Annotated in this window: 52 protein-coding genes and 1 riboswitch (2 of these 53 cut by a window edge); of the genes, 15 read left to right on the top strand and 37 right to left on the bottom strand. The window is 69.7% G+C overall.

Features of this window, described 5'->3' with window-relative positions; translation table 11 throughout:
- The 21 genes from JW364_RS03160 to JW364_RS03060 form a co-directional block, all read right to left on the bottom strand.
- Positions 1-576, bottom strand: partial view of a hypothetical protein gene (locus JW364_RS03160; RefSeq protein WP_205333010.1) — the 5' portion only. Its footprint begins 300 nt before the window's first position; only the first 576 of its 876 coding nucleotides appear in the window; the start codon lies at positions 574-576; the stop codon falls past the left edge of the window.
- A gap of 33 nt (positions 577-609) precedes the next feature.
- Complete coding sequence (locus JW364_RS03155) at positions 610-1425, bottom strand: DivIVA domain-containing protein (protein ID WP_065632305.1); 816 nt, start codon at positions 1423-1425, stop codon at positions 610-612.
- Positions 1426-1954: 529 nt separating this feature from the next.
- Positions 1955-2296, bottom strand: a complete 342-nt coding sequence (locus tag JW364_RS03150) for a YggT family protein (RefSeq protein WP_065632304.1) — start codon at positions 2294-2296, stop codon at positions 1955-1957.
- 56 nt (positions 2297-2352) lie between these two features.
- The gene (locus JW364_RS03145) at positions 2353-3069 is read right to left on the bottom strand and encodes a cell division protein SepF (protein WP_065632303.1); all 717 of its coding nucleotides are present in this window, start codon (positions 3067-3069) and stop codon (positions 2353-2355) included.
- A gap of 113 nt (positions 3070-3182) precedes the next feature.
- A complete protein-coding gene (locus tag JW364_RS03140) occupies positions 3183-3935 on the bottom strand; it encodes a YggS family pyridoxal phosphate-dependent enzyme (RefSeq protein ID WP_068970571.1) in 753 nt (250 codons plus the stop codon).
- A gap of 24 nt (positions 3936-3959) precedes the next feature.
- Positions 3960-4718, bottom strand: coding sequence for a peptidoglycan editing factor PgeF (gene pgeF, locus JW364_RS03135; RefSeq protein WP_068970570.1), 759 nt, complete (start codon positions 4716-4718; stop codon positions 3960-3962).
- An 8-nt stretch (positions 4719-4726) separates the two neighbouring features.
- Positions 4727-5893: a cell division protein FtsZ gene (gene ftsZ, locus JW364_RS03130; RefSeq protein ID WP_058251716.1), complete on the bottom strand. Its 1167-nt coding sequence runs from the start codon at positions 5891-5893 to the stop codon at positions 4727-4729.
- A gap of 326 nt (positions 5894-6219) precedes the next feature.
- Positions 6220-6921 (bottom strand): cell division protein FtsQ/DivIB, encoded by a 702-nt coding sequence (locus JW364_RS03125; RefSeq protein WP_065632300.1) that lies wholly within the window; start codon positions 6919-6921, stop codon positions 6220-6222.
- Positions 6918-8489, bottom strand: coding sequence for a UDP-N-acetylmuramate--L-alanine ligase (gene murC, locus JW364_RS03120; RefSeq protein WP_240198587.1), 1572 nt, complete (start codon positions 8487-8489; stop codon positions 6918-6920). The genes JW364_RS03125 and murC overlap by 4 nt, the downstream gene beginning before the upstream one ends.
- A 79-nt stretch (positions 8490-8568) precedes the next feature.
- Complete coding sequence (gene murG / locus JW364_RS03115) at positions 8569-9699, bottom strand: undecaprenyldiphospho-muramoylpentapeptide beta-N-acetylglucosaminyltransferase (RefSeq protein ID WP_068970586.1); 1131 nt, start codon at positions 9697-9699, stop codon at positions 8569-8571.
- 159 nt (positions 9700-9858) lie between these two features.
- Positions 9859-11799 carry a putative lipid II flippase FtsW gene (ftsW, locus tag JW364_RS03110; protein ID WP_205333011.1) on the bottom strand — a complete coding sequence of 647 codons (1941 nt, stop codon included), beginning with the start codon at positions 11797-11799 and terminating at the stop codon, positions 9859-9861.
- 5 nt (positions 11800-11804) lie between these two features.
- A complete protein-coding gene (gene murD / locus JW364_RS03105; protein WP_205333012.1) occupies positions 11805-13388 on the bottom strand; it encodes a UDP-N-acetylmuramoyl-L-alanine--D-glutamate ligase in 1584 nt (527 codons plus the stop codon).
- A complete protein-coding gene (gene mraY, locus JW364_RS03100; protein ID WP_058251712.1) occupies positions 13381-14478 on the bottom strand; it encodes a phospho-N-acetylmuramoyl-pentapeptide-transferase in 1098 nt (365 codons plus the stop codon). Before mraY ends, murD begins: the two co-directional genes overlap by 8 nt.
- 121 nt (positions 14479-14599) lie before the next feature.
- Positions 14600-15085 (bottom strand): UDP-N-acetylmuramoyl-tripeptide--D-alanyl-D-alanine ligase, encoded by a 486-nt coding sequence (locus JW364_RS03095; protein ID WP_065632296.1) that lies wholly within the window; start codon positions 15083-15085, stop codon positions 14600-14602.
- Complete coding sequence (locus tag JW364_RS03090) at positions 15082-16728, bottom strand: UDP-N-acetylmuramoyl-L-alanyl-D-glutamate--2,6-diaminopimelate ligase (protein WP_205333013.1); 1647 nt, start codon at positions 16726-16728, stop codon at positions 15082-15084. The genes JW364_RS03095 and JW364_RS03090 overlap by 4 nt, the downstream gene beginning before the upstream one ends.
- A gap of 276 nt (positions 16729-17004) precedes the next feature.
- Positions 17005-18930 (bottom strand): penicillin-binding protein 2, encoded by a 1926-nt coding sequence (locus JW364_RS03085; protein ID WP_068970563.1) that lies wholly within the window; start codon positions 18928-18930, stop codon positions 17005-17007.
- A 109-nt stretch (positions 18931-19039) separates the two neighbouring features.
- Positions 19040-19891 carry a hypothetical protein gene (locus JW364_RS03080; protein WP_068970562.1) on the bottom strand — a complete coding sequence of 284 codons (852 nt, stop codon included), beginning with the start codon at positions 19889-19891 and terminating at the stop codon, positions 19040-19042.
- A 2-nt stretch (positions 19892-19893) separates the two neighbouring features.
- Positions 19894-20880 carry a 16S rRNA (cytosine(1402)-N(4))-methyltransferase RsmH gene (gene rsmH, locus JW364_RS03075; RefSeq protein WP_068970561.1) on the bottom strand — a complete coding sequence of 329 codons (987 nt, stop codon included), beginning with the start codon at positions 20878-20880 and terminating at the stop codon, positions 19894-19896.
- Positions 20881-21153: 273 nt separating this feature from the next.
- On the bottom strand, positions 21154-21594 hold the full coding sequence (gene mraZ, locus JW364_RS03070; protein ID WP_058251706.1) for a division/cell wall cluster transcriptional repressor MraZ: 441 nt from the start codon (positions 21592-21594) through the stop codon (positions 21154-21156).
- Positions 21595-22114: 520 nt separating this feature from the next.
- Entirely contained in the window at positions 22115-22516 is a 402-nt protein-coding gene (locus tag JW364_RS03065; RefSeq protein WP_068970560.1) for a DUF3040 domain-containing protein, read from the bottom strand.
- 166 nt (positions 22517-22682) lie between these two features.
- Complete coding sequence (locus tag JW364_RS03060) at positions 22683-23156, bottom strand: SAV_6107 family HEPN domain-containing protein (protein WP_058251704.1); 474 nt, start codon at positions 23154-23156, stop codon at positions 22683-22685.
- Between the two features lie 365 nt (positions 23157-23521).
- On the opposite strand from JW364_RS03060, the gene JW364_RS03055 reads away from it, so the two are divergent.
- From JW364_RS03055 to JW364_RS03045, 3 genes are all read left to right on the top strand, one after another.
- A complete protein-coding gene (locus JW364_RS03055; protein ID WP_137808481.1) occupies positions 23522-24196 on the top strand; it encodes an N-acetyltransferase in 675 nt (224 codons plus the stop codon).
- Positions 24197-24198: 2 nt separating this feature from the next.
- Positions 24199-25818, top strand: coding sequence for an NAD(P)/FAD-dependent oxidoreductase (locus JW364_RS03050; RefSeq protein WP_205333014.1), 1620 nt, complete (start codon positions 24199-24201; stop codon positions 25816-25818).
- Positions 25819-25883: 65 nt separating this feature from the next.
- Complete coding sequence (locus tag JW364_RS03045) at positions 25884-26849, top strand: DUF3153 domain-containing protein (protein ID WP_065632288.1); 966 nt, start codon at positions 25884-25886, stop codon at positions 26847-26849.
- A gap of 51 nt (positions 26850-26900) precedes the next feature.
- Here JW364_RS03045 and JW364_RS03040 read toward each other — a convergent pair whose 3' ends face one another.
- Positions 26901-27878 carry a methylenetetrahydrofolate reductase gene (locus tag JW364_RS03040; RefSeq protein WP_065632287.1) on the bottom strand — a complete coding sequence of 326 codons (978 nt, stop codon included), beginning with the start codon at positions 27876-27878 and terminating at the stop codon, positions 26901-26903.
- Positions 27879-27889: 11 nt separating this feature from the next.
- On the opposite strand from JW364_RS03040, the gene JW364_RS03035 reads away from it, so the two are divergent.
- Both JW364_RS03035 and JW364_RS03030 read left to right on the top strand, forming a co-directional pair.
- Positions 27890-29107, top strand: coding sequence for a polyprenyl synthetase family protein (locus JW364_RS03035; RefSeq protein ID WP_068970559.1), 1218 nt, complete (start codon positions 27890-27892; stop codon positions 29105-29107).
- Complete coding sequence (locus JW364_RS03030) at positions 29104-30747, top strand: alpha-(1->6)-mannopyranosyltransferase A (RefSeq protein ID WP_068970558.1); 1644 nt, start codon at positions 29104-29106, stop codon at positions 30745-30747. The genes JW364_RS03035 and JW364_RS03030 overlap by 4 nt, the downstream gene beginning before the upstream one ends.
- Here JW364_RS03030 and JW364_RS03025 read toward each other — a convergent pair.
- Positions 30716-31081, bottom strand: a complete 366-nt coding sequence (locus JW364_RS03025; protein ID WP_058251861.1) for an Rv2175c family DNA-binding protein — start codon at positions 31079-31081, stop codon at positions 30716-30718. The two genes, JW364_RS03030 and JW364_RS03025, sit on opposite strands and share 32 nt — an antisense overlap.
- A 151-nt stretch (positions 31082-31232) precedes the next feature.
- On the opposite strand from JW364_RS03025, the gene JW364_RS03020 reads away from it, so the two are divergent.
- The gene (locus JW364_RS03020; protein WP_205333015.1) at positions 31233-32429 is read left to right on the top strand and encodes a protein kinase; all 1197 of its coding nucleotides are present in this window, start codon (positions 31233-31235) and stop codon (positions 32427-32429) included.
- 12 nt (positions 32430-32441) lie between these two features.
- On the opposite strand, the gene JW364_RS03015 is transcribed toward JW364_RS03020, so the two are convergent.
- Positions 32442-33833 carry a class II 3-deoxy-7-phosphoheptulonate synthase gene (locus JW364_RS03015; protein ID WP_068970557.1) on the bottom strand — a complete coding sequence of 464 codons (1392 nt, stop codon included), beginning with the start codon at positions 33831-33833 and terminating at the stop codon, positions 32442-32444.
- 43 nt (positions 33834-33876) lie between these two features.
- Positions 33877-34359, bottom strand: a complete 483-nt coding sequence (locus tag JW364_RS03010; protein ID WP_058251695.1) for a polyadenylate-specific 3'-exoribonuclease AS — start codon at positions 34357-34359, stop codon at positions 33877-33879.
- 103 nt (positions 34360-34462) lie between these two features.
- Here JW364_RS03010 and JW364_RS03005 point away from each other — a divergent pair, with 103 nt between their 5' ends.
- Complete coding sequence (locus JW364_RS03005; RefSeq protein WP_068970556.1) at positions 34463-36049, top strand: mannosyltransferase; 1587 nt, start codon at positions 34463-34465, stop codon at positions 36047-36049.
- A 326-nt stretch (positions 36050-36375) separates the two neighbouring features.
- On the opposite strand, the gene JW364_RS03000 is transcribed toward JW364_RS03005, so the two are convergent.
- The 6 genes from JW364_RS03000 to JW364_RS02975 all read right to left on the bottom strand — a co-directional run bounded on the left by JW364_RS03000 (position 36376) and on the right by JW364_RS02975 (position 41074).
- Positions 36376-37086: a 1-acyl-sn-glycerol-3-phosphate acyltransferase gene (locus tag JW364_RS03000; protein ID WP_068972097.1), complete on the bottom strand. Its 711-nt coding sequence runs from the start codon at positions 37084-37086 to the stop codon at positions 36376-36378.
- A 154-nt stretch (positions 37087-37240) separates the two neighbouring features.
- A complete protein-coding gene (locus JW364_RS02995; RefSeq protein WP_058253064.1) occupies positions 37241-38248 on the bottom strand; it encodes an ROK family protein in 1008 nt (335 codons plus the stop codon).
- Positions 38248-38754: a hypothetical protein gene (locus tag JW364_RS02990; protein WP_068972086.1), complete on the bottom strand. Its 507-nt coding sequence runs from the start codon at positions 38752-38754 to the stop codon at positions 38248-38250. Before JW364_RS02990 ends, JW364_RS02995 begins: the two co-directional genes overlap by 1 nt.
- A gap of 201 nt (positions 38755-38955) precedes the next feature.
- Entirely contained in the window at positions 38956-40185 is a 1230-nt protein-coding gene (locus JW364_RS02985) for an ArsA-related P-loop ATPase (RefSeq protein WP_068972098.1), read from the bottom strand.
- A 20-nt stretch (positions 40186-40205) separates the two neighbouring features.
- Positions 40206-40643 (bottom strand): SRPBCC family protein, encoded by a 438-nt coding sequence (locus JW364_RS02980; RefSeq protein WP_058253066.1) that lies wholly within the window; start codon positions 40641-40643, stop codon positions 40206-40208.
- On the bottom strand, positions 40643-41074 hold the full coding sequence (locus tag JW364_RS02975) for a hypothetical protein (protein WP_065630040.1): 432 nt from the start codon (positions 41072-41074) through the stop codon (positions 40643-40645). Before JW364_RS02975 ends, JW364_RS02980 begins: the two co-directional genes overlap by 1 nt.
- A gap of 108 nt (positions 41075-41182) precedes the next feature.
- On the opposite strand from JW364_RS02975, the gene JW364_RS02970 reads away from it, so the two are divergent.
- Positions 41183-42991: a long-chain fatty acid--CoA ligase gene (locus JW364_RS02970; RefSeq protein WP_065630041.1), complete on the top strand. Its 1809-nt coding sequence runs from the start codon at positions 41183-41185 to the stop codon at positions 42989-42991.
- A 25-nt stretch (positions 42992-43016) separates the two neighbouring features.
- Here the strand turns inward: JW364_RS02970 and JW364_RS02965 are convergent, their stop codons facing one another.
- From JW364_RS02965 to JW364_RS02950, 4 genes are all read right to left on the bottom strand, one after another.
- The gene (locus JW364_RS02965) at positions 43017-44141 is read right to left on the bottom strand and encodes a glycosyltransferase family 4 protein (RefSeq protein WP_065630042.1); all 1125 of its coding nucleotides are present in this window, start codon (positions 44139-44141) and stop codon (positions 43017-43019) included.
- Positions 44141-45538, bottom strand: a complete 1398-nt coding sequence (locus JW364_RS02960; RefSeq protein WP_205333016.1) for a hypothetical protein — start codon at positions 45536-45538, stop codon at positions 44141-44143. The genes JW364_RS02965 and JW364_RS02960 overlap by 1 nt, the downstream gene beginning before the upstream one ends.
- An 8-nt stretch (positions 45539-45546) precedes the next feature.
- Positions 45547-46584: an NlpC/P60 family protein gene (locus JW364_RS02955; RefSeq protein WP_058253141.1), complete on the bottom strand. Its 1038-nt coding sequence runs from the start codon at positions 46582-46584 to the stop codon at positions 45547-45549.
- A gap of 230 nt (positions 46585-46814) precedes the next feature.
- Positions 46815-47501 carry a C40 family peptidase gene (locus tag JW364_RS02950; protein WP_058253071.1) on the bottom strand — a complete coding sequence of 229 codons (687 nt, stop codon included), beginning with the start codon at positions 47499-47501 and terminating at the stop codon, positions 46815-46817.
- Positions 47502-47517: 16 nt separating this feature from the next.
- A riboswitch (cyclic di-AMP (ydaO/yuaA leader) is annotated at positions 47518-47749 on the bottom strand.
- 583 nt (positions 47750-48332) lie between these two features.
- On the opposite strand from JW364_RS02950, the gene JW364_RS02945 reads away from it, so the two are divergent.
- Both JW364_RS02945 and JW364_RS02940 read left to right on the top strand, forming a co-directional pair.
- A complete protein-coding gene (locus JW364_RS02945; RefSeq protein WP_240198555.1) occupies positions 48333-50165 on the top strand; it encodes a DEDD exonuclease domain-containing protein in 1833 nt (610 codons plus the stop codon).
- A gap of 26 nt (positions 50166-50191) precedes the next feature.
- Complete coding sequence (locus JW364_RS02940) at positions 50192-50470, top strand: Lrp/AsnC family transcriptional regulator (protein ID WP_058253073.1); 279 nt, start codon at positions 50192-50194, stop codon at positions 50468-50470.
- 46 nt (positions 50471-50516) lie between these two features.
- Here the strand turns inward: JW364_RS02940 and trpD are convergent, their stop codons facing one another.
- Positions 50517-51587 (bottom strand): anthranilate phosphoribosyltransferase, encoded by a 1071-nt coding sequence (trpD, locus tag JW364_RS02935; RefSeq protein WP_065630045.1) that lies wholly within the window; start codon positions 51585-51587, stop codon positions 50517-50519.
- 21 nt (positions 51588-51608) lie between these two features.
- Positions 51609-52094, bottom strand: coding sequence for a hypothetical protein (locus tag JW364_RS02930; protein WP_137808473.1), 486 nt, complete (start codon positions 52092-52094; stop codon positions 51609-51611).
- Between the two features lie 153 nt (positions 52095-52247).
- On the opposite strand from JW364_RS02930, the gene JW364_RS02925 reads away from it, so the two are divergent.
- The 5 genes from JW364_RS02925 to JW364_RS02905 form a co-directional block, all read left to right on the top strand.
- A complete protein-coding gene (locus tag JW364_RS02925; RefSeq protein WP_065630046.1) occupies positions 52248-52859 on the top strand; it encodes a heme-copper oxidase subunit III in 612 nt (203 codons plus the stop codon).
- A gap of 74 nt (positions 52860-52933) precedes the next feature.
- Complete coding sequence (locus JW364_RS02920; RefSeq protein ID WP_058253076.1) at positions 52934-53830, top strand: c-type cytochrome; 897 nt, start codon at positions 52934-52936, stop codon at positions 53828-53830.
- Positions 53827-54984 (top strand): ubiquinol-cytochrome c reductase iron-sulfur subunit, encoded by a 1158-nt coding sequence (locus tag JW364_RS02915; RefSeq protein ID WP_058253077.1) that lies wholly within the window; start codon positions 53827-53829, stop codon positions 54982-54984. The genes JW364_RS02920 and JW364_RS02915 overlap by 4 nt, the downstream gene beginning before the upstream one ends.
- Positions 54981-56603 (top strand): cytochrome bc complex cytochrome b subunit, encoded by a 1623-nt coding sequence (locus tag JW364_RS02910; protein ID WP_065630049.1) that lies wholly within the window; start codon positions 54981-54983, stop codon positions 56601-56603. Before JW364_RS02915 ends, JW364_RS02910 begins: the two co-directional genes overlap by 4 nt.
- Positions 56604-56812: 209 nt before the next feature.
- Positions 56813-57671 carry the 5' portion of a bifunctional phosphatase PAP2/diacylglycerol kinase family protein gene (locus JW364_RS02905; RefSeq protein WP_137808472.1) on the top strand. Its footprint extends 590 nt past the window's final position, so only the first 859 of its 1449 coding nucleotides appear in the window; its start codon is at positions 56813-56815; the stop codon falls past the right edge of the window.

Genomic DNA, 57671 nt, shown 5'->3' with positions numbered 1-57671 from the left:
ACTCTGCGGTCCCACGCCGGGCGGTCGGGAACCCGGCGGCGGACCGGGGCGACCACCGGCGACATCGACACCGGTGGGCGGGGCCCCGCGGGGCGGCCCGTCACCACTCGGACTGTCGCCGCCGACCGAACGCAGATAGTCCTCGAGGTTGCCCTCACGACGCTCGGGAGCAGGTCGATTCGGCGGGACCGAACCAGCGGGCGCGGCCATTCCGGGGTCGAAGGCCCCGGGCCGATAGCCGGCGGACTCGGAATCGCCGACACCGGGGGTGTCGGCGGCGGGGTACCGACGCGTCGGTGCATCGGCGCCGCGATCGCCGTCCGAGTCGTGCCCGGTGACAGCGTCGTCATCGGCGTCGTGCGACGGATCGGTGTCGCGACCGGCGCCCGGGACCATGTCTTCCAGTGACCGGGCCGCTTCGCCCTTGCGACCGGCGAACACGTCCGCCAGGAGGAAGCCGAGGCCAACCAGACAGACCACGATGCAGGCCACGGCCAGCCACACGGTCCCGGTGATGAGACCGAGGATGAGCAGCACGAACCCCAGGAGGGTCGCGGCCAGCGCCAAGGTCAGCACATCACCAGCCTAGTGCGCACCGATCCGCCCAGGTCAGCTGGGTGAGTAGCTGCTGAATCCACCGTTACCCGGATCGTTCGAGAACGACTGATCGGGTCGGCCGCCCTCGACAGGCGCCGCACTGCCACGCTGCTGGAGTTCCTCGAGCTGGGATTCGAGGTAGGTCTTCAGACGCGTACGGTACTCGCGCTCGAAGGTCTTGAGCTGCTCGATCCGGCCTTCCAGCACACCGCGCTGCTGGTTGATCGTGCCCATGATCTCGCTGTGCTTGCGCTCGGCGTCGCTCTGCAGGGCATCGGCACGTTCCTGTGCCTGCCGCAACTGCGCCTCCGATCGCGTCTGGGCGTCGGCGAGGATCGCCTCCGAGCGCTGCCGGGCATCGGCGAGCATGGCGTCGGACTTGGTCTGCGCCTCGGAGACCAGCGTGTCGGCGCGCGTCTGGGCGTCGGACAGCATCGCGTCGGCGTCGGCGCGTGCGCTGCCCGTGAGCCGGTCGGCGGTGTCCTGGGCGAGCGCGAGAACGCGTGCGGCACGCACGTTGGCGTCGTCGTTGGTCGCCTGCGGTGCCGGCGCCGGCGCCGGGGCGGGCGGCTCGGGTGCCGCGGCGGGCTTGGCGAACATCTGGGTCCGGTCGTCCGCCTGGGCGCCACCACCGGAACGGGCATCGGCGAGCTCGCTCTCGAGCTCCTCGACGCGCTGCTTGAGGTCGGTGTTCTCTTCGATCAGCCGTGCGAGTTCGGCTTCGACGAAGTCGAGGAACTGATCGACCTCGTCCTCGTTGTAACCGCGCTTACCGATGGGCGGTTTGCTGAACGCGACGTTGTGCACATCAGCTGGAGTCAGCCGCATGTCGGTTCCCCTCATGTCTGGTGGTGAACTTGTGTTCAGTTGGCGGGCCGTCCAACCCGGATCGCGCGACGGTGAGTCGTTCGACCAATACAGGTTGTCACTAACTATTCATACCAGTCAAAAATTGTAACTGGCGTCCAATCCTGTCACACGCGAACCGTTGGTCGCATCTCTGCGATGCGCTGTTGAAATGAAACAGTCATCCGAAGATGACTTATAACGGTAGACCATCTGCCTAACGCGGGGTACCCGCCGCCCGATCGGGTGCGCCCGCAGGGGACGGACCCTTCGTGACGCGCCCTCCGCAAGCTCCGGGCGCTCCTCAGGGAGCAGGGGGACGCGCCCGCAAGCTCCGGGCGCTCCTCAGGGAGCAGGGGGACGCGCCCGCAAGCTCCGGCCGCTCCTCAGGGAGCAGGGGGACGCGCCCGCAAGCTCCGGCCGCTCCTCAGGGAGCAGGGGGACGCGCCCGCAAATTCCCGGGGCTCCTCAGGGAGCAGGGGGACGCGCCCGCAAGCTCCGGGACCCGGCGTCAGGGGCGGACGAGGTGTCCGGCGATCGCGAGCGACTCGGCCAGGGCGTCGGCGCGTAGGCCGTTGACGATATTCATGCCGATGATCACGACGAGCATCACGATCATGAGCGACAGGTCGAGCCGGATGGGACCGAGTGGGATCGGGGGGAGAACGCGACGCAGCGCCTTGATCGGGGGGTCGGTCACGGTGAAGACCATCTCGATGACGACCACCGCGATCCCGGTGGGGCGCCACTCACGGGCGAAGGTGCGGACCAGTTCGACCACCAGCCGGCCCAGGAGGAGCAACCAGAAGATCAGCAGGATGTAGTACAAGACGCTCAACAAAATCGCAGCCACGCGTCAAGAGTGCCTGAACATCTCGGACGACGGCGAACCGAGGTACCCGACGCCGGTCAGGAGTGGTTGTAGAAGCCCGTCTCGGCGATCTTGCGGCGGTCTTCGGGCGACACGTCGACGTCGGCGGGCGACAGCAGGAACACCTTGGTGGCCACCTTGTCGAACGATCCGCGCAGCGCGAACGCAAGCCCCGCGGCGAAGTCGACGAGGCGCTTGGCGTCGTCGTTGCTCATGTCGACGAGGTCCATGATGACCGGGTTGCCGTCGCGGAAACGCTCCCCGATGGTACGGGCCTCGCTGTAGTCCGACGGGCGCAGCGTGGTGATCTTCTGCAGCGGGCTGTCGGCGAAGACGCGCTCGAGTTCGCGGGGGTCGGCACCCATCGACCGCGGCGCGGTGGCAGCGCGCAGGGCGGCGCTCGACGAACGCTGCAGCGGTTCGAGGCGGGCGGGCGCCCGCATCGGCCCCTCGCCCACCGCGCGACTGCCGGCGTAGGCGAACTCCGCCGCGTACTCCGGGGCCAGGTCGAAGCCGGCGTCGTAGTGGCGGTCGGACAGCTCGTCGCGGTACGCGATCTCGTCGCGGTAGCCGGCGTCCCGGAACGACGGCTCGTATCCGGGATCGTAGGAGGAGTCACCGTAGTAGTCGTCACGGTAGGCGCGCTCACGAGACCGCTCCCGCAGCGGCGGGGCCGACTCCTCGAGGTAGTCGTCCTCGTACTCGCTGGGCGGCACCATGCCGAAGTAAGCCTTGAACTTCTGCATCGTGGTCATTGACGGCCTCTCTGGTAGTGCGACGCCGGTTGCTGCCGTGCCGGATGGTGCATCTGTGGTCAGTGAGCTAACTGCGCTTCGTGTGTCACTTGGTTCTGGTGTTACCAATGTGATTACTGAGAGATTAGCGGCCGATCGCCCATGATCGCGGTTCCGACACGCACGCATGTCGAGCCCGCGGCGACCGCCTCCTCCATGTCCCCGGACATGCCCGCGGACAGTTCGGCGGCGGCGTCGAATCGCCCGCGGAACGCCTCGCGGATGCGTGCGGCCTCGGCCATCCAGTGCCCGGGTTCGCCAGCCAGCGGGGCGATCACCATGAGCCCGCGCAACCGCAGTGAATCTGCCTCGACGACCCGCTCGGCCAGAGCCGGGAGATCGTCTTCGACGACGCCGCCGCGCTGCGGATCGCCGTCGAGGCTGACCTGGAGCAGGATGCCGAGCGGATCGGCGCGCTCCCCCTCGTCGAGTGCTGCGACCGCGGCACGGTCCAGGGCGTCGACGACCTTCGGGCGGTCGACGGAGTGCACCGCGCGCGCCCACCGCGCCACCGACCGGGCCTTCTTGGACTGCACCGAACCGATCATGTCGAAGACAGGGACGTCACCGGACCCCGGGGACTCCCAGTCCCTGAGCACCTCCGCCACCTTCCGGCCGGCCTCGGGTTCGCGCGACTCGCCGAACGCGCGCTCCCCCAGCTGCAGCAGCCGACGGACGTCATCCGCGGGGAAGAACTTCGTGACCACGAGGAGCTGACAGGAGCCCGCCGGCCGATGGGCGGCCTCGACCGCGGCGTCGAGGCGCCGACGCACCGCCGCCAACCGTTTCCCCAGCTCGGCGGTGCGCGCATCAGATGACCCGGTCATGTCCCCATCCTTCTCGCCACCGGGTCACTCCCCGAGCGGGCGCCGCTCACCGGGTGCATCGTCGCCGTGTGCATCGCCATCGGGGTCCATCCAGATGACCGAGGCCAGGCGGCCCGTGGGTGCGCCCCGGCGATGGCTGAACAGGCTCGGGTCGGCGATGGTGTCCCGCGGGTCGACCGCGACTCCGGCGACGCCGGCCTCGAGCAACTGCCGCCGCAAGCCGGCACGCAGGTCGAGACCGGCCGTGCCCTTCTTGGTACGCACGGCGCTGCCCGGCAGATGCTTCTCTACGTCGGCCTGCATGTCGGCGGGCACCTCATAGTGGTCTCCGCTCGCGGCAGGACCGAGGAAGGCGCCGATGGACCCGATCCGGGCGCCGAGTTCGAACATTGCGCGCAGGGTGGCGGGCACGATGCCGATCCGGGCGCCGACGCGGCCCGCATGGACCCCCGCGATCACACCGGCGTCGTCGTCGCTGAGGAGTACCGGGACGCAGTCGGCGGACAGCACAGCGAGGGCGAGACCGGGCGTGGTCGTGACCAGCGCGTCGGTGGCGGGCACCGGCTCGGGAACCGGTCCGTCGACCACGGTGACGTTGCGACTGTGGATCTGTTCCATCCAGACCACCGACCCGGCCGCCACCCCGATCTGCTCGGCCAGCCGAATCCTGTTCGCCGCCACGGCTTCCGGATCGTCTCCGACGTGATCACCGAGATTGAACGAATCGTACGGTGACACCGAGACCCCGCCGGCACGGGTGGTGATGACACGACGCACCCGCATGCGCGGGCTCAGCGCTTCATGAACGACGGCACGTCGACATCGTCGTCGTCGAGCCGAACGGTGTTGCGGCGGGGCGGCTCCGGCTCCTGCTCGAACGGATCGCCCGCACCCTTCGGCATGTCCCCGAAGAGCGGATCGTTCTTCGGCGGCGACGCCACGGCGCCGGCCTGGCCCTGACCGACCGCGGAACGCCCCGCGGCGGCCGGGACGTCGGTCCGCTTCTTGGGTGAGCCACCGTCGAAGCCGGCGGCGATGACCGTGACCCGGACCTCGTCACCGAGGTTGTCGTCGATCACCGTGCCGAAGATGATGTTGGCGTCCTCGTGCGCGGCCTCCTGCACCTGGGTCGCGGCGTTGTGGATCTCGAACAGACCCAGGTCGCTGCCACCGGCGATCGAGATCAGCACACCGCGGGCGCCTTCCATCGAGGCCTCGAGCAGCGGCGAGTTGATCGCGGACTCGGCGGCCTTGCGCGCACGCTCCTCGCCGCGGGCCGAACCGATGCCCATCAGCGCGCTGCCGGCATCGCTCATGACGCCCTTGACGTCGGCGAAGTCGACGTTGATCAGGCCCGGCGTGGTGATGAGGTCGGTGATGCCCTGCACGCCGTTGAGGAGCACCTCGTCGGCACTGCGGAACGCGTCCATCAGGCTGACCTGCGCGTCGCCGAGCTGCAGTAGACGGTCGTTGGGGATCACGATCAGGGTGTCGCAGGACTCGCGCAGCGCGGTGATGCCCGCCTCGGCCTGTCCGCCGCGTCGCTTGCCCTCGAAGGCGAACGGCCGGGTGACCACGCCGACGGTGAGCGCGCCGAGCTTGCGCGCGATCGACGCGACCACGGGTGCACCACCCGTTCCGGTCCCGCCGCCCTCGCCCGCGGTCACGAAGACCATGTCGGCGCCCTTGAGCAGTTCCTCGATCTCGTCGCGCGCGTCCTCGGCGGCGCGGCGACCGACCTCGGGATCGGCACCGGCGCCGAGACCCCGTGTCGAGTCGCGCCCGACATCGAGCTTGACGTCGGCGTCGCTCATCAACAACGCCTGGGCGTCGGTGTTGATCGCGATGAACTCGACTCCCTTGAGTCCCTGTTCGATCATGCGGTTGACGGCATTCACGCCGCCACCGCCGATGCCGACGACCTTGATGACGGCCAGGTAGTTGTGCGGTGGCGTCATGCGCTCGCCTTCCTTGTGTGGTCGATCTCGTTGTTCGAGTTCTGGTCTCGATATGTCCTGTGTGAACCGGCCGGTCCACGTCCCGCTCGCGACAAACCCTAAACCTGAACCATAGATTTAGAGTTATGTCAAGTAACTCGTTGTGGTGATGACGCTAGGCATCGCAGGCCCCGGTATCCAGATCCGCGCTCGGCGTGTCGGGAAGTCGTGGCGAAATCCGCCGGAACCCTCAGCTTTTCGCCGCCCCACGGGGGTCGTCCGGTTCCGTCTCGCGGGTCCGCCTCACCCCGACCGGTGATTTCGGGGTCGGCCGGATCCGGCGTGCGTCACCGATAGGCCGGGAACTCGGGACTCGACACGTTGTACATCCGCGCCTCGCGGGTGAGCAGATGCGTCAGTGTGCGGGCCTTCTCGGCGCCGCGGTCGCTGTCCCCCCACACCACGGTGCGCTTCTCCGACAGCGTGAACTCGATGTCGACCGGCGAGGTCGCGGTCACCCGGATGACCTGCCGCGCCAGCGATTCGGGCAAGCCCGCCACCGCCGCGATGGTCTCCCTGGTGGTCGGGTCCGCCGGCCCCGGGTTCGGGGTGTCGAGAACCGGGAGCTTGAGCACCTCGGGCGGGACGCCCTGCGTGCGGTCGTAGTCGAGGAACGCCACCCCGGACTTGTCGAGCACGTGGACGTCGTCGCCGTTGTTCACGATCACGACCGGGACCCGCTCGACGACGGTGATGGTCAGCGACGAGGGGTAACTCCGCTGCACGCGCGCCGACTCGACGGACGGGATGGTGGCGACACGCTGCGCGACCGCCCGGGTGTCGACCTGCAGCAGCGGGGTGCCCGACGGCACTGCCGCGACCCGCAGGATCTCGTCGGCCGGAATCGACCCGTTGTCGCGGACGTCGGTGCCGCGCACCGACATCAGCGGCGTGAGGTAGGCGATGAGCACCAACCCGACGCCGGCCGCGACCACCATGAGCGTGCCGAGGACCACGCGCGACCGGCGGCGCTGCGGCCAGCGGATCACGACACCCGCCCCGTCCGGCCCTCGGAGTCCGCCGGGCCGTCGGTCGGAGTCGCGCCCGAACCCGTCACGGTGGCGGTGTCGGCGGTCGTCGAGGTCGAGGCCAGGGCGTCGAGGATCTCCGGACCCTGCATGGTGATGTCGCCCGCCCCCAGGGTCAGCACGACATCCCCGGACCGCGCCAGTCGCGCGACCTGCGCGGCCAGCCGCGACAGGTCCGGGGCGAAGATCCCCGGCACGGTCAGCTTGTCCGAGATCGTGCGCCCGCTGACCCCCGGGATCGGGGCCTCACGGGCCCCGTACACATCGGCGACGACCACTGCGTCGGCGAGGTCGAGAGCAGCGGCGAACTCATCGGCGAACTCGACGGTGCGTGAGTAGAGGTGCGGCTGGAACACCGCGATCACGCGCCCGCGCGAACCGCTCGGCCCGCCGCGGGCGGACACCATGTCCTGCGCCGCCGAGAGCACGGCCCGCACCTCGGTCGGATGATGGGCGTAGTCGTCGATGACCTCGACGCCGCCGCGCCGGCCGCGGAACTCGAAGCGACGGTGGACACCGCCGAACGCGCCGATCCCGGCCACGATGGCGTCGAGCCGTCCGGCCCCGGTCGATGGGTCGGATGTCGCGACGCCGGGCTGCGCACCCACCCGGGCGGCACCGATCACCGCGGCGATCGCGTTGAGCGCCATGTGCTCGCCCGGGAGCGGGAGGACGATCTGTCGATCCTCGCCATTCGGGCAGAGCGGGGAGGTGAACCGGACCGTGGCGGCTCCGCCGCCTCCGCGCGGCTCCCAGGACGTCATGGTCGCGACGTTGCGGACGGTCGGCGCCAGCGCGGCGTGGGTCCCCCGTCCGTATCCAAGGACCTCCACCCCGCGCGCGGTGAGCGACTCGGCGACGCGGCCGGCCAGGGCGGCCGAGCCCGGGTCGTCGAGGCACACGACGAGCGACCCGCCGCCCGCGATGCGCGCGACGAACCGGTCGAACACCTCGACATAGGCCTCGATGGAACCGAAGAAATCGAGGTGGTCGGCGTCGATGTTGGTGACGACGACGACGTCGGGTGTGTACTCCAGCAGCGAGCCGTCGCTCTCGTCGGCCTCGGCGACGAAGATCGGGTCGCCACCGTGGTGGGCGTTGGTCCCCGACTCGTTCAGCTCGCCGCCGATCGCGAACGACGGGTCGGTCCCGGCATGCTGCAGCGCGACGACCGCCATCGAGGTCGTGGAGGTCTTGCCGTGGGTGCCCGCGATCAGCAGGCTGCGCTGACCCGCCATCAGCTGGGCCAGGACGCGGGGCCGCAGGAGGATCGGGATACCGCGCGACCGTGCCGCCACGAGTTCGGGATTGGTCTTGGGGATCGCGGCATGAGTGGTCACCACGACAGACGGGCCACCGGGGATCTGGTCGAGCGCCGACGGATCGTGCCCGACCTGCACCCGGGCGCCGCGGGTCCGCAGTTCGAGGATGCCCCGACTGTTCTTGGCATCCGACCCCGACACCTGTCCCCCGCGGGCCAGCAGGATCCGGGCCAGTCCCGACATCCCGGCGCCGCCGATGCCGACCATGTGGACGCGGCTCAGCTCATCGGGCAGCGACCCCGGAGCCGATGCCGTCTCGTCCCTCTCCGTCGCTTCGCTCACGGCCTCATCGTTCACGGGCCGACCTCCCACCGCGACGACGTCCAGCCCGGAAATCCTGCGCGAGTTCGATGGCGGCGGTGGCCACCGCCGCCGCGGCGTCCCGATGCCCGGTGCCCGCAGCAGCGATCGACATCTCGTGCAGCCGAGTTGTATCCGTCAGCAGCGCAGGCACTTCGCGGGCAACCCAGTCGGCGTCCACCGTCGCATCGTCGACGAGCAGTCCCCCGCCCGCCTCCACGACCGGGAGCGCATTCAGTCGTTGTTCGCCGTTCCCGTGCGGCAGCGGGACATAGATCGCGGGCAACCCGGTCGCCGACACCTCGGCGACGGTCATCGCGCCGGACCGGCACATCACGAGATCCGCGGCGGCGTACGCGAGATCCATCCGTTTGAGATACCCGACGGCGCGGTAGGGCGGCGCGTCGTCGACGACGGCGGGGTCGATCGAGTTCTTGGGACCGTAGGCGTGCAGCACGCCGATGCCGGCCTCACCCAATGTCTTCGCCGCGCCCGACACGGCGTCGTTGAGTCGTTGCGCGCCCTGCGAGCCGCCGAAGACGAGCAGCGTCGGCGCGTCGTCGTCGAGTCCGAAGTAGTGGCGCGCCTTCGCCCGCAGGGCGGGCCGGTCCAGTTCGGCGAGGACACCGCGCACCGGGATTCCGACGACCGTCGCGTCGAGCCCGGAACCGTCGACCGCCGCCAGGACCCGATCGGCGAACCGGGCACCGACCTTGTTGGCGATGCCGGCCGAGGCATTGGCCTCATGGATGACGATCGGGATCCGATTGCGTCGGCGCAGGTGCATCTGCGCCGCGAGGTACGCCGGCACGGAGACGTAACCACCGAAACCGATGACCACGTCGGCGTCCACCTCGTCGAGGACCTTGCGGGTGGCGGCCACCGAACCCAGCAGACGGCCGGGGGTGCGCGCCAGGTCGAGGCCGGGTTTGCGCGGCAACGGTACCGGCGGGATCAGCTGCAGGTCGTATCCGCGTTCCGGGACGAGATCGACTTCGAGGCCGCGACTGGTACCCAGCGCCGTGATACGGGCCGTCGGATCGATGCGGCTGACCGCGTCGGCGACGGCGAGGGCGGGTTCGATGTGACCGGCCGTGCCGCCGCCTGCGACGACCACCGACAACGGCCGGCCGTTCGGCCGTCCGGTCGTATCAGCTTGTACCGCACCCGAACTCACCGGCGTCGTCACTCCATTCCAGCTTTCGATCACACTCGCGGGCTCCCGGCCGGGAGATCTCCCGTCGTGGGCCCGCACCTCAGCCGCTCCCACCGCCGGTCACCGACGGCCGGCGCCGCGTACATTCGGCCCGCGCGCTCCGCTCCCGGCGCCGCGTACATACGGCCCGCTCGCTCCGCTCCCGGCGCCGCGTACATACGACCCGCTCCCCCGATACCCGACACCGTAGTCGACGCCGCTCCGCGAAGAAGTCCCCGGCCGGACCCGCCCGCGCAGGACACCCGCCCGGCCGGAGGCCGCCGACCGGGCCCCTCGGGTGTCGCCGGCACCGGATCGCGTCGACGACCGGCCCTGCCGTCGATCGTCCCGCGCGGACTGCGACGGGGCGGCGGCACGCCGCCAGGGCAACGGGAAGCGTCGACGGCCACGTCCGGCATCGGCCGACGGCGCGGGCCCGCTCGGCGGACGGCGACGCGACTGCGGTCCCCGGCCGCCGCGACCGACACCGGCCGTCGGACGCGGACCGGCCGTGCGACGCTGGTCCAGTCGATCGCGCAGCGACTCCGCCCGTGTCTGCCGGTAGGCCACCGGCGTCGGCAGGCGCAGCCACCGTGCCACGCGGCTCGGCGACCCGCCGGTCAGCGTCGCGACCGCCTCGGGTTCGTGCCTCGCGGCGTTGGCGAGCAGACCGAGCATCGCGAGGACGGTCAGCGTCGACGTGCCACCGGCCGAGATCAGCGGCAGCTGGATTCCGGTCACCGGCAGCAATCCGATGACGTAGCCGATGTTGATGAACGCCTGCGCGGTGATCAGCACCGTGATGGTCGCCGACATCAGGCGCAGGAAGGGATCGGTCGACCGGGATGCGATCCGGAAGCCGATGTAGGCGAGGACGACGAACAGGAACACCACCATGAGCCCGCCGAGCAGCCCGAGCTCCTCGCCGATGATCGCGAAGATGAAGTCGTTGTGCGCGTTCGGAAGATAGTTCCACTTGGCACTCGACTGGCCGAGGCCCACGCCGAAGACCCCGCCGTTCGCGAGCGCGTAGGTCGCCTGGCGCGCCTGGTAGCCGGCGCCCTGCGGGTCGTCGACGTTGCCGAGGAAGCTCATCACGCGCTGCGAGCGGTAGCCCTCGGCCAGGGCGAGGATCACGGCGAGCGCGATGCCGGACACCGCGAACGAGACGAAGACCTTGACCGGCAGTCCCGCGAACCACAACAGCGCACCGACGATGATCGCGATGGTGATCGTCGTGGACAGGTTCGGCTCGAGGATGATGAGCAGGCACACGAGCATGGCCACCGGCACGAGCGGGACCAGCAGCTCGCGCAGGGAGGCGTTGTCCCGCCGGCGCGAGGCCAGCAGGTGCGCACCCCAGATACACAACGCGACCTTCACCAGCTCCGACGGCTGCACCGACAGGCCGTAGATGACGAACCAGCGGCGTGCGCCCTGACTGAGCGTGCCCACGCCGGGGATGAGGACCAGCGCCAGGAGCACCACCGCGACGAACATCGCGGGAGCGGCGAACCGTCGGAGCAACCGCACCGGAATCCGCAGCATGAAGTAGAAGACCACCAGGCCGAGCAGGGCGAAGATCACCTGCGTGGCGAACAGCCCGTACGCCGATCCCTCTTTGGAATACCCCTCGACCGACGACGCCGAGAGGACCATCACCAGGCCGAATGTGGTGAGCAGGAACGACATCGTGAGGATCAGCTGATAGGACGCCAGCGGACGCGCCAACAGGTTGCGGATGGCGTCGAGCACGATCGCGGGGATCGACGCGGCAGTCGCTGCTGCCGCACCCGCGGAGCGGCCCGAGGCGTCGTCCCGTGCCGACCTGGCGCCGGTGCCGCGCTTCACGCCCGGCCGTTCGTCTCTCGTGCGCGTCCGGCCACCGGTGTCCCCGCCGGTCTCGACATCAGCGCTCCCGTTGTCGGCAGCGACACCATCGTCTCCGACGCCGTCGAGACCGCTGCGGTCGTCGGCATCGTCGACGGGGTCGTTGTCCGCGGCCGGGTTGCGGCTGCTCATCCGACTCAGCGTCCGGTGTCGGGCGAGCCGGCGATCCGACGCGCGGCGGCGGCGAAAGCGTCACCGCGCGCGCCGTATCCGGCGAACATGTCCAGCGAGGCCGCCGCGGGGGCGAGCAGCACGGCGTCGGGCGCGGACGGGCTCGCCTCCGCGAGCACCCACGCCTCCTCGACGGCCCGGTCCATGACCGCCACCGATGTCGAGGAGCCCGTCCCCGGGAGATCAGCTGCTGAGGCTTGGGGACCGGCCTGTCCCGGACGATGCACGTTCACCGTGCCATCGTCCCCTGTGAATACTGTGACTGTTGGGACTTCTGGGGCGTGTCGCGCGATCGCCTCGATCACCAGGTCTCGGTCACGGCCGATCGCGACCACCCCGGCCAGCCGACTGCCCACCGCGGTGAGCATCTCGTCCATCGACGCACCCTTGAGCAGACCGCCCGCGATCAGCACGACCCGGTCGAAGGCGGCGACCGCCGCCTGGGCGGCGTGGGGGTTGGTGGCCTTGGAGTCGTCGACGAAGTCGATCCCGTCCCGCGAGGCGACGACCTCGCCGCGATGACCGGCCGGCCGGAAGGACGCCAGCCCCGCCCGTATCGCCTCCGGCCCGATGCCGGCCGCGAGCGCGAGAGCCGACGCGGCCAGCGCATCGGCGACACCCGACGGTCCGGCCGGGCGCACCTCGTCAGCGTCGTACAACCGGCCCGCGTCGAAGGCGCGGTCGATCAGCACACCGTCCGCGACGCCGAGTTGTCCGGGCTGCGGCTCGCGCAGCGTGAAACCGATGCGGCGGCCCGCGGCGGGCAGGCCGGACGCGACCGGGTCGTCGAGTCCGACGACACTCACCGCACCGCGCAGCGCTCCCGCCTTGGCAAGTGCGTACGCCTCGAAGGTCCCGTGCCAGTCGAGGTGATCCTCGGCCACGTTGAGCACGACTCCCGCATGCGGACGGACCGACGGCGCCCAATGCAGCTGAAATGACGACAGTTCGGCGCACAGCACGTCCACCCTGGGCTCGGCCTGCATCGCGTCGAGCACCGGGAGCCCGATGTTGCCACAGGCCGCACCCCTGCGGCCCGACGCCTCGACGATCCCGGCGAGCATCGACGTGGTCGTCGTCTTGCCGTTGGTGCCGGTCACGACAAGCCAGGTGCGTGGTTCGCCCAGCAGTCCCGCGACGTCCACGCGCCAGGCCAGTTCGACCTCGCCCCAGACCGGTACGCCGGCGGCGGCCGCGGCCGCCACCAGGTGGTGGGTGGGCGCGAAGCCGGGTGACACGATCACGACCTTGGCCGTCGCCAGTCGCCCGGAACCGGTGAGCAGATCCGCGACGGCGACCGGTTCGACGCCCTGCGACATCAGTTCGGTGACCCCGGCGACCGCCGCGGCCGCGGCGTTCCGGTCGACGGGCGGCGCGTCAGCACCGGCGAACCGGTCGTCGGCGAGCAGGACATGCGCGCCGAGCGTCACCAGGAACCGGGTGGCGGACAACCCCGCGGTCCCGGCCCCGCCGACCACGACGGTCCGGCCGGCCAGGGCGCGCGGGTCGGGCCCCCCGGGGGTCGGACTCGCTTCCGGCTGATCAGCCATTGGTGGTCAGGAACTCGCCGTAGAACAGCGACAGGCCGAGCGCACAGGCGATGGCGGTGAGCAACCAGAATCTGATGATCACCGTGGTCTCCGCCCAGCCACCGAGTTCGAAGTGGTGATGGAACGGGGCCATCCGGAACACGCGACGACCGGTGGTCCGGAAGAAGGCGATCTGGATCACGACCGACATGATCTCGGCGACGAACAGCGCGCCGATGACGACCGCCAGCAACTCCGTCCGCGTGGTGATCGACAGACCGGCGAGCATGCCGCCGAGGGCGAGCGAGCCGGTGTCGCCCATGAAGATCTTGGCGGGCGCCGCATTCCACCAGAGGAAGCCGAGGCACGCTCCACCGCCGGCCACGGCGATGAGCGCGAGATCGAGGGGGTCACGGACCTGGTAGCAGCCGGTGGGGATCTCGCTCGGCGGTTTCGCGCCGCCCGCACAGGCGTTGACGAACTGGAAGAAGGTGACCAGGACGTAGGAGCCCAGGACCATCGCCATGGAGCCGGCGGCCAGGCCGTCGAGCCCGTCGGTGAAGTTCACCGCGTTCGACCAGGCCGCGACCACCAGCCAGCAGAACACCACGAACACGACCGACCCGAGCGTGATCGCATCGATGTCGCGGACGTAGGACAGGTTCGTGCTCGCCGGCGTGTAGCCGTAGTCGTTGCGGAACTGCAGCACCAGGATGCCGAAGAGGATGGCGGCGATGAACTGCCCGATCGACTTCGCGGTCTTGTTCAGACCGAGATTGCGATGCTTGCGGATCTTGATGATGTCGTCGAGGAACCCGACGACGCCCAACGCGGTCGCCAGCCCCAGGACGAGCAGTCCGGAGGCGGTCGGCCCGTTCCCGGCGTCGGTGAAGACCCCGACGAGGTGGGCGCCGAAATAGCCGGCCCAGAGGGCGGCCAGGATCGCGACGCCGCCCATCGACGGGGTCCCGCGCTTGGTCTGGTGGCTCTGCGGGCCCTCGACCCGGATCTCCTGCCCGAAGCCCTGCCGGGAGAACACCTTGATGAGGACCGGCGTCAGCAGGATCGACACCGCGATCGCGATCGCCCCCGCGAGGAGTATCTGTGTCACCGCGTTGCCCCCGCATCCTCTCCGTACGCGACCGGTCTGTTCCCGGCCGCGATCTTCCCGAACCTGCCTGACACCCCGCGGCGGAGCGGCATCGTCGGCCCACTCACGCCCGCGCGAGCGCTCACGGTGCCGCCTCGTCGGCGGCCGTCGCGTCGACGACCCGCCATCCGCCCCGCTCGGACCACGCGGTGATCACCGAGTCGAGATCGGCGCCGGCCGCGGCCAGCAGGATGACGTCGCCGGCGGCGGGCCGCCAGTCCGGTTCGGTGTCGGCGAGTCGGGCGGCGGCGTCGACGGACTCGACGATGCGCGCCTCGTCACCCCACGAACCCTCCATGACCGCGCCCTGGTGCAGCGCGTGCACCGATCGTGAATCCCCCACGCAGAGAGTCTTGTCGACAGCCAGCCGGACCGCCAGGCGACCCAGCAGATCGTGTTCGACGACGCGCTGGTTCTCGGTCAGGCCGGCCGGCGAGGCCAGCTCGGCGATGACCGCCCAGGTGCGGCCGGCGCCGGCGGACTCGGCGAGGCGCCGGATCAGCCGGCGGGCGTCGTCGACCGACACCGGCGCATCGCCGCGGATGACCGTGACCGCTCCGGTGGTCATCGTTCGCTCTCCGTGACCGCACCCGGAGCCTCGGCTGCGCGGGACTCGAGCGCACGGGCGACGACCTCCCGATCGTCGAACGGATGCTTCACGCCGTCGATCTCCTGTCCTGCCTCGTGTCCCTTGCCGGCGACCAGCACGATGTCGCCGGGTCGTGCCCAGGCGACGGCCGCCTCGATCGCGGCGGCGCGATCGCCGATCTCCCGGATCGGTTCCGCGCCGCGGGGGCGCTCGGTTCCGGGCACGGCCTGTGCACCGGCGAGCACCTCGGCCCGGATCGCACCCGGGTCCTCGGTACGCGGGTTGTCGTCGGTCACGACCACGAGTTCGGCACCGCGCGCGGCCGCTTCCCCCATCAGCGGCCGTTTCCCGGTGTCGCGATCGCCGCCGGCACCGACGACGATGGCCACCCGTCCGGTGGTCTGCCCGCGCAGTGTCGCCAGCACCGCCTCGATCGCGCCCGGCTTGTGGGCGTAGTCGACGAGGGCCAGGAACGGCTGTCCACGATCGATGCGCTGTAGGCGTCCCGGGACGCTCACCGACGCGACCGCCTCGAGTGCGGTGGGCACCGGCACGCCGGCGGCGTGTGCCACGGCGACGGCCAGGAGCCCGTTGGCCACGTTGTACCGGCCGGGCAGCGGGATGAGGAGCTCGTGCTCGCCGTCCGGCTCGGTGAACGGGGTGCGTGACGAGCCGTCGTCGGCGAGCGACGAGTCATCCGCATGCCAGTGGGCCGGCGTCGGCCCGGTGGATACCAGGACCGGCTGCAGATGGGCGGCCTCGCCCGGCCGCCGGGCGAGCTCGGCCATCCGCCGACCCCACTCGTCGTCGACGCACACGACCGCCCGGACCGCGTGCGTCGGGGCGGACGGGACGAACAGCTGGGCCTTCGCGTCGAAGTAGGCGCGCATCGTCAGGTGGAAATCGAGATGGTCCTGCGAGAGATTGGTGAACGCGCCGATCGCGAAATGCGCACCGTCGACGCGACCGAGTGCCAGCGCGTGACTCGACACCTCCATGACGACGATGTCGACGCCGTCCTCGAGCATCGCCGCGAGCAGGGCCTGCAGGGTCGGGGCCTCCGGCGTGGTCAGCGAACTCGGTTGGGCGTCGCCGTTCACGCGGGTCTCGACGGTGCCGATGAGCCCTACCGAGTGCCCGGCGGCCAGCAGGGCGGCCTCGACCAGATAGGACGTGGTGGTCTTGCCCGACGTGCCGGTGATGCCGATCAGCTTGAGTCGTTGGGACGGATTGCCGTACACGCGGGCGCTGACATTGCCGAGCACCGTGCGGGGAGCGGGATGGATGAGGACCGCGACGGCAGTCTCCGGCGGCAGGACGCGAGCCAGTTCGGCCCGGCCGGCGGGGTCGGTGAGGATGGCCGTCGCACCGGCCGCCACGGCCTGATCGGCGAACTTCGCGCCGTGCGTGCTGGCCCCGGGCAGAGCGGCGAACAGGTCACCGGGCCGGACGTCCTGCGCCCGCAGGACGACCCCGGTCACCTGGGTCTCGGCGTCGGCGCCGCCGACCAGGTCGAGTCGGGCCCCGGTGGCGGTGGACAACACGGACACCGCTGTCGGCGCGACCTCACGCGGACGGATGGGTCCGCCCCTCCGGTCGGGTGATGGTCGACGAGACGCCATCGGTGCTCCTCGCCTCCTCGGTTCTTCTCTCGGCGTTTCCCACGGGCGAGCGGACATGCTCGCTCCTCGGGACTGTGCTGGTCGTGCGGGACTGCTCGGTACGGGTGTCGGTGTTCGGACGTCGGACCGGGCTGTGCCGCGAGGTGCGTCGGTGCCTCGTCGGGAGGCGCAGAATCGCACTCACGATACCGACCCGCCCCGACGCCACAGCACACGGTGCGCCCGTGGCCGCACCTGTCCGGGTGTCCGGCTGATCGGCGACGGACTCCGCGGGCGCTACCGTGCGGTCAGGGTCAGCCGGGGCGTCGGCGCGGACAGCGGCACCTGGGCGCGCTGGAGCATCCACGACGTGATGGTGGAGAACAGCGGAGCCGCCGACTGACCGCCCGACCCGTCGGAACTGCGCCGTGGGTTGTCGAGCATGATCCCGACGACGTAGCGCGGGTTGTCGGCCGGGGCGATGCCCGCGAACGTGATGTTGTACCGCGAGTTCGAGTAGCACCCACAGGATGGATCGACCTGCTGCGCGGTGCCGGTCTTGCCGCTCACCTGGTAGCCGTCGACGGCCGCCTTGGTCCCGGTGCCCTGTTGCTCACCGGTCGGGTCGTCCTGCACCACCGACCGGAACATGTCCCGGACGGTCCGGGCGGTGGACTCGCTCACCACCCGGACGGGTTGGGGCCGCGCCCGGTCGTCGGGCGCCGACCCGTCCCGCTGTTCCGATGCCAGGATGCGTGGCGGAATGCGCAGGCCGTCGTTGGCGATCGCCTGGTACATCGCGGTCATCTGCAGCAGCGACATCGAAAGGCCCTGTCCGATGGGCAGGTTGGCGAACGAGCCACCGGACCACTGACTCAGGGCGGGAACCTCTCCCGCGCTCTCCGCGGGCAGGCCGACCCCGGTTCGCTGACCGAGACCGAACTTCTTGACCATGTCGGCGAAGCGCTCCTCGCCGATCCGCTGCGCGAGCATCAGGGTGCCGACGTTCGACGACTTACCGAAGATGCCGGTGGTGGTGTACGGCTCGACCCCGTGCGGCCAAGCGTCGCGCACCGTGACACCTGCCATCCGGATGCTGCCCGGAACGCGGTACACCGTCTCGGGCCGGGTGATGCCGTATTCGACGGCGGCCGCGGCGGCGATGAGCTTGTTGACCGAGCCTGGCTCGAACGGAGACGTGACGGCGGGGTTGCCCAGCTCGGCATCGGGCTGCTCGGACAACGGGATGGATGCGTTGAACGTCCCGTCGTTCGCCATCGCCAGCACCTCACCGGTCTTGGCATCGAGCACCACGGCCGACGCGCCCTGCGCACCCGATGCCTGCTTGGCCTTCATGACCTGGCTCTGGACGAACCACTGGATGTCGGAGTCGAGGGTGAGGCGCACCGTCGCCCCGTTGAGAGCCGGGTGCACGTTGCGCATGCTGCCGGGGATGACGGCCCCGTCCGATCCCCGGTCGTAGGTCCGCGAGCCGTCGGTCCCGGACAGGATCGAGTCAAGCGACGCCTCGAGCCCGATGAGTCCGTTGCCGTCGTAGTTCACGTCGCCGACCACGTTCGCCGCCAGCGACCCACCCGGGTACAGGCGGATGCTCTGCGGGTCGGCACCGACCTCCGGGAAGTCCTCGGTGATCCGGGACGCGACGTCGGGGCTCACGGACCGCGCGAGGTACACGAAAGTGTCTTCGCCGGTGACCTTCTCGAGGAGATCCTCCTCGCTGATCGAACCACCGAGGGCCACCGACACCCCCTTCGCGATCTCCTCGAGCCTGGTCTCGACGTCGGGAAGCGCGGGGTTCTTGCGGTGCTCTTCCTCGATCGTCTTGCGAACGGCCTTGGGCAGGAACGTCAATGACCGCGCTTCGTCGGTGTAGGCCAGCGGGCGCCCGTTGCGGTCGAGGATCGCACCGCGCTTGGCGGTGAGGACCTGCGTGTACTCGCGCTGCTGTGCGGCCTCGGCAGAGATCGAACTCGCCTGCACCGTGTGGACGACGATCATCTTGACCGCGACGGCGAGGACGACCAGCAGGACCACCACGCCGGCCGCGCGCGCACGGAAGACGAAACCCTGCGGCCCACGGCCGTTCCGCCCGCCGGGCCCCTTCCGATCCGATCCTCCCGACCCCGCTCCGGGTCCACGCCCGGGTCGGCGTCCCGGACGCGACGGGCCGGCGCCGAGCCGCTCGAAGGTCGCACGTGTCATGGTCGTCAATTGTTCACCGCTTCAACGTGGTTACCCCGGATTTGACCCCGGCGGGTTGGAGATGGCGCCGGAGATCCAGCGCACTTCGGAAGCGCGGATCGGGGCGAACTCACGGGGTGGGCACCACATTCGGCGCCGGAGTCGGGGTCGACGGCGCGGCCGGGGGCACGGCACCGGCCCCGGAGGGAGCCGGACTCGCACCGGACGGGAGCGGATTCGCGCCGGGCGGTGCGGTCTGCGACGGAGACGGTCCGCCGGCCGCCGGTTCGTCGGATGCCGGTTGCGACGGTGCGGGTTGCGGTGTGGACGTCCCGCCCGCCTCGGGTCCCGCGGAACCCGATCCGCCGCCCAGCCCGATCGAGTCGTCGACCTCGCTCGGGTCGATCGATTCCGCGGGATCCGGTGCGGTATCGGGATTCAGGCTCCCCATCGGACGCCCGGACGCGGGCTCCGGCTTGCCCACCACGCGCGGGCGTCGCGGGTCGTCGACGATCATCCGAGCGGGGTTGTCGGCGGGGATCATGCCGAGACGTGCTGCCTTGTCCGACAATTCAGGCGCCGAGTTGCCCGATTCGTACGTGCGCTTGAGCGCGTCGCGCTGATCGATGAGGGACTGGTTCTGCGTCCGCTCGATTCCCAGCTTGTAGGAATCCTGCGCCGCCTTGGTCGACAACCACAGGCTGAGACCGAGTCCGAGGACGAGCAACGCGATCACCGGCACGACAAACGGGGTGTGCTGCAGTCGCTCTCGCAGGGACACCCCGGTCATGGACAGTCCGCCGCCGGTACGACGCGGCGGCGTGGCACGACCCGCCGCGGAGCGTCGGTGTCGACGGTCGAGTGCCCGCTGGGCGGCCCTCGATCGTGTCGCACGTTCGGACTCGATGCGGGTTCGGCGTGACCGTCGCGAATCGCGCTCGTCGCCGGCGGACCGCGACGGGGCCTCGTGCAGGATGGTCATGCTCAGCCCTTCTTCTCGACTCGCTCGATCGCGCGGACACGTACCGGCGCCGAGCGCGGGTTGGTGGCCAGTTCGTTCTCGTCCGGACGTTCGGCGCCCCGCGTGACGACACGGAATTCCGGTGCCGTGCCGGGCAACTCGACCGGGAGCCCGGGGGGTGAGGTGGACGATGTGCGCGTCGCGAACTCGCGCTTGACGATCCGATCCTCGAGAGACTGGTAACTCATCACGGCGATCCGTCCGCCCACGGCGAGCGCGTCCAGCGCAGCGGGCAAAGCCTCACGCAGGACGTCCAATTCATGGTTGACCTCGATGCGCAACGCCTGGAAGGTCCGCTTCGCCGGGTGCCCGCCGGTCCGCCTGGTGGCGGCCGGGATGGCGTCGTAGAGCAGTTCGACGAGACGCGCGCTGGTCGTGAAGGGCTCCTTGTCCCGCTCCCGCAGGACCGCCGAGGCGATCCGGCCGGCGAAGCGCTCCTCCCCGTAATCGGAGAGTACGCGGGCCAATTCGCCGTGCGAGTACGTGTTGAGCACGTCGGCGGCGGTGAGCGGGTCGTCGGCGTTCATGCGCATGTCGAGCGGCGCATCCACCGCATAGGCGAAACCGCGTCCGGCCTGGTCCAGCTGCATCGACGACACCCCGAGATCGAACAGTGCGGCATCGATGACCGACTCCCCCGCTGCGTCCATCACGTCGCGGATCTCGTGAAAGGTGGCCTGGTGCAGCGAGATCCGGTCGGAGTACGACGTCAGGCGCTCGCGGGCGATCTCGAGTGCCGAGGCGTCCCGATCGATGCCGACCACGCGGACGTTCGGGAACGACTCGAGAACCAGTTGACTGTGCCCGCCCGCGCCGAGCGTGGCGTCGAGGAAGACGCGCGGATCGTCGGAATCCAGTGCGGGGGTCAGCAGTTCGACGATGCGCGCACCCATGACGGGGATGTGGCCGAACTCGCCGGACCGACGCGGTTCGTCCTCGGCATCGACCATGATGAAGACCCCCCATCGGCATGTATGCGGTATCGGCGGTGGGCGGATGCCTCGGGTCGGCGAGAGCAGGCGGTCGGATGGAGCGGGGTCCCGACCCGATCACGCACCTGGCGTTGGGGAAGTACGCCAGGGTCGCCACCGGGCCGGGGCCTCGTGCCACCCGAAGCCGCTGGGCACCGAACTCGCCCATCGGTTGCTGTCTCTTCGGTCGGTTTCTGGTCGGTTGCTGTCGTTGGTGTTGCTGTCTCGGCGGTGTGGCGGCCGGTCCTCCGGCTACAGCACCGCGTTCAGCGCGGCGGAGTTGGCGGCCGAGAAGTTCTCCTCGTGCCGCGTCTGGTACTCGTTCCATGCGGCCGAGTCCCAGATCTCGAGGTGATCGAAGCTGCCGAACACCACGCACTCCTTGGACAACCCCGCGTACACGCGATGGTCGCCGGACAGGCTGATCCTGCCCTGACCGTCCGGTCGCTGCTCTTCCGAACCGGCGAAGAACGTTCGCTGGAACGCGCGCAGATCAGGGTCGTTCCGAGACGCCTCGACGATCCGAGCGGCTATCGCGTCGAACTCTTCGGTCCGGTACACCGACAAGCTGTGATCTTGGCCTTTGGTGACCACTACCCCTCCTGCCAGTGCATCGCGGAACTTGGCGGGCAACGTGAGCCGCCCTTTGTCGTCCAATTTGGGCGTGTAGGTACCGACGAATCGCACGGACACGTCGACACCTCCTGCCCACCGGGTTCCGCGTCGTATCTCGCCTCACCCAGTGATGCCACAGTACCCCACTTTCCACCACTTTCCACCCCCACCGCCCCCGCATTCACCCACTGACAGCAAATTCCCAGTTCAGGGAGCTCAAGATGACGATGAACGCGCGTGTCGCCGGCGCGTCATGGGCGGAAAGAAGGGCAACCAGCGTGTGACCAGAGATACCGATGAGGTCCGAGAGGCGGGAATTCCAGGCGTAAATCCTCTAGTGGGGCAAAGTGGGGCGACCCGGTGGGGAGAAGTGGGGATCGCCGGTGGCGAGAAGTGGGGATCGCCAGTATGGAAGCGCGAGGACCGTTGACCGGGCGTTCGATCCCGTCGACCGTGCGCCCGGATCCGTTCAGCGTGCTCTGGAGAGCAATCGAGGACATGAAAGAGCCGCGTGCCCGAAGGCACGCGGCTCAGTCGAATATGCGAAGTTGCGGGAGTCGGTCAGCCGATCGACGAACGCGGAGTCGGGATCAGCGGATCACTCCTGCTCGAACCGGCGATTGAATCGCTCCTCCATGCGTTCTGACAGCTTGCGCTTGGCGCCGGACGACCCCGATTGCTTCTTGCCGGACCTGGTCGACGACGAGCCCGCCTCGGCGGTGTTGTTGTCTCCCCAGAGAGCGAAGAGGCCGGCCCCGAACATCACCAGGAAGCCCAGGAGGCTCACGATCGGGAATCCGCCGATGTTGATGTTGACGATGAGTCCGCCGACCAGCATCACCAGGCCGACGACGAAGACCGCTGCCGCCTGCAGGCGACGACGACCGCTCGACTTCCCAAGGCGCCGACGCTTGACACTGGACGCAAACTTGGGGTCTTCCGCGTACAGCGCGCTCTCGATCTGTTCGAGCATGCGTTGCTCGTGCTCCGAAAGTGGCACCGACCCTCCTTCTCACTGATCCGTGACGCCGACGAAGGTCACCCGCGACCGGAAAGGCGTCTGCGCCTATATCGTCCCATGATACGAGGTGAAATCGACCGCGACCACCATTACTCGCTGTTGCCGACGACCGGGCGGTGCCAGAAACCGCAAAGTGTGGCCGGATTCACGCCGTCGCGCCGATCTGCGGCGCTTCGGCACCGAGTTTTCCTTGCTCGTAGGCGATGACCATCGTCTCGACCCGACGCAGGAAGTCGAGGACGAGCAGCCGCATGCCGGCGACGCTGTCGGGGTCGATCGTGCGGATGATCCCGGACTCGATCTTCATCCGAACCGGCGACAGCGCGGCGAACCGGGCGGCGATCGGCGCCAGCTCTGGGGCGACCACACCGATGCGGGTCCAGGCGTTCGACGTCCTGCGCCGCACGGTCCCGACCGGTTCGTGCACGGCGAGGGCCGCGCCCGAGGCGCGGAGGGCAACGAGGTACAGCTGACGGAACCGCTCGACGTCGTCGTCGACGCCGTCGGCATTGTCGAAGAGCACGTGTGCACGCTCGAGGAGATCGCGCGCTCGACCGACCATCACCGGGTCGACGGGCGCCGCGTGGGTGAGAGCCGTGGCGCTGCGGTGTCTGGCCATGTCGTCCTCCTCGTGCGTATGGGCTGTGTCCGGCGGCAGACGCTTCCCTCGTCCGCCGCCGGACCGTGTCGTCGGATGAACGCGAACAGCTTGCGGAGGCACATTCATCGAACATCCGTTCGACACGTTCAATATAGCTATCCCGGCGTCGGCGTTCAAGACATCTGTGACCCGAAACCCCCGCCGGGGAGTACAACGCCACCACCTGCGGGCCGATTCCTGCCGAGTGTGCATCATCGATAGGACAATTCCCGGAAGTGGCCTGCGACGCGATGCCCCCGGCAGAGGGCGGCCCGCCCCAGCGGCAGCCGACCTCGTCTGCAGGTCGACGACGCAGGACGAACGATGCAGAGAACGGAAATCCGTTGACCATCCGCCTGGTGAGCCTGAGTGGCCAGGACGCCCGGGCCTGGCTCGAGCCGGCCCTGGAGATCTACGTGACCGCGATGAATTATCCGCGCGGTACGGAGATCCATCGGGCCGGGCTCTGGCGCGAACACATCGCGCGGCCCGGATGGCGTGCGATGGGCGCGGTCGAGACGGTGACCCCACACGAGGCGCGGACCATGCCGGCCGCGCGGCGCCGGGTCGGTCCGCCGGTCGGCTTCGGACCCGACGACCTGCTCGTCGGCATCGCCTACGGCTACACCGGCGCGACCGGTCAATGGTGGAACCAGCAGCTGCGGCTCGGACTCCGCCAGACGGGCCGACCGCCCGAGACGGTCGAGGCGATCGCGCGCGACTACTTCGAGCTCACCGAGCTGCACGTCCACCCGACCGCTCAGGGCCGAGGTATCGGCCAGGGGCTCCTCGCCCGGCTGCTGGCCGACCGGCCCGAACGCCATGTGCTGCTGTCGACCCCGGAGATCCCCGCCGAGGACAACCGCGCGTGGTCGTTGTACCGGCGGATGGGTTTCACCGACGTCCTGCGCCACTTCACCTTCACCGGCGATCCGCGTCCGTTCGCGTTCCTCGGCCGTCCGCTCCCCCTGGAACTGCAACCCCCGGCCGCCGCCCGCCGCGCCGGTACCGGGAGCTGACGATGCACGGCACACGGCGTGACGCCGTCGTCATCGGCGCGGGCCACAACGGCCTGATCGCCGCGGCCTACCTGGCACAGGCCGGACGGGATGTGGAGGCACTCGAGCGGGACGACATCCCAGGCGGCGCGGTCTCCACCGTCGAACGGTTCCCCGGACATCGGGTCGACCGGGGGTCGTCGTCGCATCTGATGATCCGTCACTCCCCCGTTCTCGACGACCTCGACCTCGCCGCGCACGGCCTGCGCTACGTCGACTGCGATCCGTGGGCGTTCGTCCCGGCCACCGCGACCGCCCCGCCGATCGTCTTCCGCACCGACCTCGACGCGACGTGCGCTTCCATCGAGAACGCCTGTGGTGCAGCCGATGCCGCCGCATATCGACGCTTCGTGGAGATGTGGACGCCGCGGGCGCGGGCGGTCATGGATGCGTTCTACCAACCCGCGACGATGGGGAAGTTCGGCCGGGCCTTCGGCGGGCTCGGCGGCACCGCCACCACGGCACGCACGGGGTTGTTCGGCCGGCGCGGCGGCCGGGTGCTGAACCTGACCGCCGAATTGATGGCCTCCGGCGATTCCCTCCTCGACGAGTATTTCGAGTCCGAACAGCTCAAGGCGGGACTCGCGTGGTTCGGCGCCCAGTCCGGACCGCCCATGAGCGCACCGGGCACGGCGCCGATGATCGGATTCGCCGCACTCATGCACCGAATCCCGCCCGGACGCGCGATCGGGGGCAGCGGCGCACTCACCGAGGCCCTCGTGCACCGAATCCACCAGGACGGCGGCCGTGTCTCCTGCGGCGACCCCGCGGTCTCCGTCGCCCGCTGCGGCGACCACTGGCGGGTGCTCACCAGCACGGGTCAATCCCGTTGTGCCGCAACAGTCATCCACGCCTGCCACGTGCTCACCACGCTCGACCTCCTCGCCGCCGGCGGTTTCGACGCGGGCGTCATCGACCGGTGGCGACGCACCATCGTCGTGGGCAGCGGGATCGGGATGGCGGTTCGCCTGGGGACGACCGGCCTGCCCGACTACCAGGGGCTGCCCGGCGACCTGCCCGAGCACGGCGTCCATTCGGCTCTCGGACTGCTGGTCACCGACCGCGCCCACCTCACCCGAGCCCATGCCGCGGCGTCGGTGGGCGAGCTCCCGCCGCGCCCGGCCGTGGTCGCGATGAGCTATTCGGCGATCGATCCGACGCTCGCGCCCCCGGGCCGCTCCGTCATCAATCTCTGGGCACAGTGGCATCCGTACCGGCCGGCCGACGGCGACTGGCCGGCCGCGGCGGACCGCGCCGCGAAGGCCGTCGTCGACGAGGTGGACCGCCACGCGCCCGGTTTCGCCGAGTCGGTCGCGCATCGGTACGTCCAGACGCCGCGAGATCTGGCCGATGAGCTGGGCCTGATCGGCGGCAACATCATGCATGTCGAGATGTCCATCGACCAGATGTTCATGTGGCGTCCCACCCCCGACCTCGCCGGACACCGCGTCCCCGGTGCCGACGGCCTGCTCCTCGCCGGAGCGTCGACTCACCCCGGCGGAGGTGTCACCGGCGCGAGCGGTTACATCGCCGCCCACCTGGCGCTGCGACGCGGGCGTCGGGGTCTCGGCCGTCGGCCCTGACACCGCCGACACCCGACGCGGCGCGGTGTGACGGGTGCCCCGCGGTCCGGCCGGGGTCTGGCACGATGAGCACCGTGCGTTCGTCGAATCCCGTACCGGGTGCGCCCGGGTCCCGCCGAGCCCGGCGCCTGTTGCCGTCCGCGGTGGCCGTCGCTCTCGTCGCTCTCTCCCCGCTGATGGCCGGTTGTCTCGAACGGTCGACGACGGTGGGAGATCGCTACTCGGGGAGCGTCGTCGTGGCGACCACCCCGGACAATCCGCGCGGGACACCGCAGTTCGACCTCCCCGAGTCGATGATGGGGCAGGTCTCGGTGACCGACTACAAACAGGTGCCCGATCGTCCCGACGCGCCGTCGTCTCCGGGCGCCGGACCCGAGAACACGGCCGAATCCCCCTCACCCTCCGAGCCCGCCGGAAACGACGAGGCCGGCGCGGACGAGAACCCCGACGAGGACGATCCCGCCACGCGCGTCGGAACGCGGGCGTCGTTCAGCGATCTCACCGCGGGGCAGTTCGCCCAACTGGGCGACATCGTGGCCGACGCCTACGGCGACACCTCGCTGACGATGGATCTCACCGCCAAGCGCAGCGGGGAGGTGGTGCGGTTCCGCGGCGACGCCGATCTGACCGAGCTGGTCCCGGACCGCGACTACGTACAACTGACCGTCACCTTCGGCGGTCCGGTGACCGCGACGAACGGCGAGCAGGTCGGCGAGTCCACCGTGACCTGGACCCCCGCTCCGGGTGAACCGTCGGACTTCAGCGCCGATGCCACCTATCCGGACCCGGCGACCGCCGCGGTCAGCAGTTGGTCGTGGTTCGTCGCGTTGCTGTGCGTCGTGGTCGTCCTGGTGATCGTCCGGATCGCCTACTCCAAGCGGTATCGCGGACCGCGGCCCGGACGTCCGGTGGCGGCTAAGACAAACCCTTCGTCGATCTCGGGTGAAGGACTCGCGGCTGCCGCCGATCCCGTGTCGGGTCCGTCATCGGCAACGCCGCCCGCGGATCGAAAGCCACCCGCGGGCACATGATGCCGCGCCGGACCGGCGCCGACACCGGTCCGGCGGAACAGCTTCGGCCGTTCAGGCCGGGACGTGCAGCGCGGCGTCGACGTCCACGCCGAGTCGGCCCAGGACCTCCGTCGTGGCCTTGGCGAAGTTCAGACTGCAGAAATGCAGACACGGCGCACCCTCGGCGACCAGTCGCTGTGCCATCTCGGTGGCGAAGTCGATGCCGACGGCACGGACCGACGCACGATCCTCCTCGGCGCCGTTGCCCGCGGCCTTGGCGAAGCGTTCCTCGACGTCGGGCGGGATCACCGAACCCGACAGCTCGACCATGCGACGGACGGTGGCCAGCGACGTGACCGGCATGATGCCCGGGATGATCGGCTTGAGTCCCTGCTCGGGGTCGGCGGCCGCGACCCGGTCGCGCAGCCGCAGGTAGTGCTCGACGTCGAAGAACATCTGGGTGATGGAGTACTCGGCCCCGGCCCGCAACTTGCTGACAAGAGTGCGGGTGTCGTGTTCGATGTCGGGCGACCGGTGATGCGTCTCCGGGAACGACGCCACCCCCACGTGGAAGTCGCCGAGGGTGTCGATGAGCCGGACCAGTTGCTCGGCGTACTCGACGCCGTCGGGATGGGCGACCCACTCGCCGAGCGGATCGCCGGGCGGATCGCCGCGAAGCGCGAGGATGTTGGTGATGCCCTGGTCGGCGTAGGCACCGACGAGCGCCCTCAGTTCCGCGACGCTGTGGTTGACGGCGGTCAGGTGGGCCACCGGCAGCAGCGTGGTATGTGCGGCGAGCTCACCGGTGATGCGCACCGTGCGATCGCGCGTCGAACCGCCTGCACCGTAGGTCATCGAGACGAACGCCGGGGACAACCGCTCGAAGATGCGCACCGCCCGCCAGAGCCGGGACTCGGCCTCGGCGTCACGCGGCGGGAAGAACTCGACCGAGAACGGGACCGGGCCGCGGTGCGGGGCGGACAGGCGTTCGACGATCGAGGGTGCGGGAGCGGTTGGGGTCACCCGCACAGTGTACGGAGCAGGTCGCATAGCCTGGCAGGGTGACCTCCACGATCCCCACGCCCACCTCGCTCGATGCGGTTCCGGGCGCCGTCGAGGCCGAATTACGCGCCTTCTTCGACGACGCGGTCCCGGCCGCCGCCGCGATCGCACCGGTGGTCGGTGAGGCGGCCGAACTGATCCGGGAGTTCGTGCTGCGAGGAGGCAAACGCATTCGACCGGTCTTCGCCTTCGCCGGGTGGCGCTGCGGGACGTCGTCGTCGGACCGTGCCGTCGCCGGGGCCGCAGCCGAGGACGACGCCCCCGGCCCGCGGGACGCGCTGCGCGTCTGCGCCGCACTCGAACTCGTGCAGGCCTGCGCCCTGATCCACGACGACATCATCGACCGGTCGGACACCCGGCGCGGGTACCCGACCGTGCACCGGGAGTTCGAGTCACGGCACGCGAGCGCGGAGTGGGCCGGGGACTCCGGCACCCACGGGGTGGCGGCCGCGATCCTCGCCGGCGACTTCGCGCTCGCCTGGGCGGACGACCTGGTCCACGGTCACCGGCCGGGGGTTTCGACAGGCTCAACCGGCGGGGACCGCTCAACCGGCGGGGACCGCTCAACCGGCAGGGACCGCTCAACCGGCAGGGACGGCGACCACCCGCTGCCCGCGGAGGTGGGCGCGACGTGGGCGGCGATGCGGACCGAGGTGCTCGGCGGCCAGTTCCTGGACATCGTGAACGAGGCCGGCGGCGACGACTCGACCGAGGCCGCCTACCGGGTGATGGAGTTCAAGACCGCCGCCTACACCGTCGCGCGACCACTCGAGCTGGGTGCGCGACTCGCCGGTGCGTCCGAGCAGCTGGTGTCGACGCTGCGTGCGATCGGGCACGACCTCGGCATCGCCTTCCAGCTCCGCGACGATCTGCTCGGCGTCTTCGGCGATCCCGAACGCACGGGTAAACCGTCCGGGGACGATCTGGTCTCGGACAAGCACACGGCCCTGCGCGCGATCGCGCTGCAACGCGCCGATGCGGCCGACCCGGCCCTCGGCGCGCGGTTGCGCTCCTACTTCGGCCGCCGGCTCGACAGCGACGAATTGGGTTCCGCGCGAGACCTGTTCGTCGAGCTCGGCGCGGTGGCCGAGGTGGAGAACTCGATCGACGAGCTGTTGGGGTCGGCGTTGACCGCACTCGACGCCGCCGACATCGGCGACGACATCCGTGCCGAGCTGATCGCGGTCGCCCATCGCGTCGCGCACCGTCAGGCGTGAGCACTTCCGTGACAGGTGCCGCCACGGCCGGTCGGGGCGATCTGATCCTCGGCGCGATCGGGTCCGTGCTGGTCTGTCTCGGCAGCTTCGGGGTCGGCGACCCGCCGCGCAACTCCGCTCTTCTCTCCGATCTGGGTCTGAGCTGGATCACGTACGGGCACGGCAAGAACGTCTTCGGGACGCTGTTCTGGCTGGGCGTGTTCCTCATGGTGTTCGGGTGGGTCCGGCTGGGGCGTCGGATCATCTCCGCCACCACCGACACCGCGCCGACGACGCGGACGCTGAGCCGATGGGTGCTCGTGTGGACCGCTCCCCTGCTCGTCGCGGTGCCGGTGTACTCGCGCGACGTCTACGCCTATCTCGCCCAGGGCGCGGTGTTCGGCGCCGGTTTCGACCCGTATGCCGACGGTCCCGCCCACCTGCCCGGTCCGCTCGTCGACAGCATGGCGCAGGTCTGGGCGACCACGACGGCACCGTACGGCCCCTTCTTCATGGGCATGCTGCGCGTCGTCACCGAGATCACCGGCGACCAGGTCGTCCTCGGCGTGCTGGCCATCCGGCTGGTGCTGCTGCCCGGACTCTTCCTGTCCCTCTGGGCGATACCCCGATTGGCGGAGCGGTTCGGGGCCTCCCCGCAAGCCGGACTGTGGCTGGTGCTGTTCAACCCGCTGGTCCTGATCCATCTCGTGGCGGGACCGCACGTGGAGCTGCTGATGATGGGCGTCCTCGTCACCGGGATCGTCCTGGTGGTCGACGGCCGGCACGTGGTGGGCACAGCCGTCCTGGCGCTCGCGGTGTCGATCAAGATCACCGCCGGCATCGCACTGCCGTTCGTCTTGTGGATCTGGTTGTCGCACATCCGTTCCCGGCGACCGGTGACCGCCCGCGACGTGGTGACGGTGTTCGCATCCATCGTCGGGATCGCGGTCGCGGTGTTCGGCCTGTGGACCCTGGTGATCGGTTTGGGACTCGGCTGGCTCACCGGCCTGGGGTGGGCCGACGTCATCATCAACTGGTTCACGATTCCCACCCTCGCCGCCCATGTCGTGACCCTCGTCGCGGCGCCGTTCGTCGCCCTCAATCTGCAACCGGTGCTGGAGGTCACGCGGGCAATCGGTTCGGTGGTCCTCGCGGTAACGCTGGTCGCGCTCTGGTGGCGCCACCGCCACGACGTGCGGGACGCGGTCGCCGGGATGGCGTGGGCGATGCTGGCCGTACTCCTGCTCGAGCCGTCGACGCTGCCCTGGTACTACACGTGGGTGCTGGTGATCGCGGTGGCCTTCGACCTGCCGATGTGGGTGCGGGCCACGGTCGTCGGTGCCTCGACGTTCCTGCTGATCGTGTTCCAGCCCGACGACGCGATCGTCTTCTACAAACCTGTCGAGGTGACGCTGGCGGCCGCACTGGCCGGCGTCGCGGCCTGGTCGCTGACCCGTCGGGACCCGTTGCGGCTGGGCCGGTTCGGGAGGTGGGCGTGGGGCGCGACCCCGGCCGGCGAGGACACTCTCGCGTCGGATGTCCTCGCGGAGACGGGCGTCGAGGAGTCGGGGCGCGCCGAGGCCGAGCACCGGGAGTCCGGACCCCGGGGGTTCGGGGCCGGGGCGTCGCTCAGAAAGCCTGGGCCTGCGCCCGGCGGATGACCTCGCGGGCGAGATCCGTGTGCAGCGCTGCCGCCGGGTGGAGTCCGAGATCTTCCTGCTCGGTGAACAACCACTCCATCACCTCGTCGCGCGTGTAACCGCCGTCGATCAGGACCGCCACGAGCCCGTAGAAGTGTTTCGCGACGCCACCCTCGTCCACGAAGAGCGCCGGAATCGCCGGGTATCCGTTGTGGGAGACCGCGAGCAGGTGATGGTCACGGATGAGTGTCCGCACCCGGTTGGTCGACACCCCGAGGCGGTCGGCGACATCGTCGATCGACAGGAACTCGGTGTCGGAAGGCAGAGTGTCAGGCGACAACGGTAGGGAACCCACGTCGAAAGGGTAGCCGGTAGTCGGGAGCGGGAGAAACCGTCGGGTCGCGACGACATGACGAACGGACCCGCGAACGCCCCGTCGGCGACACCCTCCATCGGCATCGTGCCGATGCTCTCGACCGGCCCGGGCTGCAGGTAGATTCGGCAGCGTGAACTCCCCCGTCGACACGATGCTCGGGACCGTCCTCGAGGACCGGTACCGGATCGACGCGCCCATCGCGCGCGGCGGCATGTCGGCGGTCTACCTCGCCGTCGACCTGCGGCTGGGACGCGACGTGGCGGTGAAGGTGATGGACTCCCGGTACTCGGGAGACCCACAGTTCTTGCGCCGCTTCGAGTTCGAGGCGCGCGCGGTCGCCGGCCTCAAACATCCCGGGCTCGTCGCGGTGTACGACCAGGGCATCGACGACGGCATCGCGTTCCTGGTGATGGAACTGGTCGACGGGGGCAGCCTGCGCGAACTGTTGCGCGAACGCGGCCCGATGCCGCCCCATGCCGTCGTCGCGGTGGCCGCGCCGGTACTGGGCGGGCTGGGCACCGCACATGCCGCGGGTCTGGTCCACCGGGACGTGAAACCCGAGAACGTGCTCATCTCCGACGAGGGCGAGGTCAAGGTCGCCGACTTCGGACTCGTACGCGCCGTCGCCGAAGCCGGGGTGACCTCGGCGAGCGTGATCCTGGGGACGGCCGCCTATCTCTCCCCCGAGCAAGTCGAGTCCACTCATGCCGACGCGCGCAGCGACGTCTACTCCATGGGTGTGATGATGTTCGAACTCCTCACGGGCAGAACACCTTTCTCGGGCGACTCACCCCTGGCTCTCGCCTACCAACGTCTCAGCTTCGACGTGCCGGCGCCGGGCGACGTGATCCCGGGGGTGCCGGAGGAGTTCGACGAGATCGTGTTGCGCGCGACCGAACGCGACCCCGCCGATCGATATGCCGACGGCTTCGACATGCAGCGGGCTCTGCTCGCCGTCGCCGACGAACTCGACCTCCCGCCGTTCACGGTGCCCGCTCCGCGCCGGTCGGCCGAGCGTCAGACGGTGTCGCGCTACCGGGGCCCCGATCCCGGCGGCCATGGCACCCGGGTCCAGTCGGTGCCCGGCCCGGCGCGGCCCGCGGACACAGCCACACCCGTGGAGCAACCTGCGGCCGAGCGCGACGACGTCGGCTCCGCGCCGCGTCCGGTGACCCGTCGTACCCCACGGCCGGTGGCCGTCGAGCCCGAACTCATCGGCGGCAGCCGGCTCGGCGCGCTGGTCTGGATAGTCGTCGTGCTGGTGCTGGTCGGCGGCCTCGGCGCCCTCGGATTCTGGGTCGGCAGCACGTTCCTGGCGATCGGCTGACGCCCCGCTCCCTCAGCCGCGCAGCATCTCCGCGACGAGGAACGCCAGCTCGAGCGACTGCTGCGTGTTCAACCGCGGATCGCAGGCCGTCTCGTAGCGTCCCCCGAGGTCGAGATCCGAGATCTCCTGTGCGCCACCGAGACATTCGGTGACGTCCTCGCCGGTCAGCTCGACGTGGACACCGCCCGGATGACTACCCAGCGCGCGATGCACCTCGAAGAACCCCTGCACCTCGTCGACGATGCGGTCGAAGTGCCGGGTCTTGAAGCCGGTCGACGCCTCATGGGTGTTCCCGTGCATCGGATCGCACTGCCAGATGACCTTGTGGCCGGTCGCCTCGACGGCGCCGACGATGGCCGGCAGCACGTCGCGGACCTTGCCGTTGCCCATCCGCGCGACGAGCGTGAGTCGCCCGGGCACGTTGTGCGGATCGAGACGCTCGACGTATTCGACGGCCTGCTCGGGCGTCGTCGTGGGCCCGATCTTGACGCCGATCGGATTGCTGATGAGCTCCGCGAACGCGATGTGGGCGCCGTCGAGCTGGCGGGTCCTCTCCCCGATCCACAGGAAGTGCGCGGAGAGGTCGTAGAGGACCTTGCCGGCACCCTCGGGGTCGTCGGCCAGCCGCAGCATGGCGCGTTCGTAGTCGAGGACGAGCGCTTCGTGCGAGGCGAAGATGGAAGCGGAGTTCAGATTCGAATCGGTGACGCCGCAGGCGTCCATGAACCGCAGGCCGCGATCGATCTCGGACGCCAGGGCCTCGTAGCGTGCGCCGGCGGGTGACGTGCGCACGAACTCGCGGTTCCAGTCGTGCACCCGGCTCAGATCCGCCTCGGCCTGGGTGAGGGCGCGGACCAGGTTCATCGCGGCCGCGGCATTCGCGTAGGCGCGCACCAGCCGGGACGGGTCGTGGGCCCGCACCGCCGCGTCGGCCACGAATCCGTTGACCATGTCGCCGCGGTAGGAGGGCAGCCCCAGGGCGTCGGTGTCGGATGATCGCGGCTTGGCGTACTGGCCTGCGATCCGGGCGACCTTGACCACCGGCATGCTGGCGCCGTAGGTGAGCACGACCGCCATCTGCAACAACGTGCGGATGTTGCCCTTGATGTGCGGTTCGGTGTTGTCGGCGAACGTCTCCGCGCAGTCACCGCCCTGCAGGAGGAATGCACGCCCCTCGGCGACGTCGGCCAGCTGCGCGGCGAGTGTCTGGACCTCGGCGGGCATACAGATCGGCGGGACCGACTCGAGGACGGTCCGCATCTTGCGCGCCTCGTCGGCCGGCCAGCTCGGCTGCTGTACCGCCGGGCGGCTGATCGCGTCGTCGAAACGCGTCTGGAGGTCCCCCGGAAGCGGCGGGAGCTCGGGAAGGTCGTCGATCGGAACGTCTACGGTCCAGTTCACCACCCGTCCAGGGTAGAGGAGACGTGGCCGTGGATTCGTCCGCGGGTCAGACGCGGGCCTTCTCGATCGCCTCCCACCGGCGCAGGTTGTGCCGGGCGTCGCTCAGCGCGTCGTGCGCGTCCGACGGCGTGGGCGGCAGCGCCGGTCGGCCCGCGGCCTCCCAGTGCTGCCGCAGCTCACGGGTGAACCGCGGGATCTCGCGCGGCAGCGCGGTCATGGGACCCCACAACTGGCACAGCACGACATGGTCGTACGCGCCCACCCAGGCCCACAGCTCGATGTCGGAGCCGTCGGCGGTGAGGAACTCGAGGAGATCTTCCCGGATGCGTCGACGGTCCCGCCACGCGGACGACGACGGCGAGGGCAGTTTCGGCAACACGTTGGCCCGCACCCAGTCCCCCGCCCGGCCGGGGTCGAAATCGGTCGACACCGCATAGAACTCGCGGCCGTCCTCACCGACGACCCCGATCGAGACCAGCTCGATGGTGGTGCCGTCCTCGATGAACTCCGAGTCGTAGAAGAAACGCATGGGTCAAGTATTCACACACCCTCCTGCCGACCCGCTCACCGCGCACCGTTTCGCCATACCGCCCTCCGGCTGTCTACCCTGGTATTTCGTGCGCTCCAGGTCCGTGCTGGCGACCGCTCTCCTGGCGGCGTCGATCATCGCGCGGCTCGTCTGGGACACGCTGACCGTGAACGGCAGGAACTTCGTGGACCTGCACGTTTACCGCGACGGTTCGGCGGGTCTCGCCGACGGGTCGCTCTATCTCTTCACCTACGCCGGTGAGACCGACTTCGCCCTGCCCTTCACGTATCCGCCGTTCGCGGCCGTCGTGCTGTACCCGTTGTCTCTCGTGCCATGGGACCTGGTGGCCATCGGCTGGCAGCTCGCGACGTTCGGAGCCCTGTACACCTGCGTCGTCCTCGCCTTACGCCTGTGCGGGTCGACGACCGACGTCTACGCCGTGGCCGCACTCTGGACCGCCCCCGCGATCTGGTGCGAACCGGTCCGGGTCACCCTGGACTACGGCCAGATCAACGTCTTCCTGATGCTGGGCACCCTGCTGGCGGTCACCTGGGCGCGCAGCGACCGCGGGGTGCTCGCCGGCGGCGCACTCATCGGTCTGATGGCCGGGGTCAAGCTCACCCCGGCGATCTCCGGGCTCTGGTATCTCGCCGCCCGCAAACCCCTGGGCGCCCTGGCCGCCGCGGTCGCCTTCGTCTTCACCGTCCTCGGTTGCCTGCTGCTCTTCCCCGACGTCACCCGCACCTACTACGGGACCCTACTCGGCGACGCCGAGCGCATCGGCCCCGTCGAGGCGGTGATCAATCAGAGCCTGCGCGGCACCCTGTCCCGCTTCGTGGGCTTCGACGTGGGGTCGGGCTGGATCTGGATGGTCGGCGTCCTGGTCGCGGTCGTGGTGGCGGTGTTCGCCGGCCGCGCGGTGTCCGACGCGCTCGGCATCCTGCTGGTGGTCCAGCTCTTCGGACTCCTGGTGTCGCCGATCTCGTGGGTCCATCACTGGGTGTGGATCATCCCGCTGGGAATCTGGCTCGTGCACGGCACCGGTTCGCGGCGCCGGGGCGCGCGGGCGGTCCTCGCGATGTGGATCGTGGTCGCGGGCCTCGGGATTCCGTGGTTGCTCCGGGTCACGATCGAGTACGGTCCCCATCCCCCGGCGGCACTCGAGGCGATCTTCGGGGCCGCGTGGCCGGCGGCAACCTTCGTCACCTTCGCCTGGATGATCGCGACGCGCGCCGCGCGCGACGAACCCCGCGACACCCGACCGCGCGACGTCGTCGCCGCGGCGATCGTCGCCGCGGCGATCGTCGCCGACGGCCGGCTGCTGCTGGCGCAGCGGTCCCGTCCCGCCGAACTCGCCGGTCTGTGGGAACTGCCCGGCGGTCGTGTCGAGTCGGGGGAAACCCATGCGGCGGCGCTGGTTCGGGAGATCCGCGAGGAGCTCGGAGCCGAGGTCGAAGCCGGCGAGGGCGTCGGCTCCCCGGTCGCGCTGCCCGGTGGCCTGACCCTGCACGCCTACGTTGCGCGGTTGCGTTCGGGGACTCCGACCGCGCTCGAGCACCTCGCCGTGCGCTGGTTCTCCGCCGACGAGCTACGACACCTCGACGCAGCCGAGATCGTCCCGGCAGATCGCGACTGGATTCCGGAGCTGTGCGCCGTCCTGGACGGCACCCGGGTCGGCGACGCCGGCTGACCGACTGCGGCGGGTGCTCCCCGAGGAGTGCCCGGAGGGCGCAACCAACCACCGCTCCCTGGGAGCGCCCGGAGCTTGCGGAGGGCGCAACCAACCACCGCTCCCTGAGGAGCGCCCGGAGCTTGCGGAGGGCGCAACCAACCACCGCTCCCTGAGGAGCGCCCGGAGCTTGCGGAGGGCGCAACCAACCACCGCTCCCTGAGGAGCGCCCGGAGCTTGCGGAGGGCGCGTCACGAAGGGTCCTGGTGAGATGCGTCGCCAACCCTTCGTGGCTCGTCGCTAGCGCTCCTCGCACCTCAGGGAGCAGAGGGCGGTCAGAGACTTCCTCAAGCGGCGGCGTCGGCCGCCGGGGGCTCGACCGGCGGGGCCTGGTTCTTGAGACTCGCAGCGTAGACGTCGACGTACTGCTGACCCGAGAGCTGCATCAGCTCGTACATGATCTCGTCGGTGACCGCGCGTTCGATGTAGCGGTTGCCCTCCATGCCCTCGTAACGCGAGAAGTTCAGGGGCTTGCCGATACGCACCGACACCCGGGTGGGTCGCGGCAGGATGCTGCCCGGCGGGTTGAACTTGTGGGTGTCGATCATCGCGACGGGGATGACCGGCACCCCGGTGTCCATGGCCAGCCGGGCGAGACCGGTCTTTCCCTTGTAGAGGCGTCCGTCGGGCGATCGGGTGCCCTCGGGGTACATCCCCATCAGCTTGCCCTTGTCGAGCTGGCGGCGTGCCGCGGTGAGCGCACCCTCGGCGGCCTCGGCTCCCGACCGGTCGATGGGGATCTGACCGACCGCGGTGAAGAACCAGCGCTGGAAGCCACCTTTGAGCCCCGTACCGGTGAAGTACTCGTTCTTGGCGAGGAAGTAGATGCGGCGATCCACCATCAGCGGCAGGAAGAAGCTGTCCATCACCGCGAGGTGATTGCTCGCCAGGATCGCCGGGCCGTCGGTCGGGATGTTCTCGTGTCCTTCGATCGTCGGCCGGCCGAGGACCCGCAGGATCGGACCGAGAAAGATGTACTTGAACGCCCAGTACCACATGAGAATCTCCTCGCCGCGCACACCGACCCGATGACCACCGCCGGACAACCGCGCCGCGGAGACCGCGGAACCGAGGAGTGTCCCGACGCCAAGACCTTACCCGCGTCGCACTCTACCGTCCGGCCGGGACCGCTCGGGGTCTCGCCGGGAGCACTCAGAGCCCGGAGACCGGCCGTGTCTCGGGGTGCGGGTCGGCCAGAGGGCGTGCGGCCGTCCGGATCGCCTGTCGCGCAACCTCGGCCGCGCCCACGACGCCGGCGGTCTCGCCGAGCTGGGTACCGCGGATACGCGCGAGCTGACGGTGTCCGGCACCGGTGACCTGGCGGGCGTAGTGCTCCCGGGCCTCGTCGAGGAACAGCCCCGACGCCGCGCCGACGCCGCCGGCCAGGACGATGAGGTCGGGGTCGAAGATGTCGGCGATCATCGCGAGCCCCTGGCCGAGCGACGTCGCGAACCGCGCGAACGCGGCCAGCGCGACGGCGTCCCCGTCGGCGGCCGCGCGGGCGACCCGACGGCCGGTCAGCGACCCGGGGTCCGCGGCGACATCGGCGGCGAGTTGGCTGCGCCCCCAGTCGCCGTCGGCGAGCAACTCGACCACGGTGTCCACGAGTGCGGTGCCGCTGCAGTACCGCTCCCAGCAGCCGCGTTTGCCACAGGCACAGGCGCGCCCGTCGGGGACGATCGTCAGATGTCCGAGTTCCGGTGCGACGCCGTAACTTCCGCGGTAGATCTCCCCGTCGATCACGAACCCGGCGCCGATCCCGGTCCCGATCGCCAGGACGACGGTGTTGTGCCCACGGGCCGCCGCGCCGAACCGCCATTCGGCCACCGCGGCGGCGTTGGCGTCGTGTTCGGCGAAGACCGGGATCCCGACGCGGCGGGTCATCTCCTCGGCGACCGGCGCCTCGCGCCAGGGCAGATGCGGCGCGAACCGGACGATGCTGCGGTCGGTGGTCAGGAAGCCGGCGATCGCGAGCCCGACCGCCTTCGCGTCCCAGCGCGAGGTCAGTTCGCCGACCAACCGGTCCAGGCAGTGCTCGAGCGCGGCCGCGGTCGGCGGGGTCTGCGCGCGGAGGGTGTCGAGCATCGTCCCCCGGTCGTCGACCACCGAGGCGCGCACGCTGGTGCCGCCGATGTCGATGCCGATCGTCAGGTCGCCCATCAGTTCTCCTGCCCGGGGCCGGGTTCGGGGGGCGGCGTGGCCCGCCGTGAGGCATCACCGCGTCGCGGTGTGCCGGCCTCGCGCCCGGCGGCCGGTCCGTTGAATCGCACCGCGATCGGTTCGTACTGGCGTGGTGACGCCGATGAGGTCGGCGACGAACGCAGCGCCTCGGCGATGGCCTCGAGTACGGCGATGACCGCCGCGATCAGCCGGGCGACCAGATCGCCGATCTCGGCGAGCAACGAGGTGATCTCCCCCGACGCCCCGGAGAGCGCATGCCCGAGCGGACCACCGTCGGCGAAAGCGGCGAAACCGGGGCGCGTCCCCGTTGCGTCCGCACCACCGGCGGTGGCCGACTGCGGAGCCGGCGCGAAGAGCGCGGCCAGGTGGTCGATCTGGGCGGCCAGTCCGAGCAGCAGGTCGCGCACCGGATCGGCGGGTCCGTCGCGACGTCCGTCCGCGGACCCGTCACCGGCCTGCCGGAACGTCTCGTCGTCCGTGCCCATCGCCCACTCTCCCCTTCTCCCGGCCCCGCGCGAACACCCACCCGCGTGTCTGTCGTCGGGGTCATCGGCACCGTACCCTGCCGTCTCGAACGGTGCGGTCTGGCGAACGTACCCCGCCCGGGCGGAATCATTCCACCGTCGCCGTCCCACCTGGCCGTCGGGAACTGGGCGGCGTCGACGTACCGGGGCCGAGGAACCGGCTCAGTTCTGCGGCCGGGGCCACACCGCCGGATCGGGGACGAAGCCGATGCCCAGGGTCGTGCCGTCCCAGTCGGCGTCGACGACCGTGCAACGTCGTAGCATCGACGGCAGCCGCACCGGATGGCGGAACCCCGCAATCGTCACCAGGAGGTCGTCTCCGCTGCGCCCGAGAGCCAGCGAATCCGGATCCGGTAGGCGCTGCGGCCACGACAACCGGTACACCGGACCGGCCGGCTTGCCGCTCACGCGCCCCTGGACCGCCTCGACCTCGGCCGCGGCCGAACCCCGGGGGACGCCGTGCGGTGCCGGCAACGAGACCGAGAGCTTGCGGAGCCGCGCCATGCGATCGATCGCACCGGACGATTTCTCGACCACCTCGACGACGACGGAACGCGAACCGTCGGAACCGGCGAGTTCGGCCCGCACCATGTCCGCGACCTCGGCCGCCGGTTCGGCGCCGACGCCCGCGTTGACCTGGACCGAGGCCAGCGGCAGGCCCATGAGGTCGGCGGCGGCGAGATGGTGGCCGGTGAGTCGTCGGCTCCGGTCGTCGGCGGCGAGAACGAGGTGCACCGCCACCGCATGCGGATCGGCGAACAGTTCGGCGATGTCGAGGCAGTCCCGGTCGATGGCGTCGACCGCGGCCGTCAATTGCGCGACCATCGGACGCTCGGAAGCGATCGCGAGGCGTCGGTGACGCGGCCAGAACCGGTTGAGGGCCTGGCTGAGAACTGCTCCGCCACGGAGGAACTGGAGTGGGTCACCACACCCGGAACAGTCGACGACGATCCGCTGCCACCGGCCGCTGATCGCCTCGTCCCGGATACGGCGCAGGAGCAGGAAGTCGTCGATCCCGGGCAACGAGGTGAGCTCGGCGGCGTCGATCCCGGCCAGGGTGCCGACGCCGGGCAGGACCGTCTTGCTGCGGCTCACGGTGTGCTCGAGCACCTCGACGAACGCCGACCATGTGCGTTCGGTGAGGTCCAGTCGGTCCAGGGTCAACAGGTGCAGGTATTTGGACACCGCGACGGGCTCGCCGGGCCGGCGGTACACCCGTGCCCAGTCGGGAACCGGCGACCAGCGGTCGACGGTGATGAGGAGCGTGTCGGATTCGGCTGCCGACAGGCCCGACCGGGGCACGGCCCGGGCCGACCGGGAGGTGCCGGGACGCTGGGTCGCACCGGCGGCCGCGACCGCGGAGACACCGGAACCCCCCGGCCCGAGCACGATGTGGATGGGTGTGAGATCGATCAGCCTTCGACCCTCTTCTTGAGGTCGTTCAGCGCGGCATCGGTGATCGCCTTCTCGGCTCGCCGCTTCAGCTGGCCGATCATGGGCACCTGCAGGTCGACCATGAGTTCGTAGGTCACCTTCGTCGATCCCGGGACCTGTTGGGTCAGCACGTATCGTCCGCGCTGATCCTTCTGCAGATCGCTCGACACCAGGCGCCACGACACCGCGGGGGCGTTCCGATCCCATTCGTAGGCAAGCACATACGTGTCCTGGAGGACACCGGCGTCGAGCACGAACCGGACCTCGAGGGCGCGGCCGGCTTCATCCGTGCGCAGCACCTCGACCTCGCGGGCGGCGGTCACCCACTCCGGGTAGTGCTCGAAGTCGGCGATGACGGCGAGGATGGCGTCGGCGTCGGCGCCGATGACGATGTCGCGTTCGGTGTGGTCGGCCATCACCGCATCCCGGCCGACTCAAGACCGGCGGCGGGACCACCGACGACGCGGCCCTTCTCCAGCAGTCGTTTGACCTCGAAGGAGACCTCTTTGCCCGTCACGCGGCGCAGCTTGTTCTCCTCGGCCAGCACGTCGGCGCGGGTGCGGGGGTCGTCGGGCAGCGGACCGGTGGGTTCGGCGTGGAGGAAGTAGTGGAGCACGAAGCCGTCGAGGACCGCCTCGTTCCAGATCTCCATCGTCCCCGACACCGGACCCGCGACCTGCCAGCGCACGCCCTGCTCGCCCCGGTCCTCGGTGACCGCCAGACGCAGGTCCGGCCACCACCGGCGCCAGTTGGCGGGGTCGCCGATCACGGCGGTCGCCAACGGCGGCGCCGCGGCGACGAAGACCTCGTCGGCCACCTGGATGCTCGTCACGCCCACTAGCTTCACATACTCGTGTCGGCGCAGGGTAGTGCACCCGAAACCGACGTCGCGATGAGTCCGATTCCGTGTCGGGGATACGATTCGGTGACTGATGTCTACTGAAGGGTAACCACGATGGGCGAGTACAGCGTGCCCGCGAAGTTCTCGATCGGCGACGACGAGAACTGCACGAACATCATCTTCGGCCTGGCGCAGCGATCACCGCAGCACATCGTGTTCCGCCACAAGCAGGGCGACCGGTGGGAGCCGGTCACCGCCGCCGAGGCCGCCTCCCGCATCTCCGCCATCACCAAGGGCCTGATCGCCTCCGGCGTCAACCCCGGGGACCGGGTGGCGCTGCTGTCGCGCACCCGCCTCGAGTGGAATCTCTTCGACTTCGCGATCTGGTCCGCGGGCGCGATCACCGTGCCCATCTACGATTCGTCCTCCGCCGGCCAGATCGAATGGATCATGCAGGATTCCGGTGCGGTCGCGATCGTCCTGGAGGACGACGGACATCGCGCCGAGTTCGAGTCCATCGACTCCCTGACCACGCCGGTGACCGTCTTCCAGATCGACCGCACCGACGGGCCGGGTGCCGTCGGCGAGCTCGTCGCCGCCGGTGCCGACGTCCACGACGACGAGGTCGCGGCCCGCCGGGCCACCGTCAGGGCCGCCGACCCGGCGACGCTGATCTACACCTCGGGGACCACCGGACGGCCCAAGGGCTGCGAACTCACCCACGCCAACATGCTGTCGGAGGTGCGGGCGGTCCTCGCCGGCGACCTCCTCGATCAGGTCATCGCCCGCGACGAGAAGCGTCTGCTGATGTTCCTTCCCCTCGCCCACGTGCTCGCCCGGGCCATCACGCTCGTCGCCATCGAGGCAGGCATCGAGGTGGGACACACCAGCGACATCCCGAACCTGGTGGACGAGTTCGCCGTCTTCAAACCGTCGCTCATCCTGTCCGTGCCGCGCGTGTTCGAGAAGGTGTACAACACCGCCCGGCAGAAGGCCCACGACGGCGGCAAGGGAAAGATCTTCGACGCCGCGTCCGAGACCGCGATCGCCTACTCGCAGGCGACGGAGAAGGGGCAGGTCGGTCTCGCGCTGAAGGTCAAGCACGGCGTCTTCGACGCGCTCGTCTACAAGAAGCTCCGGGCCGCCCTCGGTGGCGAGTGCCAGATGGCGATCTCCGGTGGCGCGCCGCTCGGCGCCCGCCTGGGTCACTTCTTCTCCGGCGTCGGTGTGCCCGTCTACGAGGGGTACGGCCTGACCGAGACCACGGCGGCCTTCAGCGTGAACACCCCGTCGGCGTCGAAGATCGGCAGTGTCGGGAAGCCGTTGTCGGGCAATGCTGTTCGGATCGGCGATGACGGAGAGGTGCTGCTGCACGGCGGTGTCGTCTTCACCGAGTACTGGCAGAACCCCGAGGCGACCGCATCCGCGGTCGTCGACGGCTGGTTCCATACCGGCGACCTCGGCACCGTCGACGCCGACGGCTTCATCACCATCACCGGCCGCAAGAAGGAACTGATCGTGACCGCGGGCGGCAAGAACGTCTCCCCCGCCGGACTCGAGGACGTCATCCGCGCCAACGCCCTGATCTCGCAGGCCACCGTCGTCGGCGACGCGAAACCGTTTGTGGCCGCCCTGATCACGATCGATCCGGAGGCGTTTCCGGCGTGGAAAGAGCGCACCGGCAAGCCGGCAACCGCGACGGTCGCGGACCTCGCCGACGACGCCGACCTGCGCGCCGAGGTCCAGTCGGCCGTCGACCTCGCCAACAAGACGGTGTCACATTCAGAGGCCATCAAGAAGTTCCGCATCCTGCCGACCGACTTCACCGAGGAAACCGGCGAGATGACGCCGACCCTCAAGGTCAAGCGCAACGTCGTCGTGGAGAAGTTCGCCGGCGACATCGAGGCGATCTACCAGCGGTGAGCTCCCCGCCGGCGCCGGTTGCTCCTCAGAGCAACTGGCGCAGGCGGGCCGCCATCTGGCTCCACTGCCAGTTCTCGACGACGTAACGCCGTCCGGCCCGGCCCATCTCGGCCGCGGCCGCGCGATCACCGAGGATCGCCAGGATCGCCAGGGCGACCGCGTCGACATCGGTGCCGTCGACGGCCGTGCCGGTGACCCCTTCCTCGATGGTCTCCGGCGCCCCACCGGACAACCCGGCGACCACGGGCACGCCCGACGCCGATGCCTCCAGGTAGACGATCCCCAGGCCTTCGACGTCCAGCCCGCGTCCCCTCGTCCGGGACGGCATCGCGAAGACGTCCGCGATGTTGTGGTACGCCGCGAGGTCGTCGGCGGGCACCGAGCCGGTGAAGATCACATGGTCGGCCACGCCCGTGTCGGCCGCGAGGTCGCGCAGGGTCTTCCCGTAGGGACCACCGCCCACGATGACCAGCGTCGCGTCGGGGATGGTGCGTCGGATCAGCGGCAGGGCGCGGATCAACACATCCTGGCCCTTACGGGGCACCAGCCGCGACAGGCAGAGGATCGTCGGACGCTCCCCTAGGTCGAGATGTTCGCGAAACCGCTGTCGCAGCACCGAATCCGGGGCGAACCGCTCGGTGTCGACGCCGGGGGGCAGGTGTTCCAGGGCCGCGCGGGCGCCGAAGGCCGACGCGAACCGGCCGCGGGTGTATCGGCTGACGAAGGTGATCACATCGGTGTGGCGGCCGATGTGCCCGAGCACCTGCCGCGCGCCCGGCAGCATCGACCACCCGACCTCGTGACCGTGCGTGCTGGCGATGATCCGCTGGGCGCCCGCGCGACGCATCGCCGGCGCCAGCACGGCCAGCGGCGCGGCCGCGCCGAACCACACCGTCGAGATCTGTTCGCGGCGCACGATCTCCGCGGCACGCCGCGCCACGAACGGGGTGGGGAGCATGAGCGTCGTCGGGTGCCGGTACACCCGATACGGGGCGGCCGCGTCGAACTTCTCGTGCGAGTCACCACGCCAGCGCGGCGCGTAGACGACCACGTCCTCCGGCGGCAGCAGGTCCACCAGATTCTGCAGGTAGGACTGGATCCCGCCCGGACGGGGCGGAAAGTCGTTGGTGAGCAACAACGTTCGAGACATCAACGGGCCTGCACTTCGAGCCACCGCTGCCACCCCGCGACCAGTTCGGCACGCGTCAGCCCGAGACTCGAGGCGATCGCCGTGTCCTGCGCCGCGGGCAGGGCCGACGCCGCGACCCCCATGTACATCTTCTTCAGCCGCGCCTCGTCGAATCGATCGGCGACGTAGGCGGCCAGCGACCACGCACTCTGATAAGCCACCTGTGAAGTCTGACCGTCCATCGCGAAGTCGGTGTCGGCGGGTGGCCCGGTCGGAACTCGACCGGCACGCACGGACGCGATCAGGTCGGGTGCGGCATCCGCGATCCTCGTGTGAGTCCCTTTGCGCCCGACGTATTCGGCCACGCCCTCGGTGATCCAGAGCGGCGCGTCGAGCGCGGTGTGAACGCGGGCCGCGACATGGGTCAACTCGTGCCGGAGAACCACCGCGAGCGTCGGTGCGGCGAGTTCCCGGGCCGCCGGGGTCAGGATGATGCGCTGTCCGGTCGCGGTGCGCTGGACCAGGTCGAGGCTGCTGAACACGGTCGCGGCCGCCGCGGTCCCGGTCGCCGCTCGGCCCTCGGGTACGAGGGCGGCGAACTCGTCGTCGGTCGCCGTGGCGACCACGACGGCGCGGCGATCCCAATCGTCGCCCCAGAAGTCACTGACGGCATCCACCGCCCCGGGCAGCTCCCGCTGCAGCGTCGCCACCGTCGAAGACGTTCGGGGATACGAGGCGACCACCGACGTGCCGCCTGCGGTCGCGGTGTTGGCCACCTGGAGTCCGGGCAGCTCCCACATCTGAGTGGGTGCGGATTCTCCTCCCAGGGCCGTGGCGTCTCCGACGAGGCGCCAGGCCTCGCCGTAGCGGGCGACCACGAACTGGGTGCCGACGACCACCTCGGCCTCGTCGACTCCCGGGACCCCCTCGCCGCCGAGCGCATAGCGCAACTCCACCGGAGCGACCCACGAGTCCGAACTCCCCCCGGCATCGAGGAGCACCTGCAACTCACCGGGTACGAGCACCTCCGCCTCTTCGGTGGGCGCAAGCTGATAACCGAACCGTGCGAGCCGCAGGGTGCCGCTGCCACCGTTCCGCGGCGTGAACCGGCTGGGCGCGAAACCCGCGGCGGCCGTGACGAATCTGTCCTTGAACGCCGGGGTGGCAGCGGTGTCGACGAGGGTGCCGATCGCCCGCACATCCCCGGAACGCACCGCTTCGGTGAGCGCGTCGAGCAACCGCGTCACGCCCGCCGCTCGATCACGCTCGTAGACGTTGACCGCGGCGCTCGACGACACGGGCGCGGCGGACGAGCCGGGCCCGTCGGGCACGTCGCCCGTGCCGCACGCGGTGGCAACTGCGATGACCAGAACGACCACGGCCGAGACGAGGCCGGCGCGCCCGCGCGGTGAGGTCACCGGTGGGACTAGAACCGGCGGGCAGAGTTGTACGGTCCGGCCTCGTCGAGCGGCTCGACCTTGACCGGCACACCGAAGGTCGAGGCGTGGATGACATAGCCGTCACCGACGTACATACCGACGTGATGGGCATCGGGATAGTAGATGACCAGGTCACCGGGCTTGAGGTCGTTCTTCTCGACCGGCTGACCGCCGGCCATCTGCGCCTGGCTCGATCGCGGGATGGTCTTGCCGGCCTGCCGGAACGCCCACACCATGAGTCCCGAGCAGTCGAACGAATTCGGTCCGGTGGCGCCCCACACGTAGGGGTCACCGATCCGGGTGAGGGCGGCGTGGGTGGCGATCAGTCCGGCGGCGGTGCCCTTGGGCACCAGTCGCGGATCGAAGTCGAAGGTCGGACCGCGCAGAGCCGCCAACTGCTTGCCGGTCATCGACTTGTAGATCGACCGGATCTGGATCGCCTGGAGCTGCAGGTCGGCTTGCTTCGTCTGGAGGTCACCACGGACCCGTTCGGCGCGGGAGACCGCCTCGGAGGCGGCCACCGCCGTGCGCTCGGCATCCTTCTTCGCGACAGCGGTCCTGGCCCGTACCTTCTTGATCGCGGTCAGGTCCACCGACGCCTGACGCGAGATCATGTCGAGACCCGACATCTGGTCCAGGAGCGCCTGCGGGGAGTCGCTGACCATCACGGCGTACAGTCCGCTGACCCGCGCGCCCTGATAGCTGGCGCGGACGATCGCGTCGACTCGGTTCTGGTGCACGGCGAGCTGGGCGCGGCTGGTGTCCAGCGTCTGCTGCGCCTCGGCCGCGGCTTTCTTGGCCGCCGCCACGATGCCGCGCTGCTTGTCGTACTCGATCTTGGCGTTGTGCATCGCCTCGGTGGTCTTCTCCGCGTCGATGCCCAGTTGCTTGTAGCGGTCGAGCAGCTGATCGGCCGAGCGCGCGGGCACCGCACGGGCGTCCCCGACGCCGCCGGCGACGGTCGGTGCCAGAACGGCGAACGCCGACAGGACACAGAGCGCCACCATCAGCGGACCCGAACGCATCCTCGGCCGCATCGCGCGACCACGCCCCTCCCCGATCAGCACGGTCTACTCACTCCCTCGTGTGTGCTCGTCGATCCCTGAGCATCCCGGGCCCCTGCACCCGTACCCCGCGTCCCGTCGACCACCCTAGGCGGCCGACCGGCCCCCGGGACTGGTTCGGGCGGATCGCAATCCACGCGATCCGCCCGTCCAGAGACCTTCGTGCTCAGTCTGTTCGTGTTCAGTTGTCGTCAGTACCGACGGATGCCCGTCAGGGTCCACTCCTTGACGGCGTCGCGCTTGACCGGCGTGCCGTAGTTGGACGAGTGGACGAACTGACCGTTGCCGACGTAGATGCCGGCGTGGCCGCCACCGTTGAAGATCATGACGTCGCCGGGCTTGGCCTCGGAGTACGACACCGCGCGTCCGCCGCCGAGCTGGCCGTAGCTGTCGCGCGGGATGTTCTTGCCGGCCTGCTTGTAGGACCAGTAGATGAGGCCCGAGCAGTCGAATGCGTTGGGGCCGGCGGAGCCGTAGGAGTACGGCGCACCGATCTTGCTCTCGGCGGCCTTTACCGCCTTCTGACCGGCGGTCAGCTGCGGCTGGCCCAGGGGCGCGCCGCCACCCTGCGGGCGGAACTGCTGCGGGATCTGCTCCGGCGCGATACCCGGCACGGTGAACTGCCCCAGGTTGGGGATCTCGACCGTGGCGGCGGGCGACTTCTTCACCGGCGTGGCCTCAGGCGCGGGCTTGGCCTCCGGGGCCTTCGCGCCGGGCAGGGCCGGGATCTCGAAAGTGCCCAGCGGGGTGTGGACCGGGGCGGCGAGAGCAGGGCCGGCGGCTGCGGCGAGCGAACCGAGTGTGATCGATCCAGCGATCACCGCCTTCTTGGCGACCGTGCTGCCACGATTGGGCTGTTCCAAACGATGTTTGGCCACGAAGCGAGTTCTCCTTCAGATCTTCCTCTACCGCCGACCGAGTTAGCTGTCGGGTTCGGGCCGGAAGAGTGGCCCTACACGTTTTCGCGCATGAGGTATCCACTGGACACTCATGCATGGCAACGCGATTCACCCCGATTCGGATCGGTTTCGACCGAGTCGCATCAGTGGTGATGCGCTCCGACGAGCCCGTCCGAAGGTTGTGGTTCCCCGGTTCGCCCGCGAGGGCGATTGAGCGGTGACTACTGCGGACCACTTCTGTTGAAGCGGGACGCTCCGCAAAGGTCTCAGAAAGGTTACGAAATCGGATGCGCTCTGTCCACTAAGCGACAGACAGCCAAACCTCGGCCGCTTCTCAGCCTGCCCTGAGGACGGTCACAGAAGCGCGTCGATCCGGCGCCTGAACTGCGGTTTTGGCTGATCTTGCAGATCGTGCAGCGCCGCTGGTCACCATTGCAGCAGCCTGCAGAACGTCGATGGCGAGGTCCAGTTCGGCATCCGCGTCCGAGGTGGCCGCCGTTACCGAACCTCCACCTTCGTGGGACATATCGTCCCAGCTCGGACCACCAAACAGCACTGTCATCATGCACCCGTCGCAAGCGACGGGACGAGCCGGGCAGCGCGCACAATCGACGTACATAATGTGATCTCCATCTCATCTGGCGAGGGTGGGCCGCGTCGGCCCCGTTACGGGTCGTTGTGACCGTGAGAAGACCGCATTTCTCACGTCCAGGTGGAGACTAGGGGCGCCCACCGACAAGTCCGTCGAACAGCGATCGACACAGCAGTCACACGGGTCACACGACACGATGTCGGAGCGTCGCGGTCGCGATGTCGGTGGATCGAACTAGTGTTCGCCGGGTGACGCAGACCAGCGTGGACGGCTCGCCCGCGGGGCAGCTCACCTTCGCCGACCTGGAGGCCGCCGACCAGGGGGCCACGGGTGAGACGACGAACGAATTCAGCGACCGGTCGCTCTTCGAGACGACCCTCGTCGTCGTCGACCTCGAGACCACCGGGTCCGACCCGGTCCGCGACCGGATCACCGAGATCGGCGCGGTCAAGATCCGCGGCGGCGAGGTGGTCGGCGAGTTCGCCACGCTGGTCGACCCCGGCCGGCCGATCCCCCCGCAGATCGTGACCCTCACCGGCATCACCACCGCGATGCTGACCGACGCCCCCCGGATCGAGTCGGTGCTGCCGTCGTTCTTCGAGTTCGCCCGCGGCTCGATCCTGGTGGCCCACAACGCTCGTTTCGACATGGGTTTCCTTCGGCAGAACGCGATCCGGCTCCACCTGCCGTGGACGTTCAGCCTCAGCCTGTGCACGGTGACCATGGCCCGGCGCATCCTCAGCCGTGACGAGGCGCCGACGGTCAAGCTCAGCGCGCTCGCCGACCTGTTCGACGTCTCCGTGCGGCCCACCCACCGGGCGCTCGACGATGCGCGCGCCACGGTGGAGGTCTTCCACCGGCTCCTCGAGCGCGTCGGCAATCAGGGCATCGCGACCGTCGGCGAGCTGACGTCGTATCTCCCGAAGACCGACCCGCGCCTGCGCGCCAAACGCGCACTCGCCGACCATGTCCCGGCCCGTCCCGGGGTGTACCTGTTCCGCGGCCCGTCGAACGAGGTCCTCTACGTGGGCACCGCGGTGGACCTCCGCCGCCGGGTCCGGTCGTACTTCAGTGGCAACGACCCGCGCCGCCGCATCGCGGAGATGGTGCTCCTCGCCCAACGGGTCGACGTCGTGGAGTGTTCCCACGCCCTGGAGGCCGCCGTCCGCGAACGCCGGCTCCTCGGCGCGCACGCACCGGCGTACAACCGACGATCGACCCAGCCGCACAAGGGTTGGTGGGTGACCCTGACCGAGGAACGCTTCCCCCGGCTCAAGGTCAGCCGAACACCCACCGACGAGTCGATCGGCCCGGTGGGCAACCGCAACAACGCGGCGACCGTCGCCGACGTGATCTCGGCGGCCGCCGGTCTGCGCACGTGCACGACACGGCTCGGCGCGACGGGCTACCACTGGTGTCCCGAGGCCGATGGGAGGCGGCGGCCGGGGTCCTGCCGGGCGGCCACGGCGCAGCCGCAGACGGTGCCGGACTACTCTCCCCGGGTCACCGCGGCCCGCCGGCTCATGCGAGGTGAGGCCGACGAGCTCCTCGACGGCCTCACCGCGCGCCTCACCGACCTCGCCAAGGCGCACATGTTCGAGACCGCGGCGCGGCATCGGGACCGTCTCGCGCTCACGATCGACGCCCTCGCCCGCTGCCAGCGACTGGCCGCGCTGTGCGCGATCGCCGAGATCGTGGTCGCCCGGCCCGACGGTGAACGCGGTTGGCAGTTCGCGGTCATCCGGCACGGACGGCTCGCCGCCGCCGGGCGCGCCCGACGCGGCGTCTCGCCCATGCCCGTCGTCGACGCGCTCGTCGCGGCCGCGGAGACCGTGTTACCGGGCCCCGGTCCGCTGCGGGGCGCGCCGGCCGAGGAGGTCGGCCTCGTGTACCGCTGGATGACCGAACCGGGCGCGCGCATCGTGTCGACGAGTGAGCCGGTCGCCCTGCCCGCCGGCTGCGCCGAACGCCGGCTCGGCTGGTCGCAGTCGGCGCACGACGCACGTGCGGCCAGACCCGTCGCCGACTCTCGCACACGGCAGGCGAGCTGAGGGCCACGCACCACTAGGCTGGCGGCATGATCACCGCCATCGTCCTCATCCAGGCCGACATCCACCGGATCCCGGAGACCGCCCAGGCCGTCGCCGACATCCCCGGGGTCGAAGAGGTGTACTCCTGTGCGGGCGACGTCGATCTGATCGCGAAGATCCGGGTCCGTGACCACGAACAGATCGCGACGGTCGTCACCGGCCAGATCAACCGCCTACCCGGGGTTCTCAAGAGCGCGACACACATCGCGTTCCGCAGCTACTCCAGCTCCGACGTCGAGGGCGGTTTCTCCATCGGCGAGAACTGACCCGCCGAACACTGAGCCCCACAAGGATTTCGGGACAGCGTGACCGTCAGGCGGGCGCGGCGAGCCGGCCGCTGAGCTCGGCCCACCGCTGCAGCAGGTCGGCGGCGGCACCGTTGTCGATCGCATCGGCCGCCCGCTCCTTCGCGGCGCCGAGGGCATCGGTCAGTTCCGCCGAGCTCATCGGCGCCTCCTGCTCGAACGCGACGATGGCCCCGGCCGAGTTCAGCAGCACCGCGTCCCGGACCGGGCCCGTGGTCCCGGCCAGCAACTCACGGGCGATCGCGGCGTTGACCGTCGCGTCTCCCCCCTGCAGGGCGGAGAGTTCCACGCGCGCGATCCCCAGATCCGTCGGGTCGACGGTGAGTTCGTTCACCTGCCCGGCGACGACCTGCCAGACCGTCGACGTGGTGGTGGTCGTCAGTTCGTCGAGACCGTCGTCGCCGCGGACCACCAGCGCGGAGCCGCCGCGCTCGGCGAAGGCCCGCGCCAGAACCGGCGCGAGGTCGGCGAAGGCGCAGCCGATCAGCCCCCGGCTGGGTGTCGCCGGGTTGGTCAGCGGCCCCAGCACGTTGAAGACCGTCGGGATGCCGATCTCCTTGCGCGGCGGACCGGTGAAGCGGAACGCCGGATGGAACACCGGCGCGAAGCAGAAGCCGATCCCGAGTTCCGACACGCACTGCGCGACCGCGGCGGCGTCGAGGGAGATGTCGACGCCGAGCGCCTCCAGCACGTCGGCACCGCCGCTCTTCGACGACGCCGCACGGTTGCCGTGCTTGACCACCGCGACGCCCGACGCAGCGATCACGATCGACGTCATCGTGGAGATGTTCACCGTGTGCGACCGGTCGCCGCCGGTCCCCACGACGTCGACGGCCGGGCGACCGACGTCCACGAGCGTCGCGTGGTCGAGCATCGCGCGGGACAACCCGAGGAGCTCCGCCGGTGCGGCACCTTTCATCTTCACGCCGACGCCGAACGCGGCGATCTGGGCTCCGGTCGCACTGTCGGTCATGATCTCGTTCATCGCCCACGCCGCCTCGTCGGCGTCGAGGTCGAGGCGATCGGTGACCTTGCCGAGGATCTGCGGCCAGCTGAAGTCAGACTGTGCGGTGCTCACGGGGAGTCAGCATATTCGTGTTCAGAGCGGCGGACGCTGGAGGACGGCCCACTCGCGTGCGAATCCGCCGTGCCGCGAACCGAGGCTCGCCATCCGGGACCGTTCCTGCGACAGATGCATCGCGTCGAGCATCTGGACCCGCGCCAGGACCAGGACCACGAGCCGGTCGTCGCGTGGCGCCGGCCTCGGCCCCCAGCGTTCGTCGTCGACGGACTCGTAGCCGTCGAGCGCCGCCACCGCGGCCGCATCGGCCCGCCGGGCGGGGGGCACCTCGACGACGTGCCGGAGAATCACCTCGTCCGCGGCTCGCCACGACGACGCGTCGAGCGCCACCGAACTCGCGATGGCGTCGTCGTCGGACCGCGCCACCACCTGCACCTGCTCGTGCAGCGTCAGCGGGCCGACACCGGCACGCGGGCGCAGCCGTGAGCGGAGCCGCGCCAGGCGACCCTGCTCGACGACTCGGCCGTTGAGATCACGGGGGCCGGGCGGCGCCGAACTGGACATGAACACACGGTAGCGAGCCGGGCGTCCGCCACGCCCTTCCCGGACACGCCGAGGATCACCCGATTCGCGCCCGGACCTGCGACGAGAGAAATAGTCGGAGGCAATTTCCGACCCGGGTGGCCACGGCTTACTACGAACCGTCATACTTCACTTGTGACAAGCGCTGTAGGTACCTCAGGAACAGCCATCACCTCGCGCGTGCACTCGCTGAACCGGCCCAACATGGTCAGCGTCGGCACGATCGTGTGGCTGTCCAGTGAGCTCATGTTCTTCGCTGGCCTCTTCGCGATGTATTTCGTCGCCCGTGCCAACTCCGCGGTCGGCTGGCCGCCGCCACCGACCGAGCTGAATCTCGCCCTCGCCATCCCGGTGACGACGATTCTCATCCTGTCGTCGGTGACGTGCCAGATGGGTGTCTTCGCCGCTGAGCGCGGTGACGTCTTCGGCCTCCGCCGCTGGTACGTCATCACCCTCATCATGGGAACGATCTTCGTGATCGGGCAGGCGTACGAGTACACCGTGCTGGTCGGCCACGGCACGACCCTCGCGTCGGATGCGTACGGCTCGGTCTTCTACATGACGACCGGGTTCCACGGCCTCCACGTGATCGGCGGTCTGATCGCGTTCGTGTATCTGCTCATACGGACCAAGCTGTCGAAGTTCACGCCGGCGCAGGCAACCGCGGCCATCGTCGTCTCCTACTACTGGCATTTCGTCGACATCGTGTGGATCGGGCTGTTCGTCACGATCTACTTCATCCGATGACGCCGGCCCGCTCCAGCACGACCGAGCGCAGCTCGATCTAACAACAGTCCGTCCCGCTTAGTAGAGAGTCACAGATGAGTTCATCTCCACCGCGTCCGTCGGATAGCGGCACCGAGGTCGGACCCGATGCCTCGGCCCGACGCTCCTCTGCACGCGACGCCGGCCGCCGCGCCAAGGCCCGACGCAAGCTCCGTCGGCGCGCAGGCGGCACCATCGTGCTGCTGGCCGGCCTCGTCATGGCGGGTGTGCTCGCCTCGGTGCTGACCCCCGAGCCGCAGGTCGCGGTCGCCGACGAGAGCAACGCCGCGATGATCGACGACGGTCGCAAGCTCTACGAGACCTCGTGCATCACCTGCCACGGCGCGAACCTCCAGGGCGTGCCCGAGCGCGGTCCCGCACTTCTCGGTGTCGGCGACGCCGCCGTGTACTTCCAGGTGTCGACCGGACGTATGCCGGCGGCGCGTGGTGAGGCGCAGGCCCAGCGCAAGCCGGCCAAGTTCACCACCGAGCAGATCGACCAGCTCGGCGCCTACATCCAGGCCGAGGGTGGCGGACCGCAGGTGCCGCGCAATGCCGACGGCACCGTCGCGATGGAGTCACTGCGCGGCGACAGCATCGGACGCGGCAGTGAGCTGTTCCGATTGAACTGCGCGTCGTGCCACAACTTCACCGGTCGCGGTGGCGCACTGTCCTCGGGCAAGTTCGCGCCGAACCTCGACGGGGTGAACGAGGCGCAGATCTACACCGCTATGCTGACCGGTCCGCAGAACATGCCCAAGTTCTCGAACCGTCAGCTCGATCCGGAAGAGAAGCGGGACGTGATCGCCTACGTCAAGTACGTGAGCGAGGCCAAGCCCAGTGGTGGTCTGGGCCTCGGTGGTTTCGGCCCGGTCAGTGAAGGCATGGTCATGTGGTTCGTCGGCGTCATCGCCATCGTCGCCGGCGCCATGTGGATGGGATCTCGAGCATGAGCGCGAACGACAAAGACGTCCCGTCGCGGGACGAACTCGAACAGATGAGCACCGATGAGCTCGTCAAACTCGGCACCAATCTCGACGGCGTCGAGATCATCCACCGGTCCGAGCGTTACTCGGTGCCGGGCACCAAGGTCGAGAAGCGGGCCGAGCGTCAGGTGGCCATCTGGTTCACCGTGGCCGGCGTGTCCGCCCTCGCGTGCCTCGGGATCTTCCTGTTCAACCACTGGGAATTCGCCCTCCCGGACGATCCGAACTACTGGTGGTACACGTTCAACACGCCACTCCTCGGCGTGACGTTCGGTCTGTCGGTGTTCGCCATCGGCGTTGCGCTGATCCTCATCACCAAGAAGTTCATCCCGGCCGAGATCTCGGTTCAGGATCGTCACGACGGTGGATCGACCGAGGTCGACAAGAAGACGATCGTCGGTCTGCTCCAGGACACCGGCGCCACGTCCACCCTGGGTCGTCGCAAGATGATCATCGGCTCCGCCGGTTTCGGTCTCGGCGCCTTCGCGGTCACCGGACTCGTGGCCTTCCTCGGTGGCTTCATCAAGAACCCGTGGGCCGAGGGCCCCGACTCGCCACTGTGGCATTCGGGATGGTCGCCGATCTACAACCCGCCGGAAGCGCCCAACGAGACCATCTACCTGCGGCGTGACACCGGCAACCCGTTCCAGGTCGCCCTGGTCCGGCCGGAAGATCTCGACGCCGGCGGTATGGAAACCGTGTTCCCGTGGCGTCGTTCGGACGGGTTCGGCGAGTCCGAGCACTCCCGCCATCTGCTGGAGGAGGGCCTGCACCAGGTCCGCAACCCCGTCATGCTCATCCGTCTGCGTCCCGAGGATGCGGCCCGTGCGGTCAAGCGCAAGGGTCAGGAGAGCTTCAACTACGGTGACTACTTCGCCTACACCAAGGTCTGCAGCCACCTCGGCTGCCCCGCCTCGCTCTACGAGCAGCGGAGCAACCGCATCCTGTGTCCCTGCCATCAGTCGCAGTTCGATGCGCTCGAGTACGCCAAGCCCATCTTCGGACCGGCCGCACGTGCGCTGGCACAGCTGCCGATCACGGTGAACAACGAGGGCTACCTCGTTGCCGCAGGCGACTTCATCGAGCCCGTCGGTCCGGCATTCTGGGAGCGTAAGTCATGAGCATCGCCGAACGCCTCGGCACTCAAGCCGAAGAAGTGGACTCGCGGTATCACCTCGCCGCGGGCATGCGTCGCCAGATCAACAAGGTCTTCCCCACCCACTGGTCCTTCATGCTGGGCGAGATCGCGCTGTACAGCTTCATCATCCTGCTGGTGTCGGGCGTCTACCTGTCGCTGTTCTTCGATCCGTCGATGACGCGCGTGGTGTACGACGGCGCCTACCAGCCGCTGAACGGCGTGATGATGACCAAGGCGTACGAGACGACGCTGAATATCTCGTTCGAGGTGCGCGGCGGTCTCTTCGTCCGTCAGATCCACCACTGGGCGGCACTGCTGTTCGCCGCGTCGATCATCATCCACATGATGCGCATCTTCTTCACCGGTGCGTTCCGACGCCCGCGTGAGGCCAACTGGATCATCGGTTGTCTCCTGCTGATCCTGGCGATGTTCGAGGGCTTCTTCGGTTACTCGCTCCCCGACGACCTCCTGTCGGGCACCGGCGTCCGCGCCGCCATGAGTGGCATCGTCCTCGGTATCCCGGTCGTCGGCACCTGGATCCACTGGGCACTGTTCGGCGGCGACTTCCCCGGCGTCATCATCATCCCGCGCCTCTACGTGCTGCACATCCTGCTCTTCCCGGGCATCATCCTGGCTCTGATCGGCGCACACCTCGCGCTGGTCTGGTACCAGAAGCACACGCAGTTCCCCGGCCCCGGCCGCACCGAGAAGAACGTCGTCGGCGTCCGCATCATGCCGGTCTTCGCCGCCAAAGCCGGCGCGATGTTCGCCTTCGTCACCGGCGTCCTGGCGATCATGTCGGGCGTCTTCCAGATCAACCCGGTCTGGAACATCGGTCCGTACAACCCGGCACAGGTGTCGGCCGGGTCTCAGCCCGACATCTACATGATGTGGACCGACGGTCTGATACGTCTGTTCCCGGCGTGGGAGCTCTACCTGGGCAACTACACGGTGCCGATGTCGAACTGGGTCGTGCTGATCATGACCATCATCTTCGGCCTGATGTTCGCCTACCCGTGGATCGAGAAGAAGCTCACCGGCGACGATGCACACCACAACCTGCTGCAGCGTCCCCGCGACACCCCGGTGCGCACGGCGATCGGCTCGATGGCGGTCTCGTTCTACATCCTGCTCACGATCGCATGTATGAACGACATCATCGCGTTCAAGTTCCACATCTCGCTGAACGCGACGACCTGGATCGGGCGTATCGGTCTGATCGTCCTGCCGCCGCTGGTGTACTTCATCGCCTACCGCTGGGCGCTCTCGTTGCAGCGCAGTGACCGCGAGGTACTGGCACACGGCATCGAGACCGGCATCATCAAGCGGCTGCCGCAGGGTGAGTACATCGAGATCCACCAGCCGCTCGGCCCGGTCGACAGCCATGGTCACCCGATCCCGCTCCCCTACGAGGGTGCGGCACTGCCCAAGCGGATGAACAAGCTCGGCTCCGCCGGTGCCCCGGGTACGGGTTCGATCCTCACGGCGGATCCGCCGGAGGAGCAGCTGCGCAACGTCGAACTCGAGCACGAGATCGAGGCCGGCGAGCGGAAGGCCCTCCGCGAGCTGCAGGCCAAGGGCGGCAACCCCTTCGGCGAGTAGTCACACGAGGTCGCACGACCCACCGCGGGCCGTCGAGCACCATCTGGTGCGCGACGGCCCGCGGTTCGTTGTGCATAGTGGCTCACGTCGCCGACCGACACCACTCCCCTCCCCCGGGGTGGCTGCCGGCGCGGGTCCGATGTGGCACGGTGTACCCCATGCACCGGTCACCTCCCCGAAGTTCCGGTCTGTCCCAGATCACCCGCGGGATGGGCACTCTCGATGCCGAGATCTACGATTCGATCGCCCGGTCCCCGAGCCCGCTCCTCGACGTGACGATGCCGATACTCACCCGGGCCGCCGACCATTCGAAGCTGTGGATGGCGATCGCCGCCGGGCTCGCCGTGTCCGGCCGTCCCTCGCTGCAGCGCGGTGCCGCACGCGGACTGGTCTCGCTCGCCGTGACGAGTCTGGTCACCAACCAGGGGGCGAAGCGGATCCGCAACCGCTCGCGGCCCTCCCACGGACTGATCCCGTTGTCCCGGCGGGGTCGTCGACGCCCGACGTCGAACTCGCTGCCGTCCGGACACTCGGCCAGTGCTGCCGCCTTCGCCGTCGGTGTGGCCGTCGAGAATCCGCCCGCGGGTCTGTTGTTGTCGGCACTGGCCGGGCTCGTCGGGCTGTCCCGGGTGGCGACCGGGGCACACTACCCCGGCGACGTGGTCGCGGGGCTCGGCATCGGCGCCGTCATCGCCACCATCGGTGCCCGTGTCGTGCCGCCCATCACCGAACCGTCGCTGTCCCTGGCCGCCCCGTCGGTCGTCGACGTGGGACCCAACCCCGACGGGGCAGGTCTGGTCGTCGTCGTCAACCCGGGCTCCGCGGACGGCCGTGGGCGCCGGGTCCTCGAGGAGATCCGTGGTCGGCTACCCGCCGCCGAGATCATCGAACTCGACGAGACCGACGACATGGCAGCCGTTTTCGCCGACGTGGCGGCCCGAGCGGAGATCCTCGGGGTGGCCGGTGGCGACGGCACCGTGGCATGTGCCGCCGCTCCTGCGCTGGCCGCCGACATTCCCGTCGCGGTCTTCCCGGCCGGCACGTTCAACCACTTCGCGCGTGACATCG

The sequence above is a fragment of the Gordonia sp. BP-119 genome (assembly GCF_016924115.1).
Classification (GTDB): domain Bacteria; phylum Actinomycetota; class Actinomycetes; order Mycobacteriales; family Mycobacteriaceae; genus Gordonia; species Gordonia hongkongensis.
Note: the sequence above shows the minus strand (reverse complement) of the source record. Positions and strands in the feature narration are given on the sequence as shown.

What these genes read in the sequence shown, in the direction of transcription:
- JW364_RS03155 (WP_065632305.1), bottom strand. Translation starts at nt 1,425, where the DNA reads ATGCGGCTGACTCCAGCTGATGTGCACAACGTCGCGTTCAGCAAACCG.
- JW364_RS03145 (WP_065632303.1), bottom strand. Translation starts at nt 3,069, where the DNA reads ATGACCACGATGCAGAAGTTCAAGGCTTACTTCGGCATGGTGCCGCCC.
- JW364_RS03140 (WP_068970571.1), bottom strand. Translation starts at nt 3,935, where the DNA reads ATGACCGGGTCATCTGATGCGCGCACCGCCGAGCTGGGGAAACGGTTG.
- pgeF (WP_068970570.1), bottom strand. Translation starts at nt 4,718, where the DNA reads ATGCGGGTGCGTCGTGTCATCACCACCCGTGCCGGCGGGGTCTCGGTG.
- ftsZ (WP_058251716.1), bottom strand. Translation starts at nt 5,893, where the DNA reads ATGACGCCACCGCACAACTACCTGGCCGTCATCAAGGTCGTCGGCATC.
- murC (WP_240198587.1), bottom strand. Translation starts at nt 8,489, where the DNA reads ATGGTCGGCATCGGCGGCGCCGGGATGTCGGGACTGGCCCGGATCCTG.
- ftsW (WP_205333011.1), bottom strand. Translation starts at nt 11,799, where the DNA reads ATGAGCAGCCGCAACCCGGCCGCGGACAACGACCCCGTCGACGATGCC.
- murD (WP_205333012.1), bottom strand. Translation starts at nt 13,388, where the DNA reads ATGGCTGATCAGCCGGAAGCGAGTCCGACCCCCGGGGGGCCCGACCCG.
- JW364_RS03095 (WP_065632296.1), bottom strand. Translation starts at nt 15,085, where the DNA reads ATGACCACCGGAGCGGTCACGGTCATCCGCGGCGATGCGCCGGTGTCG.
- JW364_RS03090 (WP_205333013.1), bottom strand. Translation starts at nt 16,728, where the DNA reads ATGGCGTCTCGTCGACCATCACCCGACCGGAGGGGCGGACCCATCCGT.
- JW364_RS03085 (WP_068970563.1), bottom strand. Translation starts at nt 18,930, where the DNA reads ATGACACGTGCGACCTTCGAGCGGCTCGGCGCCGGCCCGTCGCGTCCG.
- JW364_RS03080 (WP_068970562.1), bottom strand. Translation starts at nt 19,891, where the DNA reads ATGACCATCCTGCACGAGGCCCCGTCGCGGTCCGCCGGCGACGAGCGC.
- rsmH (WP_068970561.1), bottom strand. Translation starts at nt 20,880, where the DNA reads ATGGTCGATGCCGAGGACGAACCGCGTCGGTCCGGCGAGTTCGGCCAC.
- JW364_RS03060 (WP_058251704.1), bottom strand. Translation starts at nt 23,156, where the DNA reads ATGGCCAGACACCGCAGCGCCACGGCTCTCACCCACGCGGCGCCCGTC.
- JW364_RS03050 (WP_205333014.1), top strand. Translation starts at nt 24,199, where the DNA reads ATGCACGGCACACGGCGTGACGCCGTCGTCATCGGCGCGGGCCACAAC.
- JW364_RS03045 (WP_065632288.1), top strand. Translation starts at nt 25,884, where the DNA reads ATGAGCACCGTGCGTTCGTCGAATCCCGTACCGGGTGCGCCCGGGTCC.
- JW364_RS03040 (WP_065632287.1), bottom strand. Translation starts at nt 27,878, where the DNA reads ATGCGACCTGCTCCGTACACTGTGCGGGTGACCCCAACCGCTCCCGCA.
- JW364_RS03010 (WP_058251695.1), bottom strand. Translation starts at nt 34,359, where the DNA reads ATGCGTTTCTTCTACGACTCGGAGTTCATCGAGGACGGCACCACCATC.
- JW364_RS03000 (WP_068972097.1), bottom strand. Translation starts at nt 37,086, where the DNA reads ATGTGGTACTGGGCGTTCAAGTACATCTTTCTCGGTCCGATCCTGCGG.
- JW364_RS02995 (WP_058253064.1), bottom strand. Translation starts at nt 38,248, where the DNA reads ATGGGCGACCTGACGATCGGCATCGACATCGGCGGCACCAGCGTGCGC.
- JW364_RS02990 (WP_068972086.1), bottom strand. Translation starts at nt 38,754, where the DNA reads ATGGGCACGGACGACGAGACGTTCCGGCAGGCCGGTGACGGGTCCGCG.
- JW364_RS02980 (WP_058253066.1), bottom strand. Translation starts at nt 40,643, where the DNA reads ATGGCCGACCACACCGAACGCGACATCGTCATCGGCGCCGACGCCGAC.
- JW364_RS02970 (WP_065630041.1), top strand. Translation starts at nt 41,183, where the DNA reads ATGGGCGAGTACAGCGTGCCCGCGAAGTTCTCGATCGGCGACGACGAG.
- JW364_RS02965 (WP_065630042.1), bottom strand. Translation starts at nt 44,141, where the DNA reads ATGTCTCGAACGTTGTTGCTCACCAACGACTTTCCGCCCCGTCCGGGC.
- JW364_RS02955 (WP_058253141.1), bottom strand. Translation starts at nt 46,584, where the DNA reads ATGCGTTCGGGTCCGCTGATGGTGGCGCTCTGTGTCCTGTCGGCGTTC.
- JW364_RS02945 (WP_240198555.1), top strand. Translation starts at nt 48,333, where the DNA reads ATGTCGGTGGATCGAACTAGTGTTCGCCGGGTGACGCAGACCAGCGTG.
- JW364_RS02940 (WP_058253073.1), top strand. Translation starts at nt 50,192, where the DNA reads ATGATCACCGCCATCGTCCTCATCCAGGCCGACATCCACCGGATCCCG.
- JW364_RS02930 (WP_137808473.1), bottom strand. Translation starts at nt 52,094, where the DNA reads ATGTCCAGTTCGGCGCCGCCCGGCCCCCGTGATCTCAACGGCCGAGTC.
- JW364_RS02920 (WP_058253076.1), top strand. Translation starts at nt 52,934, where the DNA reads ATGAGTTCATCTCCACCGCGTCCGTCGGATAGCGGCACCGAGGTCGGA.
- JW364_RS02915 (WP_058253077.1), top strand. Translation starts at nt 53,827, where the DNA reads ATGAGCGCGAACGACAAAGACGTCCCGTCGCGGGACGAACTCGAACAG.
- JW364_RS02910 (WP_065630049.1), top strand. Translation starts at nt 54,981, where the DNA reads ATGAGCATCGCCGAACGCCTCGGCACTCAAGCCGAAGAAGTGGACTCG.